Source organism: Paenibacillus urinalis (assembly GCF_028747985.1).
Lineage (GTDB): Bacteria > Bacillota > Bacilli > Paenibacillales > Paenibacillaceae > Paenibacillus > Paenibacillus urinalis.
The window spans coordinates 4,147,786-4,205,456 of record NZ_CP118108.1 but is presented as its reverse complement, the minus strand read 5'-3'; the positions used below and the strand labels follow the sequence as shown (position 1 = coordinate 4,205,456).

Below are 57,671 nucleotides of genomic sequence, written 5' to 3'. Positions count from 1 at the left end.
AAAGTATATGTTCAACTTCTAATTGTAAATTTAACAATTAAATTTTATGTGTCGATTAGATGACAATTTTGTGAATACTGATTATTGTCCTTCTTTTTGGAGAGGTGTACGATAAACAGGAAGTGAGTTACTAACTAAAAGATTCAAGCCTTACAATTGTATGGCATCCGTAGTTGATAACTGCAGGTGTCATACTTATCTCGAGGAAAAGGAAGCGAATATACAATGAGTCAAACACAAGCAAAAACAGCAATTGTTACAGGAGCGGCAGGCGGTATTGGTAAAGAATTGGTACGTCGTTTGGCAGAACGCAATGTGAACGTGGTCCTCGTTGACCTGAAAGAAGAAGCAATTAACGCAACGATTAAAGATCTGGGTCTTAACGACTCCAATTCACTGGCTGTTGCGGCAGACGTATCCAAAGAAGAAGATGTGCAAAACTACGTGAACCAAGCCGTTGAGAAGTTCGGCACAATTGACTATTTTGCAAACAATGCGGGTATTGAGGGTCCTACAGCTACGATCGATGAGATGAGTGTACAAGCTCTTGACCTCGTATATAACGTCAATGTTCGCGGGGTATTCCTTGGTCTGAAATATGTCATTCCAGTGATGAAAAAACAAAGTTCAGGCGCAATCCTGAATACTTCATCTCTAGCTGGCCTCATGGGAGCTCCAGGTATGTCTCCTTACATTATGTCCAAGCATGCAGTCATTGGCCTTACTCGTGTAGCAGCTAATGAGCTGGCTTCATTCGGAATCCGTGTCAATGCGGTTCTTCCAGGTACGATTGCAACACGTATGATGGAGCAGATCGAAGCAAACTCCGGTGCAGCTGAAGAGTACAAAAAAGCGAACGAGGCTGCAACTCCACTGGGCCGTTACGGCAAGCCGGAAGAAGTGGCAGCAGTAATGAACTTCCTGCTGTCTGATGAAGCTTCCTTCGTTACAGCATCTCTATACACTGTTGACGGCGGTATGGTCGGTCAATAATAAGGGCAGAACATTCAAGAGCCTGAACCATTATGGTTTCAGGCTCTTTTTTGCTGTTCACGAAAAAACGTTATTTCATTATTTCATACATGCAATAACGATCCGGTTTCCATCTGGATCAATAACAGCAAATTCAGATAAATCCTCGAAGTGATTCGGTTCACCTGCGACTTGAAAGCCTTGATCCAGGACGTATTGATAGGAGGCCTCTATGTCATTTGTTTCGAAGTAGAAGAGCTCTGTAAAATCTTCCTGGCGCAAAGAGCGATGCTGATCCAGAAGCAGTACCGGCCCGCTTGTCATAGGAACGCTGTAAATGGGTCCATCCGTGTTCTTGTCGTCATAAGGCAGACTGAACAGCGCTGTATACCAGCGGACAGCGGACTTCATATCGGTGACATCGACAAAGACACCACCAATGCGGGGAAGGATTGGACTGACACCATCAGCGGGGTTCCATGCGTCTGTCTCAGCGGAATCCGTATTACGGCTTGCCATGAGTGTATTTCCATCGGAGTCACTGAAGTTGAAATAAGCCATAGGGCCATGATGATAGGGCTTGGAGTATGTCGCAGCCTGCTGCTCGGCATGTTCGTAAGCTGCATCGATATTGCTGCAGGCGAGCATGAAACGGGGCTTCATCTCTTCACGCCATTCCGGATTTTTTCGATTCTCGGTGTTGGAATCCAGAATAAGATGAGCGTCCGGCAGATCCAACCAATATACAGGTCCTGAGGTCAGACGTTCTTCTCTGACGGGTAGGCCAAGCAATTGACTGTACCATTCCGCTGCTCTTCGTACATCGGTAACATGAACAAACAGGCTGGTTATCCGGTTCTCTATCGGTTTAATGAGATTCTGCGTGTGTGCGGTGAGATGATTGCTCAAGTTGAAATCAACTCCTTATCGAATATTGGAGATGCCGTATGCTTGGAGAATCTGATAGGGAATATACATTCGCCTTTTGGATATTAATTCCTGCCTAGAACCACTTGAAATGATAAAAAAATCAATTAACAATGCCGATAACGAATCCGTCGTAACCTTTGCTTCCTACAGTTTGAATAGCGGTTGCCGAAATCTGTGTTTCGTTGGACAGAATATCGTAAAACTGCCTAACACCCTGAATCCGTGGATCTGTGCTGTGGTGATTGGTAATTTCGCCTTCCCTAATCACATTATCGCCAATAATGACGGTACCCGTATGAGAGAGTTCCAGAGCATACTTTATATACGCTGGATTATTAGGTTTGTCTGCATCGATAAAGATAAAATCAAAAGGCTCCTCCTCTTCGTTTTTCATCTTCTCCAGCTGTAAAAGAGCATCCCCGACACGAATCTCAACTAAATGATCTAAACCTGCGAGCTCCAGATTGCGATGAGCGATGTCGGCATGATGAGGATCAAGCTCCAGGGTGATCAGCCTGCCATCATCAGGGAGTGCACGAGCCATCCAGATCGTACTATAAGCCCCAAGTGTACCAATCTCGAGCACCCTTTTTCCTTTTTGTATCTGTAGAAGCAGCTGAAGCAGCTTCCCCTGATTTGGAGCAACATCAATGGGAGGCAGATTTGACTGCTGATTGTTGGTCAGAACGGCTTCTAGCAAGGGGTCACGAGGGATAAGCTTATCCTCTACATAACGATCGACCTGGCTCCAAGTGTTCATCTGATTCATACGTATCACTTCCCCTTTTCATCAATTTTGTATCTAATCCTATTGTAAGTTGATTATAATGATAAATATAATATATCTTTCTGATCTACTCATAAATTAAATATATAAATAGGAGAGAACGGTACTCATGAATTTGCATGCCTTGCGATTGTTTTATGTTGTTGCCGAGACGAGGAGTGTTACACGTGCTGCTGAAATACTGAGTATCAGCCAGCCAGCAATTACCTCGCAGATTAAGAAATTTGAGCAGGAGTTGTCTTTGCCTTTATTAAAGCCGGAAGGAAGAGGTATTGCCCTTACGGATGCAGGTGAGCATCTGGCGGTATTGGCCGCAAGATTGTTCGCGGTAGAGCAGCAGATTGAGCAGTATGCAGCGGAATACCGGGATGGCGGAAGGGGAAGGCTTCGGCTTGCAGCCACATATCTACCTGCCAATTTTCTCATTCCATCCTGGATTGCAAAATATAAGCAGCACTATGAGAGAGTAGAGGTGAAGATTAATACGACCAATTCAAGTGAGGCTCTCAAGCAACTCTTGGGGGTGGAAGTGGATCTCGCCATCTATGGAGGCCTGCTAGAAGAGCACCCGGATTCCATCTATGCGGAGGAGCTTTTTCAGGATGAGCTTTGGTTTGTGGTTGCTCCAAGTCATCCTTATGCGAATCAGGAAGTTACACTTGAGGAGATGGCGAAGATTCCGTTTGTTATGAGGGAGGAGGGGAGCTCGACGAGAGAACGACTCTTATCACTCTGTCGAACGTACAATGTACCCGCTCCTTCCATCTCTCTTACGTTCAACGGATTACATGAGGCTATATTCGCTGTGGTGTCTGGATATGGAGCAAACTTTGTATCCTCTCTTGTCGTTAAGGGACAGGTGGCGCGGGGTGAATTAGCTCGCGTTATGGTAACCGGAGTCCAGCTCACGAATACGATTGCAGTCTGTACTCGGAAGAATGAAATCTTGCCTGCAACCGTGAGCCATTTCATTCAATTGATCAGGCAGAATCCATATGAAGAGAGGTACTGAGCTAGCTTATAGAACGTAAAAAAACCGTGCTTATGCACGGCCTGTAAACTTTTTACTGCGGCTCCATTTGTAGATTTCGCTTCCCAAGTCGACTAGGCTGATGATGGCAATAATATAGATCAAGTTTTGACTCAGTCCTGACCACATGCTGGAGACGTTCTCGTGGCTTTCTTCGCCAGGAATAATAAGGCCCGCGGCTTCCAGTTGACTAATGAATGATGCATTCCAGAACGAAGTATCCTGAAGCATAATCCAGGCGAGGACAAATGAGAGCACGCTGAACAATATATGGTAGGCGAGAAGAGAAGTCGTCTTTTTGCGCAGAATCAGTTTAAATATTTCCCCCAAAATGCCTACGGCTCCTAACAGCCAGATGAAAGGTATATACTTCTCAATTCCGGCTGAGCTGATGAACGGAATGGAGAAGGAGCCCTGATCACTAATTCGGTACACAGCAAGTAACTCCACATTTAAGGCAAACAGTGCCGTAAACAAAGTAATAAAAATGATACTGGCAATCGGCTCTGACTTTTTGATCTCTGTACCGTGATCAGGCAAAGCTTGCAAATCTTTTGGATTCCATTCTTTTATCGAATTTTCATTGTTTGACGAAGTCGATCTTCTCCGCTGTCTGTATTCAATGAGTGCAAATATGACCGTAACCCATGCGATGGCTTGAGAAATAGAGATGAAAATATCAACGAGGAGGTGGGTGAAATGGTCCAAAATATGGCCAGGCGTCATGATGGCTTCAACTATGGTGAATATACTGAGTGCGATCAACAAAGAAGCAAGGACAACTTTCATGACGGTCATGTAACTGGAATACATCGCTGGACCAATAAGATAGCGTTCGCCCGCGTATCTTGCAGCCATCACCTCCGGATGACCCAGTTCTCTCAGCACATTCTCTACCTGTTGGTCAGTAATTTCATCTGATGATGCGTGTTCCTCCAGCATATCTTCAATGAGACCGTGCAGCTCCTTCGATATGTCCGCTCTTTGTTTCTCGGGCAGTCTCTGTGTGACTGCGTACACATAACGCTCAATAAGTTCCATTTCCTTATCCTCCTCTAGTTCCGATAATGTTCTTCATACTTTCAGTTAGTGACATCCATTCCCGGCATACTCCATCATAGACGTCCTGACCAAATGGAGTAATGGTATAGTACTTCCGGGGACGGGCTTCATTCGTGTCCCAGCTGCTCATTAGAAGCTCTTGTTTCTCTAGTCTGCGAAGCAAGGGATAAAGTGTGCCGGGATCAACGGACAGTCCTTTGTCTTCAAGCACAGTGACGAGCGAATAACCGTACTGTGGTTCTGACAACTGACTAAGCACCGCGATAATGATGCTTCCTCGTCTAAGTTCGCTTAGTAAATTCTGTATCGTTTCTGTTACATCATTCATATATCATCAACTCCTGATCACATTATACTGTATGACGCACACTATTGTACATGACAAAATGATATTTATTTTAAATTATTGGCTGATAGCTAGTCTTATAATCATATTTCCTCTAAAAATGTTTCGTCAGAAGCGGAGAGTTAGACATATAACCCGCGTATAGATGCTGTATCCATAGGAAATAAAAAAACCGCGCTTATTCAGCGCGGCTGTCAGACTGTCTATTATTATTTGGAAATATCAATAAATCCTTCTCCGAACACGTCACGGACATCATGAATCGTTACAAAAGCGGAGGGATCCTCAGATTTTACAATTTTCTTCAGCATCGATACTTCCTGCTTGCTGATCACGATATACAGAATTTCCTTCTCTTGACCGGTGTAGTAGCCGTAGCCTCGAAGCACGGATACACCACGGTCCATAATATCGGTCACCTTCGAAGCAATTGCATTATGCTTGGCTGACACGATGGTAACGGCTTTTTTCGGATTGAGACCTTCAATAATAAATTCCATTGCTTTTGTACCGATATACAGAATCAGGATGGTGAACATGAAATTCTCAATACCGATGACAAAGATAGAGAGTATGGCCACAATAATATCGAAAAAGAGCAGGGCGTAACTAATGTTCCAATCCAGATATTTGTTAGCTAGACGTGCCAGGATCGTTGTCCCGGCCGTAGTCCCGCCAACTCGTATAATTAATCCGATACCGAGGCCAGCGAGCAGTCCGGCAAATATGGCATTCAGTACCGGCTCGTCAGCCGGGATTGACCAATCCTCAGTCCAGTGCAGAAATAAGGAATTAAACGCGACGACAATAATGGTGTAATAGGTTGTCTGCTTGTCGAGCAGCCTGTAGCCGATAACCAGCAGAATGCCGTTGATGACGAAGCCGACCAGAGCAGGCGACCACTGAAACAAATAATAGAGAACGATCGAAATCCCCGTAACGCCGCCTTCTCCAAAATCATTGGGAATGACAAACAAATTGACTGCTAGCGCGAAGATAAATGCTCCTGCAAGCAGCATGACCATATCATACATTCTTTTTTTCATAACAAAACCTCCATGAATCTAAATGATGCAAGATAATGCACTAGAACACTTCGAAATGAATTCAATCACACAAAAAAAGCGATTAAAGGAGAAAAAATCCTTTAATCGCTTGATGCAAATCTGTAAGATTGCGCAGCTCTTTTAAGAAATAAATCAGACAGCTCACGTGCTGTGGGTCAATTACTATCCTATTATAGGACGTAGACCCCTGATTTGTAAACACAATTTGTAGGGTAAGGATGAATTCAAGATATCTTCATTCATTGTAGTGCACTCATAATTAGACGAGTATAAGCTTCAGCACCCGCAGGCTCCAGGTGAACGCCATCCTCTCTAAAATATTCGGGATGTTCCTTGCTGGCTTCGTGCCAATCGATAATTGTCGTATTCGGATATTTGCTTCCGATCTCAGACAGCATCTTGTTTACGTTCTCCTCCCAATCCTTGGGTACTCTCGTGTTCACGAGAAGGACCTGTTCGGCGGATTGAAGAGAGTCCAGCAGGGAGGTCAGGCTCTTCTCCGAAAAAGCACCATTCGTGCCAAGTCCAATAATGACGGTTCCGGATAGACGATCCTTCGCTTCAAGTGCCGGAAGCAAATCGGCTGCATGGCTCATCTGTCTTCCGATCTCTGCATCAACAGTTATACCCGGGAGCAGCTTCTCCAGGCAGGGAGTCACTCCGACCATTACAGAATCACCAATGGCCGTAATGGAAGCGCCGGACATCGGCTTCACTTGATGATCTGCCGGTGTATCCTTTATGTCTTCCGGGGCTGTATCCTTTTCAGCATCATTGTCCGAGTTCTTCTCTGGATCTGAGTCTGTTGCACCTTCGCCATTGGATTCTCCAGCGTCCGGTTCCTCTGCACTGGGCTCTCCACCACTGGGTTCTTCAACACTTGGCTGCTCTCCATCTGTCTGCTCTTCATCCGGAACAGGTTCCTTCTCGTGTTGTTGGTCAGGGGGCGGCTCTCCTGCATTTCCCGGAGAAGGAAACTCAGAGAAGACTCCGTTTGCCTCTTGTTTCTTCGCATCCGATATATTTATCGTCATTCCGATACAGAAGATGCCGATGAACAGAAGTGAGCTGCAATAGACGGCAAGACGTCTTGGTGTAAATACACAGCTTCTACGCTTCGGATGCCGTACATCCTGCCACCATATACGAAGAGCGCCTTCACGTATCGGTTGTTCAATGTACTTCCAGGACAGAGAAGCCAGAATGACGCTTGCAGCGACCTGCAGCAGGGTATAAAAAGCTCCGATTCCTTCCGGATTTCCTCCGGGACTCGTCAGAATCAGTACAGGATAATGCCACAAATAGATGCCATATGACCGGATCCCGATCCAGCGAAGGGGTCTTGCTCCAAGCACTTTGGCAAGCAGGGAAGCCGGGTGCGCCAGAACGGCTACTAGTACAGCTGCTGCAATCGAGAAGAGGAGCATGCCGCCGTTGTACAGCCATGACGCGTAGCGGTCAGTGCTCCACATCATATATAGAACGAGCAGCAGCGCGCATATCCCTGTTACATCCAGCCCCAGCTGTGCCATCCTCTGGACTCTACCAGATAACTTGTAGCTGGGCCACACAATGGCAAGGGCAGCACCGGTCAACAGCCCGAATGCACGGGTATCTGTTCCGAAATAGACTCGGCTTGGATCCGAACCCGGCTCATGAAGCAGAGCCATGAGAAGCGCCGATAATGCTGCCAGCGTACAAATAAATACAAACATCTGGCCTCGTTTTGGGAACAATTTGAGTCCAATCAGCATAAGAAGCGGCCATAGGAGGTAGAACTGCTCTTCTACGGCCAGGGACCACATATGTCCAAGCGGCGAGGGTGGACCAAACGATTCGAAGTAGGATATATCCTGGAAAATAAATTGCCAATTGCTTATGTATGTAACGGCAGCAGCAACGTCATAGCGCAAGGAAGCGAGCCGAGAAGTATCAAATAAAGTCATCCACACCACGGTCATGAGGAGCATGATCAGCATCGCGGGCAGAAGTCGCCTGAACCTTCGATACCAGAATTGCTTCAGATCAATTCTTCCATGATGATGCCACTCTATGGCGAGGATGTTTGTAATTAAATAGCCGGATAATACAAAGAAAATGCTGACACCTAGAAATCCACCGGGAGCTTCATCAAGTCCCCAGTGGTAGCACATAACGCCAATCAGCGCCAAGGCTCTGAGTCCATCCAGCCCCGGCATATAGCGGGAGCCTGTTTTCATTGGTTTAGGCATGAGATTTCACCTCAGCCTTGCACACATGCTGCAGATTCTGGTCTGAAAACGGAGTCATCTCCGCATAGCTCATATTCACAAACGTCTGGGTGTGTGGAGTCAAGTAAGTGGTCATTTGGAACATGCGAAAACCTTTCCTTTCACAAACAATTTCAATAGGTTAATACTAACACTGCAGCAAAATAAGGAAATGACAAAAAGGTAAAGTACAGGTCACATTGTTGAAGTCAAAAATGAGACCAGAATTATAATGATATCAGCTCCTGATCTGGCTTCAAGAGGGAGCAAAAGGAAGGACACTCAGCTCCTGTCTCTGTATCTCATCCCGTACAACCATCTCGGGCAGCAGCGCAATCCCGTCACCTGCCATGACACAGCGTTTAATGGCTTCTGGATTACCCAGCTCCAAGCGGACATTGAACGGGATGCCATGTGCTCGCAGCACCTTTTCCAGCATAATCCGATAATTGCAGCTGGCTTCCGCCATAAACCAGTCCGTATGCTTTAAATCGTTAATTTCAAGCTGGTTCAGCTGTAAGAGCGGGTTCTTCGGGCTTGAGACGAGTACAAGCGGCTCTTCTCTGATCACAATCGTATTCAGGGTTGGCTCGGGCAGTGTATTTCCAAGAATCAGCCCGATATCGAATTCCCCTTCCTTAACCTGATCTAGGATATAATCCTCCCGATCGGCTTGCAGCCTTATATTCATCTCGGGGTAAGACTCCCGTATCGCCTGAATGACCTGTGGAAGGAAATAGGAGGCGATGGAATCAATTGTACCGATAGATAAAGTCCCGCCGCCTTGCATGGCCAGCTTTTCTTTGGACTGATCGTACAGCTCGATAATCTGGACAGCAATCTTTAGCAGCTCTTCACCGGACGAAGTGAGACGAAGCGTTTTGCCGTGGCGTTCAAACAATTTGACATTGTATTCCTTCTCCAGCTTCTGAATCTGGGTCGTGACGCTGGATTGGGCATAGCCGAGCTCTTCTGCCGCTCGGGTGAAGCTTTGACGCAGGGCGACCTGCCGAAATGTTTTGAGATATATAAAATCCATGAGCCCACCTCATCAATAATATTGATAATACATATCAACTATTATAGATAACAGTGATGCTGCACGCTATGATAAATTAAAATAAATACAACGTATTGGAGGCAGCTGTAACATGTTAAGCGAGCAAAACTTGAAAGGCATCTACGTACCTGTCGTTACTCCATTCCAAACTAATCATACTCTTGATCTAGCCTCATTTGAATCCTACTTAAAGCACCTTTTGGTCCATGATATTAATGGCCTTGTCATCAACGGAACGACTGGAGAGTGTCCAACGACCAGCTGGGAAGAGGTCACGAGCCAAGTCGAAATAGCGAAGATTGTAATGAAACAGCTGAATAAAACGGTTCCCATTGTCATTGGCACCGGAACCAATGACACACTCTCATCGCTTAAGCGGACAGAGCGTGCAGGAGAGCTGGGCGCAGATGCAGTCCTTGTAGTAACTCCATACTACAACAAGCCGACCGGCAAGGGAGTTGTAGCACATTTTAGTAAAATAGCGGAAGCTGGCGTCCCTGTCATTGCTTATGAAATTCCAGGCCGAACGGGAATCCGGTTATCCGTGGATACAATAAGAGAAATCCTTGATATCCCGCAGGTCATCGGATTGAAAGACAGCTCAGGCGGTGTAGAGCTGGTCTCAGAGCTGTCTCGGTATGGCTCGAAGCCGGTGCTCTGCGGCGAGGATCTTCTGTTCCACGCTTCTCTGAGCCAAGGGGCAAGTGGAGGGATGCTGGCATCAGCCAACCTGAATACGGCGAAATTTATTGACGTATATAATCGGTATATTAGCGGTGAGGTCTCCGAATCGAAGAAGCAATTCGATGAACTGGTTCCGCTGATCCGTCTGTTGTTCCAGGAAGAGCCGAACCCGGCACCGCTCAAATGGATCTTGACTGAGCTCGGCTGGATTGAATCCGACTCGGTTCGTCTGCCTCTGCTTCCGATCTCTGATCCCTTGAAGGAAAAGATCAAGAAGCATATTTAAAGCATTTAAACGCGTAAAAGGGGTGCAGCCTTGGAGAGGCTGCACCCCTTTTTTTGAGAACAATAAAAGAGCCGTTATCTTCGTTCAATAACCTGTTCACGTCTTGGCCCTACAGAAATGGTCCTAATGCTTACACCAATACTTGCCTCAATAAACTCCACATATGCAATGGCTTCCTTCGGCAAATCATCAAATTTGCGAATTTGAGTAATATCGCTTTTCCAGCCTGGTAGAGTAGAGATGACTGGTTTTGCCCCATTCAGCTTGCTAGTCACCGGAAAGGCCTGTGTTGTACTGCCATCTTCCAGCTCATATGCGGTGCATATTGGGATCTCGTCCAGATAACCGAGTACATCAAGATTGGTGAGGCATACCTCCGTTGCATTCTGGATGGAACAGCCGTACTTCGTTGCAACCACATCAAACCAGCCCATCCGTCTTGGTCTTCCGGTCGTCGCACCAAACTCGCCGGCGTCACCGCCAAGTCCGCGCAGTTCATCTGCTTCTTCACCTTGAATCTCCGATACGAAGGGACCAGCACCTACACAGCTGGAATAAGCCTTGACTACGGCAATGACTCTGCTGATGGAGGATGCCGGAAGTCCGGCACCGACAGGAGCATAACCGGACAGGGTTGAAGAAGAAGTGGAGTATGGATATATCCCATGATCCGGATCACGCAGTGCTCCGAGCTGTCCTTCCAGTAAAATGGATTCTCCATTCAGGTTAGCTTTTTGCAGAACCTCAGTTGTGTTCTTTACGTATGGAGCTAGAAAATCTGCCTCCGCTTTAAGCTGCTCCATAAGGACCTCTGGATGGATAGGTTCACGGTTATAATAATGCTGAAGCATGATGTTCTTGGGCTCGAGTAGTCTCTCCACCCGTTCTCTAAGACGTGCTTCATCGAACAGATCGGAGACCTGAATGCCAAGCTTGGCATACTTGTCTGCATAGAAGGGAGCAATTCCTCTCTTCGTCGAGCCGAATCCGCGTGAACCCAGACGCTCCTCTTCCAGCTCATCGAACAGACGGTGAATACTCAGCACGACCTGTGCCCGTTCGGAAACGTATAGGACGGGTGCGGGTACCCCTTTATCCTCGAGCAATTGCAATTCCTTCTGTAACATGCCGGTGTCCAGGGCCGTTCCCGGACCGATGATATTCGTTACATTCGGGTAGAACACCCCTGAAGGCAGCATGTGCAGAGCGAATTTTCCGTAGTGATTAATAATAGTATGTCCTGCATTACTCCCGCCTTGAAAGCGAACGACATACGAAGAGGCTGCGGATAATACATCCGTCATCTTCCCTTTGCCCTCATCTCCCCAATTCGCACCCACGATTGCTGTAACTGTCAATTGAATTGCCTCCCCATTTGTAATTACATCCAGAGACTATTATAATTTCATTCGTTATATAAGAAAAAGTAATATTACTAATAGTTAATATAAAGAGAGGTAATACCATGAATGTTAATTTAGAATGGTATCGTGTTTTTTACCAGGTAGCGAAGACAGGAAGCCTGACCCGAGCTGCGGCGCTACTGCACATTACTCAGCCGGCAGTCAGTCATACCCTCAAACAAATGGAGGAGCAGCTTGGAGGATCGCTGTTCTTCAGAACCTCAAGGGGAGTTCAGCTTACGACCGAAGGAAAAGTGCTGCTAGGCTATATCGAACAGGCATTTATTAATGTAAACATGGGTGAAAAAGCGATCGCAGAAATGCACAATCTGGACAAAGGTGAAATCCATATCGGGGCCAGCGATACGTTATGCAAATATTTTTTGCTCCCATACCTTGACCGTTACAGGGCCGAGTACCCTAACATTCGCATTCATGTGACGAATCGGACCACACCCGAGACGATCCAGCTGCTGAAGGACGGGCGAATCGACTTTGGCATCGTTAGTCTCCCCGTAACCGATAGACAGGTTGAAGTGAAAGAAAGCTCCGCTATTCAAGATTGTCTCGTTGGCGGGAAGGGCTATTCTCATTTGGGAAACACCATCTTTACTGGCGAAGAACTGGGACAATATCCGATTCTCATGCTGGAAAAAGGAGCGAGTACACGAAAATACATCGATGATTATGCGGTTGCGCACGATATGCAGATTATCCCGGAGATTGAGCTTGGCAGTATTGACCTCCTCGTTCAATTCGCGCTAAGGGATTTTGGTCTTGCCTTTGTTATACGGGATTATGTAATGAATGAACTTAGAGAGGGATCGCTGGTGGAGATTCCGTTAGCTGCTCCTATTCCCAAAAGGCATGTTGGTGTTGCTACACTGCGAGGTGTACCGTTGTCTGCTGCTTCCAGTTCTTTTCTCTCCCTGCTGCCTGATCAGCGTTATAATGGAATTACATGATCATTGACAAGACAGATGAGAGGATCATGCAGAGGGGGTAAACAATGAGGACTTGGCTTAAGCAGCTTCGCAAAGGTTATGGCAAAAAGCTGGTTTCATTACATACCTGGAATGGCTGGATCGTAGTTGTACTAGCTGTGACCGGTTTGATCCTTATCGGCGGTTTTTGGCGGAGTTTACTGGGAGAAGGACGGGTATGGATTAAAACGCTCCATATTATTGTCGGTGTGGCATCGATTCTTCCGGTGCTCTATTACCTTCTGCTTGCCGGGAAGCACTGGAAACAGCTGAAGCATAAGCCTTGGCAGCGGTTAAACGTCGTTATCGTATTGGTGCTTCTTACAGGCTGGTTTATCTCAGGTGTGCTGCTATGGCAGTTCAAGCAGGTAGGACCTGCTGCAGCCAATGCAGCGTTGGTTGTTCATGATGTGTTGACATGGATTGGTCTACCCTACATTATTTATCACTCCATTACTAGATTGAAATGGTTCAAGGAGCCTGCGCGCCGTACGATCCAACAGGGACGTAAGGATAACCCGCTTCATCCTGCGGCCCCACAGCCTATATACACGAGAAGAGCTTTTATCGGTGGAGTGATTGGCATCGGGTTAACCGTAACGCTGGCTCCATCTTTTTTAAAATGGCTTGGCAGCTTTGGCGGGAGCAATTCGATGGAAAATCTGCTTAAACAGAACGAGAACAAACTTATTCCTACACCAGTACCGCACTCAGCGTCTCAGCATCCCATGGGTGGGGGAGCGGAGGGGAATTTCCGGGTATATACCGTAACGAAAATACCTGTCTTCACCAACGAGAACTGGTCCTTCACCATTGATGGTAAGGTGGATAACCGCCTAAGCTGGAGCTGGGAGGAGTTTGTTCAGGTGAAGCGTACGGTGCAGGTGAGTGACTTTCACTGCGTAACAGGCTGGTCAGTCTACAACAATACCTGGGAGGGCATACGGCTAAAAGATCTGCTGAAGCAGGCCGGAGTGCAGCAAACAGCCCAGACGGTAAAGTTCTATTCGGGAGACGGCGTGTATACAGATACACTGACACTGGAGCAGGCAGATCTGGATGATGTGATGGTCGCTGTCCTGCATGACGGAAACCCGATCCCCAGCGACCTCGGTGGTCCGGTCAGACTCATTGTACCGAAGATGTATGCCTATAAATCGGTTAAATGGCTGACCCGGATCGAGTTAATTGAGGGTGAGCATGTCGGCTACTGGGAAGAGCGGGGCTATTCGAATGATGCTTGGGTGAAGAACAGCTAAAAAATGAGCTGAAGCCTATGGAAGCCATGAAACAATCTATCGATTACCTATCTATAGTCTTTATCTTTTATCGTCTAAAAGCTAAGCCAGTCTCCTCCAGAGCAGCTCTAAGCTTGGGCAGTGATGCGGGCCCCATACCGTGAAATTTTAAAATCTCTTTTTCACTGTAGGTGGACAGCTGCTCCAAGGTAGTAATTCCATGATGCTCCAATGCCCGTCTTGCCGGTGCAGATAGCAGGGCCAGGAACCCGCTGTCAGGTTTTCTCTCCTTCTCACAGGTGGGGCATGTTGGACAATCACTGCTTTTATAATATTGGTGACCCTTGCTGCAGGTTCTCAGGCTCTGATTGGAAGTTTCCATGAATACAATGTCCTCCTATGAAATGATCTGTTTATCAGAATTACGCGTTCATTATTTTTTCGGCAAAATCAACATACGCCAGCAGCTTCGGAAGCTCCTCCGGAGGAGAGCCGTCTTGTACACACCAGCAGTTTCCCATCGCGGTTTCTACATAGAGACATTGCCGCAGTATTTCACCAGGAATATGAAGCTTCTTCTCCAGGGTGAGGATGATACTGTTAATCTTGTCGTACAGCTTAGGCGTAATCTCTTCCTCAAATTCATTCAAGATAAAGCGGGGGGTGTCCCAAATCGGATCGCCAATGACGCCCTTCGGATCGATCACCGTATACTCCCCATGCGGGCCCAGTAGAATATTATCATGATGAAAATCTCCATGCAGAAGACGTTCTTTACAATAAAGCGAAGAGAGGGAGGTACAAATCTCCTGGGCTTTTTTCATATGCAAGTAAAGCTCCTGAGCATCCTGCCGTTGACTCATGTAACTCGTAATTCGGTTCACCCACGTAAGATAGGTTGGGTAGATCTCCGGGTCAGCCGGTTCGACATGCAGGTCTGTATACAGGGAAGAGAAGACGGTAAGTCTTTGCTCAAGTGAGCTCTCTTTTCTCAGCGTATATCCTGGCTCAATTCGCTCCGCCAAAATAATGCAGTGCTCACGATCTATATCGTAAACCTTGCAGAAAGGCCTTCCGTTATACTGCTCAAGGGTGCTGAATTCGGTTAACGTTTCTGTAGCAGCAGGGTTGCCAAACTTTAATATGGAGCTGCCGTAGAGGGCGGACTCGCATTTGAACACCAGGTTGGCCGAGTAGGAAGGAATGAACTCAAATGAAGACAGGGACCACTGATCTGCGTAGATGCCGAGATATTGTTGGACTTTCACATAAACTTGTTCACCAAAGTGGTCTTTAATCTTTGCGGCTTCCTCTGACTTAAAGTTATAGTTCATTTTGAATCGCTCCCCCTATTCTCGATCTTACTTTTACATATATTAGTTCAGCAGGAAATAGGATAGCAAGCTTCTCCAATCCGACAAACAGCAGCTTAATTCAAAATATTGCGACACCTCACGCTCTTAGGCTCGTATTAACAAAAATAGATGGAAATAAGGAGGAGATCTCACACGTGGAATTAGTCTTAGAGAATATTGTCAAAAGCTTTGGAAAGAAGAACGTACTGCAAAACACCGGATTTACGTTTGAACAAGGCAAGATTTACGGTCTTCTCGGACGGAATGGCGCAGGAAAAACGACTCTTTTTAATGGCTTGAGCGGGGAAACCAAGCTTGATGGCGGTAATGCATGGCTGCTGGATAATGGTATCCGCCGTGAGCTGAAAGAGGATGATATCGGATATGTCTACTCCTTGCCTATATTGCCTGAATTCCTGACGGGATACGAATTCGTAAAGTTCTTCTTGGACATTAACAGGGATAAGCTGCAGACGGATACCCAGATCGACGAATACTTCGAGATGATGAGAATTACAATGGAGGATCGGCATCGTCTTATTAAGAACTATTCACACGGGATGAAGAATAAAATTCAGATGCTGCTATTTCTCATTACGAAGCCGCCGGTGATCCTGCTGGACGAACCGTTGACCTCGTTTGACGTGATTGTCGCACTGGAGATGAAAAATTTACTGCGGTCGATGAAGAAGGATCATATTCTGATCTTCTCTACGCATATTTTGCAGCTGGCCTCCGATCTGTGTGATGAACTAGTCATCTTGAACAAAGGGCAATTGTCTTCGGTACCGAAAGAGCTGCTTGGCAGTCCTGGCTTCGAACAGAGCGTTATCGACCTGCTGCAGGATGATGCGGATGGGGAGGAGAGACCGGATGCTCCGAACACTTAATACGATTCTTCATCTTCAAGTATCCTCTATTGCAAACCGATTAATCTATTATGTTCGGCGGCTTCCGCTCATCGGTGGTCTGGTTAGTGACAATGTCTATTCCAGAGTGGGTGTGAAGAAGGCAGTGGCCATTGCTGCACTGCTGCTGTCTATTGTGTGGGGATTCCTGACCAGTATGCTGTATGTCGGCCTTGTCGTTTATTTTCCGGTGGTCACCTTGGGCCAAGAGCTGCCTATAGAGCGTCAGCTGGACATCTTTTGGCATATTTTCTTCATTATCACATTTATTATTGCTGGAGTATCCAATGCCAGAATACTTGAACCGAAGCGGAGCAAATACATCTCGGTTAAGCTGTTGCGGCTTCCGGCAACACGATATATGCGGGCGACGCTCAGCTATAAATACGTTACCTTATTTGTTTATTTACTGACAGCGGTGCTCCTTTTTTCCTCGCTGCTTGGTGCACCGATGCTGCAAGGCATTCTCCTCACGGCTGCTGCTGTAATGTGGCGGATCGTATGGGAATATTTTCATTATTGGTTGTTTCGGCGAAGCGGCAGTATATTGATCAAGAACAACGTCATCGTTTGGACCGTCATTTTCATTGGATACATCGCAGCATATGCGCCATTACTGTTTGAATGGGCTCTGGCTTGGGGGGCAATGTTAACTTCGGCTGTGCCTTTATACGTCATTTGCATTTTACTGGGAGGCATTGCGAGTGTTGTTCTCTTCTGGCGACTGGACTATACGGATGCGGTAGACGCGGCGACGAAGCGGGATGACCCGCTGCTGGACCTGGGCCGGATGATGGCGGATGCGCAGCAAACAGCCGTCAAGGCGAAGGACAGTGATTACGATCTAGAGGGGACGAACGATAGCAGGAGGACATTCGAGAAAAAAGAGGGGTACGATTATATTAATGCCATCTTCTTCTCGAGACACAAAAGCTTGATCCGGCGGCCGCTGTATAAGCGTTTGGCCATCGTTGCTGCCCTCGGGACGGCCTTGATTCTTGCGGGATTTCTATACCGAGAGCCGATGGCTGCCGCGGCTTCTAGCATAGGGACATTCTTTCCGGGGCTGATCCTCATCATGGCCTATTTGACCGTCGGGGAACAATTGTGCAAAGTGCTGTTTTTCCATTGTGATCTGAAGCTGCTGCGGCAAAGCTTCTACCGACAGGATGCGCCGAAGCACTTTCGGATCCGCCTTAGTAGGATTCTGGGCATGAACCTGCTCCTCGCAGCCGTACTTGCCTTGGTGCTGACGCTGGCGGCTGTCGCTGCAGGAGGGTTAACAACAGCAATCGACTATGTATTTTTGTGGGTAAGCACATTATCGCTGGCTGTATTTTTCTCCGTGCATCACTTGTTTTTGTATTATATATTCCAGCCGTACACGACAGAGCTGAATACGAAAAATCCGTTCTTTTATCTCTTCAGCTGGATTGTGTCAGGCGTCTTTGTCCTATCGATCAGCTTAAGACCAGATCCGGTTGTTTTTTCAATATGTACGGCTGTTATAGCCCTGCTCTATCTTGTGGCTGCTCTGCCCTTGGTTCGCAAGTATGCTCCTCGTACGTTTCGGGTGAAGTGAATGTTCGGCATATGCGATACATCTATACAGTGACCACTTGCCGATTGTGAGCTGTGACAACTGCCTTATTGCAGGTATAATCGGATACCGTTATAATAAAACTAAAGAAGGAGCCGTGCGCCAACACGACTCCGAGCACAGTAGACCGCTTCAAAGGCGGTTGGCTTCTGAAATAAGATCAGATTTAGACCGTAACCTTGCTATGGGGCGGTCTATTTCTTGTGGTTAATCATAGCGATGATGGCGACGACCAGCGTTAATAGTGCAACAATAAGTGCGCCAAAACTGATCATAAGCATCAAAGCATCCTTAACGTGAGTCGTAGTTTGTTGGATCCACCAAGTAAGTACTTTTAGCCGTTGGATGCTGACAAAGTTGATGATGGGCGTAGACACACATCCTCTAGGAGTTATAGTTACAAATTGCAAATGTATTCATAATTTTTAATTACTGTTATATATGTTTGGGTTTCTCCCCGTTCCCGATGCCCACCGGGTTCTCCTCATAGCTGATCCAGTCGCTCCAGCTCCCTGCATACAGCTTCACATTCTCATATCCTGCTTCTGTTAACGCCAGTACATTGGGACAAGCCGTTACGCCGGAGCCGCAATATACAATAACATCTTGATCTTTGGACACTGCTTCAAACCGTTTGCTTAACTCCTCAGCTGACTTGAATTTAGTTGATCCTTCCTGAAGGTTATCCTTCCAGAAATATGAGGCAGCGCCTGGTATATGACCTGCTTTTTTATCCAGCGGCTCTACCTCTCCCAGGTATCTCGGGTATTCACGTGAGTCGATTAACATAGCAGATCCAGTGGTGGAAGCCTTCCGCACTTCTTCTAGATCAGCCAGTAGGTGAGACTGGAGATGCGGGGTGTAGGATGCCGGAATCCGAATCGGTACATCGGCAGTGACCGGAAAGCTCGCAGCCTGCCATGCCGCAAATCCCTCATCCATAATATATACCTGCTCATGACCGAGATAGCGCATCAGCCACCAGAATCTTGACGCCATTGCACCGCCTTGATCATCGTAAGCAATAATTCGGGTCTCGTTACTAATGCCCGCCTTGCGAATTCGGTCAACCAGCTGATCTACATCAGGCAGTGGATGCCGTCCGCCATGTCCTTGTTCATGCAAGGGTGAAGACAAATCCTGCTCCAGATCAAAATATACGGCCCCTGGTATATGGCTTTCATTAAAGGCTTGTCTACCCGTCTCTGGTTGACCCAGAGCAAAACGGCAATCGACAATCGCGATGTCCGGTTCATACATACGGGCTAGCACCCATTTCATGGATACGATAAATTTCATAGCTCATCACCGCTCTTTATTGGAATGTTGGTTAATACATGATATATGCAAATACATCGGGTCTAGCTGTATTTTACTTTATATAGAGCTCATCGCCAATCCGAATGTGGAGTAAGAATCTCCTTAAATAAGTGCCTCGAAGCCAATATTATTTATCCCTCAAAAGCCTATGAGTAGGAGGTGGACCAGGAAGAAGTAAGCAGAAGTATTTCGTATTCATGCATTTTATGAAAAAGTTGAATGGATCTGAGTTAAGGATATTCCTAATCATTGAAGCCTGCTTAGGACGATAAATATCGATGCGATCAGACCTTTACTCCAATGAAAAAAAATCCTACTTGACGTTTGACATGAGTTTCATATTCAATCGTTGTCTTTGTCTTAGTATTTCATGTAGTAAATAATGCTCAAATTTGCCATATACAGCAATAGGCAGTCCAAATCCATTTATAATAGATGTTTAGACAGTGGTTGAATTTTAGCAGAACATACAGGAGGTCAATGATAAGATGAGTGAGGAAATGAACGAAGAGCAAAATGAACAGCTGGATCAAGCTCCTGGCTGGGATGCTATAGATGAAGCATTAAAGCCTATTTATGGAGACCAGGAGCCTAAGCATTACGGAACTTTGCTTCCATATTCTCTTGGAGGTCAGGATCCGCTTGATGGGATCAGTGCATATAAATCCGAGCAAGGGGGCCCGCATTGGCATATTGTCACTTATGGATTTTCCGAGCTATATACAAAGGAATCTGAAAATATGGAGGACAGCGGCTTTGGATTCGAGCTGACCTTCAGAGTCGCGCGGAGCGAATCAGAGGAGGAGCCGCCGGCCTGGGCGCTTAACCTGCTGCAAAATATGGGCAGATATGTGTTCGGGAGCGGGAACATTTTTAAAGCAGGAGATTATATGGATGCGAATGGACCTATTTGCCTGGGGGCGGATACCTTGCTCACGGCCCTCGCGTTTACTCATGATCCGGAGCTTTCACCCATCGAGACGCCTAATGGAAGAGTGGAGTTTATTCAAATGGCAGGTATAACGGGGGCTCGAGCACCGGCTTCCTGTTCGTAGATACACTGGACTGGATGCCGTCAGAGAGGAAGATGTTTAGAAAGACTCCGGCCAAATTAACCATCGGAGCGAAGCAGGCTGATATCGTTGGCAAGCTGCTTCAAGGCCGGATATTAAAAGGCAGGACGCTGAGACTGTTAAGCCAAAATATTCAGGTTGTGTTCGAGCCAGGGGATATAGCGGGTTGTAAAGAAGAAGAGAGTAACATCACCATTACTCTGAATGAGCAGGCAGCAGCTGAGTTTACACATAAGCTTGTACCTAAAGAAGGCTCGGTCCCAATTTTATCCGTAAATATTGTTCTAAATATTATAAAGACTTTAATCCGGGATCGTGAAGGCAGCATCGTAGAAACCATCGGTTAATGAAAAGAGCTTAGATGGTTATAGATTCAAAGGAGGGGAGAATGATGGGATATTTAACGATTGGGGAATTGCTTCACACGGAAGACCACGCTTGGGAAGAGCTTGAGAATATGCTGAGCCAGGGTAAAAACAAGAGTGTGATCATTCCCGCAGAGCATGACACAGGAGCAGACACGCTATATCGTTTGCAGGTCAGCACCAAATCCTACCTGGGCGCAGTTGCTTACGAAACGGCAGGTATCCTGTTTGACCATGGCTGGATTACCTTGCTCGGTGCAGGCGGTGACGGTATATATGGCAGTCTTCCGTTCTGGAATGGACTTCTCGATCGCGAAGGCGTTCCGGCTCTCGAAGGAATGCTGCTTGTCGCATACGATGCGGCGGGCGGTTTTTTCAGTTTGAATATCGGTCGTTTCGGAAATGACGGACACATCTATTACTATGCGCCGGATACATTGGAGTGGGAATCGACGGAGCTTGCTTATTCTGGTTTTGTTAGCTGGCTCGCTGATGGTGATCTAGCCCAGTATTATGAGACGTTTCGCTGGAAAGGGTGGCAGGAGGAGTCGAATGGGCTTCAGCCAGGTGAGGTGTTTACCTATTATCCACCCCTTTGGACGGAGGAAGGGAGCGGAGCAGACAGCAGTAAAGTGAAGACCTCGGTTATTGAAGCATGGAATACCGTTTTGGGTATCTAGATGATCTGAGGAAACATCCACATAGAAGCTGGATTGCTTCATTAACAAAAAGCCGCCACATGGCGGCTTCGAATATGTTTTACATTATTCAGCAGGCTTCTGTGCAAGCTCAGGTGTCGGTCTCTGCCAAGTAATCTGATGCTTCGTACCGCTGAGCTGCTCGTAGAACAGGAGCGTTTTTTTGCTAAAGAACCGGCGCAGCACATGAAGGGCAAACCAGCCGTCCATGACGAAGATGACAAAAGCAAACAGCGTACTTCCATAGGAAGGAAGACTCGCCGTTACAATCATCAGGTTTAAGCCGAAAAATATCCAGTACAGCAGCCCATATCTGATCGTAAGACCGGTAAGCTTCAGCCTTCCCGCCTCTCCAGTCAAATGAATGCGGACAAGCCATTTACCAAAGGTTCTTCCCTTATTTAGAAAAGGAAACACCATGAAATATAAGCCGGTAACGATCCAAAAGGCAGCAGGTACATCTAGAATGCTAGCGATATTGAACAAGATCAAGCAGATGAACCCATCAAATAAGAGCGCTACTGCACGTCTGGTATAGGACACTCGTTTTCAAGCAATATCGACTTCTTTATCAAGGTGCTCAATTCTAGGCAGTAATCCTGTGAACCACTCGGCAAGCAGGAATCCAATCATACCGCCAAGCGTGTTCATAATCAGATCATCTACATCGAACACGCGGTAGGGATGATCATAGAAACCGAATATGCCTGTCAGCTGTGTTATCTCGAAGGATAACGAGAGGAGGAAGCACAACAGGATCCCACGGACCCAGCGTGTTCGGAAATAATAACGCAGAAAGAGGCCAAAAGGTACGGTCAGAACGATATTAAAGACAACCTGAAGAAAGGCTCTTTCCGTAAGCAATTTCCAGTAAGTGCTGACATCCTGGGCTGAAACATTCGTTTCTTTGAGGATGTCATGTATGAAATTAAACGGGATGAGCTGATATGGAATACCAGATAAGGGTTCATTATGCCTCGCCGCCGGCAGCGGCAGAAGAACAAGGAAATAAGCGGTCATTAAATAAAGCAGCAACAGATACAGCATTATCGCCCTAACCTTATTAATGTAGCCATGTTTTCGATACTGCACAATAAGAAACGGAAGTGTAAAAAACAAGGCGGCTATAGGAAAGGTCATGAAGGCGTAGGAGATCGGAAACAGATACGATTGAAACATGAATACACCTACCTATGTAAATTAAGTCATAATAAATGGACGGATCATGATATTTTACCCTAAAAGTCGGTATGTAATTGTTACATTTTATTCATATCACTGGATACTGATAAAAAATGAGCCAGAGTCTCAGCTTGGAGACTCTGGCTCATTTTTTTAAACAAGAAACTATTCCCATTGTAGTTGAACTATTACACTTCCGATGTGCTTGGTTTCTGCTGAACAGGAGGCAGCAGGTCATCTTCTCCGTGGATGTTGTGTTTACCATATCTAAGGAAGATCCAAACACCAAGCAGAATGATAAATCCTGCAATGAGCTGGATGCCGGTCAGTGCCTCACCGAGCAGCATCCAGGCAAGAATGGACGCGAACACGGGCTCCCCGAGCACAGACATGGATACGGTTGTGGCATTCATCACCTTGAGCAGCCAGTTGAACAGATAGTGTCCGAAAAGGGTAGGGACGATCGCCAGCAGGAGGAATATGCCCCATTCTCTTGCATCATACCCGGTAAAGGGAATTTGATTGACCCCATTATAGGCGGCAAGAGCAGAACCAGCGAATAAAAATACCCAGAAGTTATATACATAAGCACTGATGTTTTTTCTAAGATGCTGTCCAAACAGCATGTGTACGGCTACCGCAATGGTTCCCAGAAAAGATAGAAAATCTCCGAACAGTGCATCACCAGATATTCGAAAATCCCCTGCACCAATGACGACAGAGCCGATGACCGCCATACCCATCCCCATGAGCATGACTTTATTGGGACGGATCCCGAACAGCCACATGGACCCGAGCATTACAAGGATCGGCTCCAGTGTGAGAATAACGGTTGAACTGGCCACAGTGGTGAGCCGGAGCGAGCCCATCCATAATAGAAAGTGGAGACCCAGCATCAGGCCTGATGCGGCCAGGTACAGCCATTCTTTTTTAGTCAGCCGAACGATATCATGACGGTATTTATACAGCAGAGGGGCCATGAGCAAATTGGTGAGAAACAGACGGTACATCGCAATAACAGATACTTCTGCATCCGACCAGCGAACAAAGATGGAAGAGAATGAGATGGCAATGATACCGATAATATACAGCATTTCATACTTACTGAAGGAACTTTTAGTGCTAGACATGATCGTATACTCCTGTGGTGTATGTATTTTGCTTAAGCTTAACTCAAACATACACATTATACCGGAGCAGCAGGTAATTAGGAATAGCATTTCATTGGCAGAAGAGACCCTGTACCGAATGCTCAGCTGATTAACAAGAATGGGATTCGTGTAATAAACAGTAAGGCGATTTCAATTGGAGGTAACTCGGATGAAAAAAAGAAACCGACAAACAACAGCCACCTTAAGTGTAACGATCTTGCTGCTGACTGCAGCGATTACTTCGGCAGAACAGACTGCAGCGGCTGAAGCGACGGCAAGCCTGGAAGCGACGAGCACTGCAGAGCCAATCGTCCGCGGAACCATCGTCGAGACGCAAGCGGAAACACAAAAGGAACAAGCTGAAGAGAATATAATAGAAGAAACGGCGATCTATACAGGTCTCGCTGACCCCCATACGGCTGAGTTTAAAATTGATGGTGAGGCTGCAGCTTTTCAGCTGGAAGAAGGCTTGATGGAGCAATTGGAGAATTTACGCAGTGGAACACAAATGGAGCTGAAGTATACCGTTAAAACATTCGATAATTTGCCGGATGTAAGGCAGCTCGTACTTCATGAGGTGGAGATGACAGACAAGAAGAAGGTGGACTAAGAGGAAAAGCTTGTGTATTGTGCAGGGAAGGATTTATTTATGAATGCGTTTACATACACCTGTAGTAAACCCATCAAAGAACGTCAGGCTTATGCCTGGCGTTTTTTGATGTAGAAATAACTCTTGCCTCTTTGAGTAATATGGAATAATATGGATTGAATATTCGGGGGATTGAAGGTGAGCTGTGGTATGAAGTTTGTCATTATCTTTGGGCCCCAGGCTGTCGGTAAAATGACGGTAGGGCAGGAGCTGGAGAAGATTACAGATCTGAAGCTGTTTCATAATCATATGACGATTGATCTGGTATCCCGCTTTTTTAGCTATGGAACCCCTTTAGGGAAGCGGCTGGTGGGGCTGTTTCGCAGAGAGATATTTGAAGAGGTGTCCAAAAGCGATCTGCCAGGTCTCATGTTCACGTATGTGTGGGCTTTTGACCATCCGGAGGATTGGGCTTATATTGAGGAGATCAGCCAGGTTTTTGAGTCCAGAGGGGGAACTGTATACTACGTAGAATTGGAAGCCGGTGTAGAGGAAAGGCTGGAACGCAACAAAACACCCAATCGACTTGAGCATAAACCGACCAAACGCGATATTGAATTCTCTGAACGGGATTTGCTTCGAACGATGGAACGCCATCGGCTGAATTCCTTGGAAGGGGAAATCAAGAAGGAGCATTACATAAGAATTAACAATACTGAGCTGAACCCGGAGGAAACCGCGCAGCGGATTAAAGAAGCGTTTCAATTATAGAATACCGAAATGCAAAATGAATATGTCTCAGGTAAACCGTGAAGGATGTGGATAGTTTGAAAAGAATAATCAGCGGAGGAATTCTGCTCATTAGTGGAACGGTATTATATACAGGAATTCGTATTTCAACAGTGTTTTATGCCGAGAGCTTAGGTGGATGGTCGACTCCGCCGGGTAAATTTGGCACTGCACTTGTAGAATCAGGGGCAGTTTTACCTAGAAATTTGTCAGTTGCACTGATGATAGCAGGAGTCGCACTTGTTCTTTGGGAGTGTTTTGATAAACAAATCATTAAGCTCTTTACTCCTTCCAGCTGATAACTGTGCAGCAGAATGGATGAAGAGAAGCTGATTCTGTTGTAAGAAGTGTAAGAAGGGCACTCTTGGAAATGGACACCTATGAATGGTACTCTAATGGGGAGAGATTAATGCTATTAAAAGGGAGAAACCAACATGAGATCAGAAGACCAAGTCAAACGCAAATTAAATGAACTGAAACGTCAACTGGATATGATGAAGAGCCGATTGTCCGCTGAAGAAGTGGCGGCTAATGTACAGGTACTTCGTTTGGAGGATATGATCATGATGCTGGAATGGGTCATCGATCAGCCAAGCGGCAGCTATCACGTGTAAAGGATTTGTATAAATCGATAGGAGAGGAAGCGAATGGTATCCATTAATCCTAGTGAGCAGAGTGAACGTGAGAATTATAAATTACTGACAGGCAGCATTATTCCGCGGCCGGTTGCTTTTGTTACGACATTATCCAAGGATGGTGTGCTGAATGCTGCTCCGTACAGCTATTTTAATATCGTCACATCCAATCCACCCATGATATCCATCTCCGTGCAGCGCAAGGACGGTCAGATGAAGGATACGGCCCGTAATGCCAATGAACGTGGAGAATTTGTTGTACATATTTCAGATGAGACATACATCGAGGAAATTAACAAGACAGCGGCTAATCTGCCTGAGAATGAGAGTGAGATCGCTCTGACGAATTTGACCCTCGCAGATAGCGTTCAGATCGAAGTTCCTGGCATTGCGGAGTCCAGAATACGGATGGAGTGCGTGCTGGAGCATTCCATATCTCTCGGTGGGGAGAAGAATCTGCCCGGATGCGATCTGTTGATTGGACGAGTCGTACATTTTCATGTAGATGATGAGCTCTATTATGAGGGTAAGATTCGGATGAAGGATTTGCGCCCGGTATCAAGATTAGCAGGCAATGATTACAGCAAATTGGGAGAGTTCTTCTCATTGCAGCGGCCTGAATAACATCATCCAAAGGTTGACTTCGTCATAACACAAACGCTGAAGAGTCCCCAGTTTAGGGAGGCTCTTCAGCGTCTTGTCATATAAAAGGGGAGATTCACCTGGAAAGCCTAAGCCTCAATCGGCCTCAATTTCGTTCAATACTTATAGGAGCGAGCTTTCCCGCTCGGAATATGTGTAAGCTGCTGGAGCAGAAGTTATCTCCGTATTGGCATGCAGCTTCCTGATTCTCATGGTTTTACGGTATTCCATGGGTGTCATACTGTAAACTCGCTTAAATACAGCGTGGAGATAATTAGCACTGGAATAACCGGTTTCCTCTGCAATCTCATCCATCGTACTGTCGCTTGTGGTCAGCCGCTTGCAGATATGAGACAACCGAATGGATTCCAGCATCTCGGTAAAGGTGCCTCCACCGTATTCCTTCAATATTCGCTGCAGCTGACGGGCGCTAAGATGTATCCGATCTGCAACGACTTCCACGGTGAGCGGCTCCATGTAGTTATCCTTCATAAATTGTTCGGCTAGCAGGTACCGATGGCGTCCCATATCTCTGGAGGGGAGTGAACGTCCAGGCTGAGGAAAATAGGCTCTGGCGGTACGAAGCATAATATTAATAACGGCTTGCTTCATGAGCGTAAATAATCCGGGTTCATTCCGATACCAAGCAGTATAGGCGGTAAGAAAGCATTCCATCGCTTTAAACCGATCCGTCGTCGGGATCTTGGGAAGCGAGCTTAGCTGACTTATACAAGCTTCGGCCTCTTTGTATTCTTCCTGAATTCCCGTACTCCAATAGCCTTGTTCCATAGAGGAATCCTTGTATGTAGCAGCTGGCCGAAGCGGAACAATTTCAATTCGAAGACACAGCTCCTCCATGGCCTCATCAGGAGCGGCTTCCTGATAATGCATTACGTGAGGGCCCGTTAGATACATCATTCCTTCCGACAGCTTGTATTCCTGCTCCTCGAGAATAACCTTGCCCTTACCTCTTGGGATAAAATGAAATTCATACTCGTTTGAATGCTTATGAAACTCAATGATCTTACCCGCCGGAAAGGTGATCAGATGGAACTGAACGACCCGGATCCCGTAATTTCCCCAGCAAAAGTCTACATTCAGCTGCTCCAGTGCATGGCGTTGTTCATTCATAAGTTCATAGGGGTAAGACAGGCTGGATTCATTCCGTTCCATCTTGCATGCCTCCTTGCGTTAGGGTTTAGATTGGAAGCTTGGTGGTCAGCTTCTCTGGCACTCCGCTTCGGGCAGAACGATTGGCGGCTTCCATCAGCTGCGTCAGCTGAGAGCCCATAACCAAATTCGCTTCAAACACCGTGCCAGCCTCGATATGACTTACCCACTGCTCAAAGGCACTTGGGTCTGCATCAGGCAGTTCTGCTGTTTGCCATCCCTCATCGTCGGCTGCCAGGTATAACAGCTTGCGATCATGATCTGAGTAGAAAAGACTGCCTTCTGTACCATGAATCTCAAAGGAGAATGGGGAATGACGATTGACAAACCCGGCTTCGACAACGCCAAGAGCTCCGTTCGCATAGCGAAGTTGGACTACGGCATTATCTTCGACTTCTTTGCCGGTCACATAACCGTAGCTGGCGTAAACCTGCTCTGGCATTCCCAGAAACAGATTGGCCAAATACATCGGATGACATCCGAGATCGGTCATCGCACCGCCGCCTGTCTCCTTATAGCTGAAGAAACGTTCCGGCAGCCAGCCTTGACGGTTAGCACCTTGCGGTATCGCTCCGTTATGAGACAGCCGGGTACGAACAAGAGTGAGCTGGCCTAGCCTGCCGCTCTCGATAATCTCCATTGCCTTAAGCGTATATGGCTCATACAGTCGTGGCAGGGAAGCAGTGAGAGTCACCTTCTCCTCCTGCACACATTGGAGGATATCCGAACATTCTTCTGTTGTAAGCGCGATCACTTTTTCAGTGAATATGTGCTTTTTCGCTCTCGCAGCACGGGTTATGACATCATGATGAATAGCCGTGCTCGTAACAACAATAACACCGTCGATATCTGGACTTGCAAGCAGTTGGTCCAGGTTCTCATAGAATGGAACACCGCGTTTAGCTGCTTCTGCACGTCCGCGTTCTACATCCTCATCCCATATGGCTGTAACTTCAGTCAGAGGATGGGCATCTGCCTGCGATGCATAATCGTTTGCATGGACATGCCAGTAACCGAGAATCGCAAGCCTTAGCATTTTACTCATCGTTTCGTCCTCGCTTCCATTGTATTATTGTAAGGTAAGACTATTCAAAATAAATGGCTTTGCCGGTTCTGCTCGATTCATATATGGCCTCTAGGATCTCTGATACGACACAGGCTTGTTCCGGTGTAACCAGCGGCTCGGTATCATGCAGGATGGCATCATACCAGCTGCGCATTTCAAGATCAGGTGCAGAATCGGATTGGCCCTCATAGAAATCTGCGCCTTTGGCATCCAGTGAGATCTGGTTCAGGTACAGCTTGCCATGGGTTTCGCCATTGATCCGCAGGCCATTTACCATATCAGCACCACCTTCAGTTCCACATAGGGTCGTCTTGGCTTCCTGAACATCCATAATATTCAGTGCCCAGCTTGCCTCCAGCGAAATGGTAGCACCGTTCTTCATCACAATTAGACCGACAGCAGAGTCTTCAACATTGAATTTGGCTGGATCCCAGGGCCCCCACGCATTTGCGGCATTTTCCTTGGAGGACAGCTTATGGAAGGATCTGCCGAGAACGACGCTGGGTTCGTAGTTATCCATCAGCCACAGGGTGAGATCAAGCGCATGAGTCCCAATATCGATCAGTGGTCCGCCGCCTTGTTTCTCTTCGTCAAGAAATACGCCCCATGTAGGTACTCCGCGTCTTCTAATGGCATGGGCTTTGGCGTAATAAATGTCGCCGAGTGTTCCGTCCTGTACAATCTTCTTCAAGGTCAAGCTATCTGAACGGAAGCGGTTATTATAGCCGATCGTCAGCTTCTTGCCCGACTCCTTGGCCGCGGCCGTCATTCGCTTGGCATCATCAGCGAGTTTAGCCATCGGCTTCTCACACATGACATGCTTTCCGGCTCTGAGTGCAGCAATAGAGATTTCAGCATGTGTATCGTTTGCCGTCAATACATGTACAACCTCAATCGACTCATCCTGCAGCAGTTCCGTGTAATCGGTATAAACCTTTGCTTCCGGTAATCCATACTCTGCTCTTGCCTTTTCTGCCCGTTCCGGTATGAGGTCACAAAATGCGACAATACCTGTTTCCTTGATCTTGCTTAGGCTTGGTAAATGCTTCCCAAATGCAATACCGCCGCAGCCGATGATGGCTGTTCTGATCTGTTTGTCCACGAGAAAATGGCCTCCTTATTCTGCCTATGATGGAGAAGATATGAGATTCGTTTCGGGAACATTTTAGCATGACAGCCATCTGCGGGGATATTCCAAGATTATGACATAAAAGAGTGCAAAATCACGACATCAGACCTGATTTTTACGATTCATCCTGCTCATTTGCTTCTCAAGCTTATTGAAGCCTTCCGATAAGTTCGTCATTTCCAGCTGCTGGGTCGATACGAGGTCCAGTACATCTTTAAGACTGCTTTTATTTTGTTCAGTAATATGGGCGGTGTTCTCAGCCCTTTCTTTGGCGACCTGCAGCATATCCTTTAATTCTGTCATGAGAATCTCGTAGCTGCTTAACAGAGGACTGTCTTCTCCTGCTGTGCGCAGCTTCACGAGCTCTGCATTCATGGCTTCTACCTTCTCACATATAAGAATCATCTGTTGACGGTGCGAGACCGAGTTCTCATTCTGCACTTCATAAGAATATAAAATGTTCTCGATGGAGGAGACGATTTCGACAGAACGCTGGTTGGTCGTGTCTACGGTGGCATTCAGATTGGTCTGATATTCACGAATCGATTGAACCGATTCTGTCAATCGGGACAGCATATCCTCCATCGCCTGCTTGGCTTCGAGCACTTTTTGCGTCTTGCTTCGGTTCTCAAGCTGTAAGTTATTGTTGAACTTCGCCTGCATAATATTAGAAACGGACACAAAGCAAAAAGTAACGATGTAATACAGGAGATCGTTCACGTTTGTCGAATGAAATATGAATTCACCTTGGGTGAAGAAATAGTAGCATAGAATCGCTAGCGTAATCAGCGTCGTCATCAGATTAATAAACCGATCCTGGTAAATTCCCATGATTGCGACATAGAAATACATCGTCATGATGTTGATCATATGAGGGTCTATATGATTAATCATGAACATAAAAATACCGATGATGATCATATTAAAATACTTCATATAAGGTGTAAGCTGCTCTTCAAATTTAGAATAGCTGGCTATAATCGTCATCGGCACGAGCACAAGAAATATGATCCCCTCCACCGTAAGTACAAACCTCAGTGGAATGCCGAGTGCAAAATTAAGCATTTGTACGATGGTGATGACCGTTGCAAATACAGCAACGACCCAGTTGTTTCTCTTCCTTAATAAGTAATGCTCGTCCACGTCAAAAAACACCCGCTTTCCATTCCTCGGGTGGACTATACCATTCATATGGAGCTTTTTCATACACTTCCTGTAAATGAAAGAGAGCGGGAATAGCAAAAGCTCCTTTAAACCACTCTGCTTCTTGCACCTGGGTTGTTCTGATCTGATACGTTTGGTTAAATAATTCAAATACGTAAGGATCTGCCATTCCAACGGCATGAGTGTATTGATGTTCCTTGGCATAGTGAATCAGGAAGCTGACAATTTCTCTTCCGAGCTTGCCGCGATAGCTTGGCAATACAGCAAAACTATCGACCTCCACGAGATTCATCCCGTCTAATACAATATCGTCAAATTTATTTCTAATAAAAGGTCTTGAATATGCATAAGGGGTAAATTGAAAGGTCCCTCCGGGTTCCTCATCTATATAAAAAAGAAATTGCTCTGAATGGGGTTCGGCATATTCCATTTCAAACCCTTTCTCATCCCAGCTTGTTTTTTTAATATGATAAAAAATATCGAGTTCTTGCTGAGTGCCGACTTTTCTATACATCTTTCTTCCTCCTGCTGGCGTGTTGTCATATTTAAAGTATATCAGAGATTGAGGAAAAAGACTGTAGTTAATTCAAATTTCCAGCAGAAAATAGTGACACACTGTTGTCACTTTGAGCTCGTATACTGTGAAGAGTCGATCATTTGGAACAATGAAGATATTCGAAGATCTAATAGAGGAGGCGAAGGGCAGTTGCATAACCGTGATCGTTATCCCATTCGTGTTGATATTGAGAAGATTATGGAGCAGCTAGGAATGAATCATGAGAAAATGATAGATTACATAGATGAACAGAAGAACCAGCAGACTTCTTGCAAAAAAATACTTAAGCCCGTATATTTATCGCATGAAAGCGAAAAGAATGAATAAGAAGGATTGACTCTTACGATTTCAGGTTTGTCCTGATATAATAAAGCGTCACAAAGGTAGAGAGGATGAGCAGCAGCAATGCTTGAAATGAGTAGCTACAGATTTGAAGAGATTAAAGATCCGTTTGGCATTCTAGCGGGGACTCGATATGAATTCCATATTGATCTTGACGTGGAAGAAGATGATGAGCTGTACTCCGAGAATGGGGTGTACATTCGAGTGATCTATAGAACCAGCGATACGGATTCCAGTATCGTTAAATATGAGTTGTACGAGAGCGTAACAGATCGATATTTGGATTTTGATCTGGAGGAGGATGAGCTAGCTTCGCTTGATGCGTTCTGTAAGGAGAAGCTGGCAGAAATCTAGTCGAGAAGAGCAAGCCTGTTAATTGAATAGGATTATGATGATAAAGAGTTTCTTTTGATAAGCAGCAGTGCTGTTATCGAAGGGGCTCTTTTTTATTAATTCAAAGCTCTTTAATTGCCGATAAATAGGTGACATGACAGCGAAGGAGCGGACTTTTTGTATAAAAGATGGTTAACGATTTCTATTATTGCTATTGTCCTACTTTCTTTGATTCCCATATCCATTCTTATCACCAATGAAACACGGCAAGATATACAAGTGCGTAACGGAGTGATGGACCTGGCAGAATGGGATCCGGAGCAGGAAGGCAGAATTAAATTGGATGGTGAATGGGAGTTTTATTGGGGGGAGTTGCTTCCCCCTTCCTTCTTCAGGCATGGCGCATCAGATGCTGTTTCCAGAATGATAATGAAAGTTCCCTCCGATTGGACGGAGAGCCGTATTAACGGTAAACCTCTACCTGCGTATGGGTATGCGACTTATCGGATGGTGCTGAGCAATGTTCCTGATGATATGGTGTTTGCAATAAAAAAAACGAATATTCGTTTTTCAAGTAATATTTATATAAACGGAGAGAAGCTCCTGTCTGATGGGAAGCCCTCTCAGCGCAGTACAGACTATACAGCAGGCAATATCCCACAAATCGGCGGATTTTCAACTACTGGTGATGATATAGAAATTATAGTTCATGTAGCGAACTACGATTATATTAATGCCGGAATTCCTGCTTCCCTTTATTTTGGTGAGCTGAACCATATGATGGAGCATCAACAGCAGCTAATCGTTCGTGAGTTCAGTTTGATTGCAATCCTGGTTACCCTTGCGGTTATATACGCCGTATGCTTCATAGCTGCAGGGCTGAATGGAAAAAAGGATTATTCATTACTTCTATTTTCCTTGATATGCTTACTATTTTCTATCTATCAGGGGCTAGTAGGGGAAAGGGTCTTATTACTGCTTGGTTCGAGCCTTTCCTTTGAATGGATCTACAAAATAAAGGATATTAGCTCGATGACCTACTTTATCGTACTTGTTGCCCTCTTCAATCAGCTGCAACAGAATATCATTTCACGAAGAGCTGCGAAAATAGCGATCACCGTCCTTAGTCTATTTACACTGCTCATCGTACTTCTTCCGATCCAAAGCTACACTTTAGTTCAAGTATATGTGATTGTATTTTACGAGTTTCTTCTCTTATGGATGCTGATAAGGGCAGGGACCTTATACGTTAAAAGTATGACTAATCAGCGGATAAATTCTATGTTGTTGTTCTTGGGGATGCTAACTATAAATCTGTATTCATTAGACCTGCTCTTGTTTGCATTCTCGCTAAAAGAAGAGTTATGGCTCGGGCAATTATACATTGTTATTTTCAATATCATTATGATATTTCTCGTAGTACTTCGTTTTTTTACAGCATATCAGGATATGAAAGAGATGAAGAACAAGCTGGTTAAGCTTGATAAAATCAAGGATGATTTCTTAATCAATACATCTCATGAGCTAAAGACACCGCTCGGTGCAATCGTGGGTATCACGGATTCTATCATTAAGCGTGTTGAAGGTCCTCTTAACGAACAACAGATTCAAAATCTAACCATTGTTAAGAACAGCGGTAGAAGATTAACTATGCTGGTTAACGATTTGTTGGATTACTCCAAGATGAAGAATGGAGATATAACACTTCATAAGAAAAAGATGAATCTGAGAGCTTCTGTAGATGCGGTTATCAAATTGCAGATGTTTGTACTCGGGAACAAGCCCGTCCGTCTCATAAATAGCATTTCGGAAGCCTTCCCCGATATTTATGCCGATCCTGATCGATTACTGCAAATTCTGCACAATCTGATTGGAAATGCGATGAAGTATACAGACGTAGGTGAAGTTGAAATAAGTGCTGAGATGCATCGAAATACGGTCGTCATTCATGTTAGAGATACCGGAATTGGCATTGCTCCTGGTATGGAGCGGTTTGTATTCCAAGCTTACGAGCAGATTGAATTATCCTCCAAATACGATCGAAGCGGTATAGGCATCGGTCTGAGTATTACTAAGAAGCTCGTTGAACTGCACGGGGGTCAGATTCGAGTGGAATCTTCGATAGAAAAAGGATCTGTTTTTACATTTACTCTACCGCAGGCGGATATAGATTCAGTGGAGTGGAATACAGCATCAAAGGAATATGATGTGGAGGCTCATGAGTCATTAAACCTACAAGTTCAATATCCGTTATATCTGGAGGGTGAAATTAAAGAACCCGTATTGGTCGTCGAGGACGACTTGGCGAATATGCAATCCATAATCAATGCTTTGAAGCTGAAGGGTTATTCGATTGTTGCGGTCAATAATGGACATCAGGCGCTGCAGGAGCTGGATAAAAACCAAGGCTTCTATCTTGTTATTTTGGACATTATGATGGCTGATATGAGCGGTTATGAGGTACTAACAAAAATCCGAGAAAGATATACGCTCTTTGAGCTGCCAGTATTAATGCTAACAGCAAGAAATAAGGCGGAAGATATGAGAATTGCTGTAGATAACGGTGCGAATGATTACGTCGGAAAGCCATTTGAGACAGAGGAACTGCTTGCTAGGGTCAACAACCTTACCAAAATGAAAGCTGCTGTAAAACATGCGAAGGAAGCAGAAATTGCTTTTTTACGTTCACAAATTAAGCCTCACTTCTTATATAACGCCTTGAATTCGATAGCTGAGCTATGTATCGTTGAGCCTTCTCAGGCGGAAGATTTGGTGCTTCATCTTTCCAGTTACTTAAGAAACAGCTTTGATTTTAAACAGCTGGATTCGTTCACTACGCTTGAGAAAGAATTAGCATTGGTTGAAGCTTATGTCCATATTGAAAGAGCAAGGTTTGGCAATCGAATTCAAGTAGAGTATGACATTGACGCGGATCCATTTATTCAAATTCCACCCCTCATCCTACAGCCGTTAGTCGAGAATGCAATCAGACATGGGCTGATGTCGAGCTCGAGTGGAGGAATTGTGAATGTGATGGTGAGGAAGCAGGAGGATCATATAATGCTCATTTCCGTATCCGACAATGGCTGTGGGATGAGTGAGAAGAAGCTTAAGGAGATTCTATCTCCCCAGACGGAGACAAAAGGTGTAGGCCTGTGGAATATTGGACAGAGAATCAAACTGATCTACGGTATTGACTTTGAGGTTATCAGCGCGGAGGGAGTCGGGACACAAATTATGTTCCACATTCCGGCTGATCCGGATTACATGAGAAGGAGTAATTAACTAATGCTGCAAGCTGTTATTGTGGACGATGAAGAGCTCTCTATTAATCGATTAAAAAGGCTGCTGACGGATCATGATGAAATAGAGATTTCACGTACGTATTTAAATTCTAAGGATGCCCTTCAATATATAGAAGCAAATCATGTGGACATCGTATTCTTGGATATATCAATGCCTGAATTAAACGGAATGGAGCTATCCAAGTATCTGAAGCATCACCATGAATCTATAGAGGTCGTTTTCGTAACCGGATACGATGATTATGCCGTGCAAGCCTTCGAAATCAATGCACTTGATTATTTGTTAAAGCCAGTCACGGCACAGCGAGTAGAGGTGACTTTAAACAAAATCCGGAGAACCATCTCAACTAAGGTTCGAGAAAAGACCTTGCCTGCAGAGTCCTCAGAACTATTCTTGAAGGTTGAAATGTTTGACGGTTTTAAAGTATATCAAAGTAGTCATCAAAAAGAATGGGTTAAGATGAGAAGCCCCAAGACGGAAGAATTATTTGCTTTTTTGCTGCACAAAAGAACAGTCAGCCGAGAAGAAATTATAGATACCTTGTGGAAAAATTTTGAGCCTGAAAAAGCGTGGAAAAATCTGAATTCCACCTTGTATTATATTCGTCAAGCCATTAATGGCTGCTATAAGGGAGCATCCGTTATCCAAGCAACTAGAAATGAGATTCGTATTGATGAAAGGTATTTGTCCTGTGATATATATGAGTTTGATCGTTTAATGAAACAGCAAAGCAATAGTCGCATTTATGAAATTGAGCAGGCAGAATCAGCCGTGAAGCTGTATACCGGACCATTTCTAAAAGGAAAAACATACGAATGGGCGAGCAGCTGGGGGTTAGAGCTTGAGCAGGACTATATAAAAATGCTTGAATACGCCGCCAAATACTATAGACAAACAGATCAAAGCGAGCGATCTCTATACTTTTATGAGGAAATTATCAAGATAGACGCTTTTCGTGAGGATATTGGCGGAGAATTAATAAAAGTCTACTTAGAGCTGGGGAGGGAGAAGGAAGCGCTCCGCTTTTATCAGAATCTAGAAGATTTATATCGAACAGAACTAGGAACCGAACCGGTAGCCTCTATTAAAAATCTAATCAACTCCATTGTGTATTGATGCAAATAAGGACCTTAAGCGATAAGTCTATTATCCTAGGTCCTTTTTACTTGTTTATTTTTTGTTTATTGCATAAATGTATAATTTAGGAGAATTATGTCGAATTGAGTAATTAGTAATAGAGGGGAAGAAATAAATGAACCGAAAATTTGTGAAAATCGCCGTAAGTACGACACTATCAGTTGGAATTGCGGTATCGGGGACTGGTTACAGTGGGAGTGCCTTGGCCCAAGTAGCAGGCATGGGTTGGAGTACGGATGATAGAGAGACGGTGCTTCACCCGATTGTGGAGGATACTAATAGTCAGACTTTTTTCATCGCATCTCTTTTGTCTGGAAAGGTCTATAATTCTGAAACTACCGGAATTGCTGTAATGGGTACGGACAGCTCTAATGGAACATGGGAGTATTACAATACAGTTACGGGTTATTGGTACAATATTGAGAAAGTAGATGGTGGAATGGCTTATATTCTGCTGTCGAGCTCGGATCAAATTCGTTTTAAGCCAAATCCCAATTGGCATGGTAAAGCGAGTATTGACTATAAGCTGTGGGATACAACGCAAGGTTACAATTCATTTGATAAAAATATCGATACCTCTGGTAATTCTGCATTCAGTGCGGAGCAGGGTTCGACATCCATTAGTGTCACTCCGGTAAACGATGAGCCTTATCTCACGGAGGCAGATGGAGGAGAATATCTTAATCTAAATGGTAACGGAAAGTACGTTGCGCTTCCATCCAGCATCAATTCGATTTACGCCGATTCCTTCACAGTCGAAGGATATCTAAAGGTGGATCAGTTTAATACTTGGATGAGATTTTTCGAATCCTCTAATGGTCCTGGAAGTGACAATATATTTGTAGGTTTTGACAATAAAAAGATGAATTTCTCTGCTTATAACGGTTCGAATGGGCCTGGTATCGGGGCAGTAAACAATATTACTACGACAGAGATTTTCCCTCAAAATCAATGGGTTCATGTCGCACTAGTATACAGTCAGTACGAGAAGAAAGCGTATATCTATTGGGACGGTGAACTTAAGGCTTCCGGAACTGCAGATTTAAGCTCGATCGGAGGCAGACTTCGGCATAATCACTGGCTAGGCAAAAGTGGTTGGGGTCAAGATGGATATTATTATGGCGGAATGAAAGATGTAAGCTTCTGGAGCAAGGCCAAGAGCAGGGAAGAAATCATTAGCGGCATGAATGCTAAATTGACCGGATGGGAGCCGGGTTTAGTTGCTCACTACAAGCTGGAACAAGGAAGTCCTCATGCCATCAGTACGCCTCCAGGAAAAGATGGAACAATAGTGAACGCAACACACAAGCAAGCGGAGGGTTTTGTTGGAGCGGTAACGACAGATCTGAATCGCTCTGTTACAAGAGCGTTTAAGGTAACGGATGTAGACGGTGATTCACTTACAGTCACAGTCTCATCGTCTAATCCATCCATTGTTCCGAATGAAAATGTGGTGATCGAAGGCACTGGAGAAGAAAGAACGATGATCATAACGCCATTGCCTGACCAATATGGAAGAACAACGCTCACGATAACTGTTAATGACGGAACGGTTCAAAGAAGTTATGATCTGAACGTTATTATAAACAATACGATTACAGTTACGAATGTCGTACTAAACAAGGACAGTCTTGACTTTATAGTAGGAGGAGACGCTGAGACGCTCGTGGCTTCTGTATCTCCGGAGAACGCTTCAAATAAAGATATCATGTGGACATCGGATAATCACAGTGTTGCTACAGTGGATTCTAACGGAGTTGTGACTCCGGTTGGTCCGGGAACAGCCGTCATTACGGTAACGACAGTGAACGGCTGGCATACAGATACAGCGACAGTCAATGTAGCGGACAAGCCAGGTACACCTGAGAATGTAACGGCCATTCCAGGTGATGGTGAAGCGACGGTTAACTTTACAGCGCCTGCGGACAATGGAGGAAGCCCGATTACGAATTATACGGTAACTGCACAGCCAGGAGGTATTACGGCGAGTGGTACGGGCAGTCCGATTAAAGTAACGGGCTTGGACAACGGAACAGCCTACACCTTCACCGTGGTAGCGACCAACCGTGCCGGAGACTCCTTATCTTCGATGTCATCTGCAAGTGTTACACCAATACCGCCTGCTCCAGGAGCACCAACCTTGCTTGAGCCTGTAGCTGGCAATGGCGAAGTGACCTTGACTTGGAACGGAGTAGACGAGGCAACGGGATATAAAGTGTTTATGAGTGAATCGCCGGATGCGATCGATAACGAAGTAGCTACCGTAACAGATTCAGTCTACAGTCATACCATTACAGGATTAACGAATGGTAAAGCCTATTATTTTGTACTGAAGGCAACGAATACGGGCAGTGATAGTGCTCCATCCTTACCGGTTACTGCAACACCGATGACGGTTCCTGGAGTACCGACCAATATAACGGCCACATCAGGCAATCGTCAGGCGATCATTACCTTTACTCCTCCTGTGGATGATGGAGGTAGCCCGATTACGGGTTATGAGGTTACCGTCATGCCAGGAAACCATAAGGTGTATGGAACAACTAGCCCTATTACAGTGACAGGCTTGGATAACGGGACGAGCTACACCTTTACGGTGACAGCTATTAATGACAAAGGAAGCAGTGAGCACTCGCTTGAATCGGAGCCAGTGACACCGTTAGTACCAGTTGCACCGCCAAGCGAAGACGAAACAAACATCCCAGCTCCGGCTCCAACTCCAGTACCGGCACCAGCACCACAAAAAGAAGCCGAGATCCTGGTGAACGGCAAGGCAGAGGATATTGGAACGGTATCAACGAGCGAGCAAAATGGTCAAAGCGTAACCAAAGTAGCTTTAGATGATCAGAAACTAAATGATAAGCTTGCAGGTGAAGAATCAAGTTCAGTCTTATCCATTACCGCTAATAAGGAATCCGATGTACTGATCGGTGAACTAACCGGGCAAACGGTCAAAAATCTGGAGAAGATGGAGACCAAGCTCGAAATCAAGACAGCAAATGCAGCATATATTCTGCCTGCAGATGCAATCCGAGTTGATGAAATTTCGAAACAGTTTGGAGCTGCCGCACTTCAGGATATTCGAATTGAAGTGAAGGTTGCAGCGACCAATCGTGAAATGCTTAAGGTGATCGAAAGTGCAGCTGTAAACGGCAGATTCACTTTGATTACACCTGCTGTTGATTTTTCCGTAAGTGCCACTTATGGTCATCAGACCATTGAAATATCTGAATTTAATCAATTTGTTACTCGGATGATCGCTATTCCGGATGGAGTAGACGTAAGCAAGATCACGACGGGCGTCATCGTTGATGCAGATGGCTCGGTACGTCACGTACCAACCAAAGTCACGCAGATTAACAGTAAGTATTATGCGTTGATTAATAGTTTGACGAGTGGTCATTCCTATTCTGTCATTTGGAATCCTATTGAATTCAGTGATGTAGAAGGTCACTGGGCACAAGCTGCTGTAAATAATATGGGATCAAGAATGGTAGTGGATGGAGTAGGAAGCTCCCTGTTCAATCCTGATCAGAACATCACCCGAGCAGAATTTGCGGCAATTGTTGTTCGCGGATTAGGACTAGGGCGTGATAATCAACCATCATCCTTTACGGATGTAGCTATGTCAGACTGGTATAACAGTGCTGTAATAACAGCAGCGGAATTTGGACTTATACAAGGTTTTGGAGACGGCACCTTCCGTCCGAATGAACATATTACTCGTGAGCAGGCGATGGTCATCATTGCGAAGGCAATGGAGCTGACGGAGCTGAATTCTACACTGCCAGCGGATACTTCTCAGCTTGATACTTTCGTGGATGCACCAGACGCGTCAAAATGGGCAAGTATGAGCATTGCGAAGAGTGTACAAGCAGGCGTTATTAATGGCAGAAGTGAGACGAAGCTTGCTCCAAAAGCCAACATGGCGAGAGCTGAAGTTGCAGCGATTGTAGAGCGGCTGCTGCAGAAATCTGAACTAATTTAACTAGCTGTATGTAAAAGAGTTTCTCTTGCTTCAGGTGAGGCCTGTTGCGGAGAACTCTTTTTTTGTATAAAAGAATCAATTTCATCAATCATTAAAAAGGTAGAATTGAAAGAATATATACTCTTGATTGAAGCAGCTAAAGGTATTATGAAATTGTTTCGAAAAGAAAACTTTTCACTATATTGCAGCGTCTATAATATAAATCGCATTGTGATTTAATTCTCATACTTCATATTACGAAGTTCGAAGAGGAGGCAGAACCGTGTCTGATCATCAGCCGATTTATGTTGAAACATTCATTCATACAGAGATGGAGTCGATTTGGAGAGCCACACAAGACCCGGCAAAGCATGAGGAATGGGACCTGCGATTTTCCAAGATTGAGTACATTCCAAAAGAGGATGAAGACGAGAAGCAGCGTTTTCGCTACGTCACAAATATCGGATTCGGGCTTCGAATAGAAGGGGAAGGTGTAACCACGCCAGGGAAGCATCAGGACCAAGAACGTATGTCGACCCTGCAATTCTCCTCAGATCAGGCAATCTCGCTTATACAGTCCGGTAGAGGATATTGGCGGTACATACAAGAGGATCAGGGGATTCGCTTTGTAACCCGATACGATTACAAGACGCGATTTTATTTCCTGGGAAAATGGTTTGATCGTATGATATTCAGGCCACTGATGGGCTGGGCGACAGCACTCAGCTTTGATGTTCTTAAGATTTGGCTTGAAAAAGGAATCCCTCCGAAAGTATCTTATCGGCAGCTGCTTATTCATGCGATCGTTACCTTTGGTCTGATGTTTACCTGGATTTATCATGGATTGGTCCCGAAGCTGCTCTCGCAGGATGCTCAAGAGCTTGCTCTGTTAAAGGGGATCATCGGTTCGGAGGCGAATGCGGTGCTCTTGCTGCAGGTGGCGGGGCTGCTGGAAATTGCTGTTGGGATCTTATGCCTCTTATTTCACAGGCGAAAGGCGCTCTACATAATCAACATTGCAGCCATGCTGCTTCTCGCTATCGGCGCAGCAATCTCAGATATAACCGTCTTCCTTGCGCCGTTTAATCCAGCCACTTTAAATATGGCGGTTTGTTTGCTTGCCTGGATCGGCGGTATGACACTCGCCCATCTTCCATCCGCAGGGCACTGCATCCGCAAGCAGCCATGAGAGAGGAGAACAACCAATGGATTCCATCTATCGGACAGCATTAGGAACTGATTTTGAGAAGCTCCATCCCCGAATTCAGAAGCGATTTGGGTTTAACAGCGCAAGCGGGATCGCTTCAATCGGGACAGGAGTCATGGATTCGGTATGGTACGGGCGAATGTATACTCTTCCTTTTCTATATATCGGCACCTGGCGGAATATTATGTTTCCTCAGAAGGGGACGAATGTGCCGTTTACGATTGAGAATTATGCTTATCTTGATCAATTCGGAAGAGAGACCGTGACTTGGATCCGGACCTACGATTTTGGCCAGCAGCGACGGAGATTTGATGCGACTATGGTATATAGCGGACAGCGTAATCGAATTGTAGATTACTTAGGCACGCATCAGCATCTGGCAGTGGACATTGACCTGACTGTCGATGCGGAAGGAGGCTTAAGACTGCGCTCTGGTGAGCAGCGTTTTTATGAAGGGATCATCGGATTTCGTTTTCCCATGCTGTTCTCTGGAATAGCAGATGTGAGGGAGTGGTACGATGATTCAATGGATAAATTTCGAATTGATGTGAAGGTTACAAATGATACCTGGGGTCCCTTATTCGGATACAGTGGAAGCTTCGATACTGCCTATATCCCAATCCACGAAGACCGCATTCCTTCCCATGTGAAGCCTGTTCGTGAGGAAAAGCGGGAATAGCGAATCTCCAAGCAAAGGATGCGTGTATTCACCGCATTCTTTTTTTTATGGAGAACCTAAACATACCGAATCGGTTAGTCATGTATACAAATGGTTGATCGGCTAGCAGAAACAATCCGAACTACACCGAATAGCGAAATTAGAGTGTTTATTCACAGATACAAAATAATGGAATTGCAGGAAAGCTCGCCTGGAGCCCATAGTGAAAATGGAGGATGAAACGAGAGGAGAAGGGTGATGGCACGAATCCTGTTTAACCATGTGTACAAAAGATATGGCAAAGATCAGCAGCCCGTCGTACAGGATTTTCATCTGGAAGTAGCGGACAGAGAATTCATCGTGTTTGTTGGACCATCGGGATGCGGCAAATCGACGACGCTTCGGATGCTTGCCGGGCTGGAGGAAATCTCAGAGGGCGAGATCTGGATCGATGACGAAATGGTGAATCAGCTGCCGCCAAAAGACAGAGACATCTCCATGGTGTTCCAGAACTATGCACTGTATCCGAACATGTCTGTATATGAGAATATCGCGTTTGGACTGAGGCTTCGCAAAATGCCAAAGCATGATATTGATTTGGCAGTGAAGAGGGCAGCGAGAATTCTCGAGATAGAATCGTATCTTGACCGCAAGCCGAAGGAGCTGTCCGGCGGGCAGCGCCAGCGTGTAGCCCTTGGCCGGTCAATCGTACGCAATCCGCAGGTGTTCCTCATGGATGAGCCGCTGTCCAATCTGGATGCCAAGCTCAGAGTTCATATGCGGACAGAAATTATCAAGCTTCATAAACAGCTCGGAGTGACAACCATATATGTAACCCATGATCAGACAGAAGCGATGACGATGGGCAGCCGAATTATTGTGCTGAAGGATGGCATTATACAGCAGGTGGATTCTCCGGAGCTGATATACAATGATCCGCAGAATATGTTCGTTGCAGGATTTATCGGTTCGCCACAGATGAATTTTATAGAAGGAAAAATTGTAGAAGCGGACAATCAGCTCGAATTTCAGACGCGAAGGCATCGTCTCGTAATTCCCGAGAGCACTGCTGTTCCCTTGAGGAAGCGAAACCGGGTCAATAAGTACGTGATCCTCGGCATCAGGCCGGAAAATATAAGTATAGAACCGATCATGTTCGAGACCTTTCCCCATGCTGTTTTCCAAGGTACCCATCAGTTCAGTGAACTCATGGGTGCCGATCGCTACTTATATGTCGATATTGGAACTGACAAGGATCTGATTGCCAGGGTGAACCCGAGAGAGCATGTGGAAGAGTTGACAGAGATACGGCTGGCGATGGATATGAACAAGGCATTATTTTTCGATAAAACGACGGGTGAAAGGTTCAGCTGATATACAGGAAAAGAGAGGTGCAATATGAAGCATATCCGCTATATTTCCCTTATTCTTCTGCTTGGAGTCATGCTGTTTGCGGGCACCTTTCCGTACGCAAGCTCTTCTGTCACTCGGCCTGCCTCCGCTGCTGCTACCGATGCCTTGCAAGGTTTGGAGGAAGAAGGAGAGACTCCTGTTAATCCCATAATTGAAAGCGCATTCGAACCCTATTATATGGACGTTTCTCGTACATGGGAGGAAGCAGGAGTTCCGTCTGCCCGTGAGTCCATTCTTGTACCCGGCACAAGACTCTCAGGTCAATCCGAAGGGGCTAGTGTATCTACAGGCTCTTACGCAGGCAAGGAGGATGTGCTGATCTGGAACAATAACCGGACAGAATGGATCGAGTATGACATTGAAGTTCCTGCCGAGGGAATGTATGAAATGGCACTGACTTATCACGCCTTGATTGATGAGGACGCTGTTTATCAGAGCTACCGGCCGACAACGATGGCCGTATCCTTTGACGGTGAATATGTGTTCAATGAGGCAAGGGCGATTGAATTTGCAAGAATATTCAGGGATGAGCTCCCTTTCAAGACGGATGAGAAGGGAAATCATATCAGACCAAGGCCGATTGAACAGAATCAGTGGATGAGACAGTCATTTCAGGATGCGGAGGGTACCAGTTCTCTGCCGCTGAAGTGGAAGCTGACCGAAGGCAAACACACGCTGCGTCTTCAATCCTTTGCGCCTATCGTTATCGATCAGATTGAGCTTGTCCCGCCGACAACCATACCTCCTTATGAGGAGTTCCGGATGACCCTGCCGGAGAACAATGGGAATACGAGCGGAAGTGAAGTCATCGTCATCGAGGCCGAGAATATGCAGGCCAAAAATGATGTAGCCATTCAAGTGATGACAGATCAGGACCCGCTTATGTCACCGGATGCCGACAATAAGCTGATTTTTAATGCGATTGGCGGAACACGCTGGCAGAATGGCGGCGGCGCAATAACCTGGAGCTTCACGATACCGGACAGTGGGCGATATAACCTCGGGATCAGAGCCTATCAAGGCTACCAATCGAGCAAAAAGGTGTATCGCAAGATCATGATTGACGGACAGGTGCCCTTCGAAGAGCTGCTGGCTTACCCGATCAATTATTCAACAAGCTGGCAGGGGGTGGTCATCGGTCCATCGGCGGAAGAGCCTTATGAAATATACCTTGAGAAAGGGGAGCATACCCTCACACTAGCTGCAACCTATGCTCCTTACAATCCGGTGCTTAATGAACAGGAACAAGTACTCGCATTGATAAGGGACTTGTCTGAAAATATCAACACGATTACCGGAGGAGTAGAAGATACAGCTCGAACGTGGAGGATCAAAGAGAATTTTCCGGAGCTCATTACAAGGACAGAGGAGATTAAACAGAAGCTGGAGCGCATGGCGGCCATGCTGCTTGAAGTGAATGGCGAAGCCGATGCAAATTCACAATCCTTGTCTACAGCAATAACCGATATAGAGGATATTCTTCGTTATCCAAATGACATACCATACAAGCTGGAGGATCTCAGCCTCATATCTTCCCGGGTTGCCTCCATCACAGCGAGCCTTACGGCTGCACCTATGGCACTCGACAAGTTATATATTGCTCCGGCAGGCACAGCGTTTCCGAGAATGGAAGCGAATTGGGGAGAGAAGACATTAAGAAATACCTCTTCATTCTTTCATTCCTTTAGTTCAGACAACAGGCTGTCGTCCAGTGAGGACGAGGTGCTGAATATATGGGTCAACTATGGTCGTGACTATGTCAATCTGATACAGGAGATGGCGGATCAATATTTTACACCGGAGACAGGCATTGAAGTTCAAGTGGATCTTCTTCCAGATGAAAATCTACTGGTAATGGCGAATGCGGCCGGTAAATCTCCGGATATTGCGCTGGGAATGACGGAAGGTAGGCCGATTGAATTGGCCATTCGCGGGGCAGTAGAGGATTTGTCGGATTATCCGGGGTTTGATGACTTATTCGAGCAGTATTCACCGGGCTCTACACTGCCCTACTATTTTGCTGACGGTTATTATGCACTCCCGGAAACTCAGCGGTTTCAGGTGCTCTATTATCGCAAGGATATTCTACAGAAGCTGGGGCTTGGCGTGCCCGATACATGGGAGGATGTCATCGAGATGCTGCCAACCTTGCAGCAGAACGGATATAACTTTCACATTCCGTATAACGATTATATGACCTTCCTATATCAGTATGGTGCTGAGTTTTATACGGCAGATGGAATGAAGACAGCGCTTGATTCACCGGAGGCGTTTACCGGCTTCAAGCTCATGACCGACCTGTTTACCGTGTACGGGATTGAGCAGCAAGTCCCAAGCTTCTACCAGCATTTCCGTGATGGAGATATGCCGATCGGGATCGCCGATTTCAACTTTTATTTGCAGATGCGTGTAGCGGCACCGGAGCTGGATGGCTGGTGGGGAATGGCGCCGCTGCCGGGAACAGTGAGTGAGCGTGGAGAAGTAGAGCGCTGGACAGGTGGAAATCAGACCGCGGCAGCGATCTTCTCAAACAGCGATCTTAAAGAGGAAGCCTGGCAGTTTCTACAGTGGTGGCTGTCGAGTGAGACGCAGCAGCGATTCGGGAATGATCTGGAAGGATTCTATGGAGTCGCGTTCCGCTGGAATACGGCGAATCTTGAAGCCTTTACAGGACTGCCATGGAACGAGGAAGAGCTTGCCGTCATGCTGGAGCAGTGGCGTTGGTACAAGGATATGGCGAACATACCAGGCTCTTATTTTATCCCGCGTGAAGTCATGAATGCTTGGAACCGAACCGTGCTGAGCGGACAAAATTACCGTGATGCGCTGGAAGAGGGCATTCTTGGCATGGATCGTGAGATTTGGCGTAAAGCACGGGAGTTTGATTTTATCGATGATCAAGGCAGCATAGTCGATACTTACGATCCACCGCAGGTGACAGAGCCTTGGAAGGGAGTGGATAGGTATGTCAACCCATGAGGCAGAGCTATCTAAGTCAGTAACACCGCCAGCGAAACAGCAAAAGACCAGCAGCAATCGTATTGCAGGGCTGTTTAGGGAGATATGGAAATACCGGCTTTCTTACCTGTTTATCTCTCCCTTCGTCATCGCTTTTATGCTCTTTATTCTGCTGCCTGTGCTGGCTGCGTTTGGGCTTAGCTTCACGGATTTCAACACCATCCAATTCCCGAAGTTTATCGGCTGGGATAACTATGAATATATTTTTTCACAGGATACCTTATTTCTGAAGCACGCAATTCCGAATACGATCAAATTTGCGGTGCTGGTCGGTCCAGGCGGCTTGATTCTATCCTTTATTCTCGCCTGGCTGATTGCTCAGATTCCAGACAAAATTCGACTGTGGTTCGTGCAGCGATCTATGCTCCCTCGTTAACCGGAGGCGTGGTAATGCAGATCATATGGCAGCCGCTGCTGTCCGGAGATCGCATCGGCTACTTGAACAGCTTCTTACTTCGACTTGGCATCATTGATGAACCGCAGCTATGGGTGCTTGATCCGGCCTACTTGATGAATTCCATGATTATCGTCACCTTGTGGTCCAGTATGGGCGTAGGCTTCCTTGCGATGCTGGCCGGTATTCTGAACGTTGATGAGACGCTCTATGAGGCCGGGCGGCTTGACGGAATCAAGAGCAGATTGCAGGAAATCTGGTATATTACGATTCCTTACATGCGGCCGCAAATGCTGTTTGCTTCCGTTATGGCCATTGTATCTGCGTTCAAGGCAGGGGCCATTGGTGAACAGCTGTCCCAGACCAAGCCGACGCCTGAATATGCAGGGCATACCCTCGTCAATCACATTGATGATTATGGGCTGGTCCGGTTTGAGATGGGCTACGCAGCAGCCTTGTCCGTTGTTCTGCTCATTACAATCTGTATATTCAACAGGCTCAGCTGGAGATTGTTTGGTACGAAGGGGGAATGAATATGGACCATGCCGCAAAGGATGGATCGAAGAAGTCAGCTAAACGGCCTGCCATGAACCGCAAATCCTGGCTTCGGCGTATGGACAGGACGCAGCTGATCTTGACGCTTCTGCTCGGTATATTCGCTGTGTTGATGCTGGTACCGATCATTTACATCATAAACCATGCGCTGAAGCCGTACTCGGAGCTGTTTATTTTCCCTCCGAATATTTTTGTCCGGCAGCCGACCTTGAGTAACTTTACCGAGCTGTTCGTGATGACCCGGGATGCCGTTATTCCTGCTTCTCGATATTTGTTTAACAGCATCGTTGTGGGTGTCATCGGAACAGGCAGCGTCGTTATTGTAAGCGCTCTCTGCGCTTATCCGCTCTCGAAGCACAAATTTCCGGGCCACAAGCTGTTGTTCTCGATTATCGTTGTGTCCCTGATGTTTGTGCAGGAGGCCATTAATATTCCCAGATATGTGGTTGTCGCAAATCTCGGTATTATGAACACGTATTGGGCACACATCCTGCCTCATATTGCGAGCACTGTAGGTGTATTTCTGATGAAGCAGTTTATGGATCAGGTTCCGAATGAGCTGATTGAAGCAGGTAAAATGGACGGTGCCAGAGAGTTCACCATCTTCGCGAGAATTATTATTCCGATTACGCTACCAGCCTGTGCCACCGTCGCCATCCTCTCCTTCCAGTCCATCTGGAGCGATGTATCTACATCAACACTATTTATGCAGGACGATGCGATGAAGACATTTCCGTTCTTTCTGTCGACGCTTACCCAGAACCTTGCCAACTCGGTTGCCAGACAGACGGCAGCGGCAGCAGCTGCACTCATCATGTTCTTGCCTACACTGATTATGTTTCTATTCTTCCAGCGCAAGGTGATTGCCACGATGTCGCACTCCGGCATCAAGTAGCGAAGGAAAGGAGGATCGGTATGAAGTTTAACTGTGGATTACGTGTATGGCTGTCTGTCCTTACTGTGGCACTGATTCTGGCTGCGGTGCAGGTTCCATATACAGCATGGGCCGATGTAACCTACGGCACGTTTACAAAAGACAGCTATGGACATCAGATGGATACCCAGCCGGCATACACCCCTTTCAGAATGATAGGCAAGGATCTCGCGGCACCCGATCCAGACCATCCGGGACAATACGTGGCTTCACCGATGCAGAAGCCTTCGGATGTTTATATCAGTGCGTCTGATGAAATTTATGTGGCAGATACGGGTAACAATCGGATTGTGAAATTTGATAAAGACGGAAATTTTCAAAGGTATTATGAGCTGGCAGAGGATCCGCTGAATGCGCCTCAAGGTGTATTTGTAGATGATCAGGGGGATCTTCTCATCGCGGATACGGGAAATAAGCGCGTGGTTCGATTGTCATCTTCAGGCCAGCTGCTGAAAGAATACAAGCGTCCTGAGTCCGGCAATGTACCGGAGGAGCTGAAATTTGATCCTATCAAGGTGGCAGCAGACAAGCGAGGATACATGTATATTGTCACGATGGGCGGATATTACGGGCTGGTGCAGCTTAACCCGGATGGGGAATTTCAAAGATTTTATGGAGCCAATTCAGCCCCCTTTTCTTTCATAGATTCCTTAAAAAGAGCTCTTTACACACGGGAAATGTATGAAAATGAAACGAGCAAAATTCCTCCAGCTGTGAACAATCTTGCAATCGATGACGGAGGATTCATCTATACCGTAACGAACGGTGCTGCGGTTGAAGCCGAGCAGATTAAGAAGCTGAATTTTCAGGGTGAGAATATTCTTGCTCAGTACAATAAATTCGGGACAGCGAAGCAGAGCTTCGGGGAGTATAACTGGTACGACATTCGTTATGTTGACGGTATTACGACCCCTCCCCAGCTTGTCGATGTCGCAGTCGATCCGGAGGGGAATTTTACAGTCGTTGATTCCTATTACACCTATTTGAGCCAGTATGATGCGAACGGGAATCTGCTCTTTTACTTCGGCGGACCTTCATCCGCTGCTTCATCCCAGCTTGGTTTAATTAAGACACCTGTGGCAATTGATATGAATTCCAAAGGTGAAATATATGTGCTCGACAGTCAGGAAAGCATGCTGCAAGCCTATCGTCTGTCGGAGTTCGGGGCAATGGTGCATGAAGCAAACCGCTTAACCCAGGAGGGCAGATATCTGGATAGTGAAGAGCCCTGGAAGGAAGTCCTGCGTTTGAATGAACAATATTTGCCGGCCATTCTAGGTCTGGCTCAGGTCGCATACAAGAAGGGGGACTACGAGGAGGCCGCGAGGCTGTTCAAAGCTGCGGGGAACGACACAGGGTATTCAGAGTCCTTCTGGCAGATACGGCTGCAGTGGTTCCAGGCCCGATTCTCCTTCTTTGCTACCCTGCTCGTCGTTGCAGCGGTTCTCATATTCTTTGTCAATCGACTGGCTAGAGGAAGAACACCACGGATGATCGAAGGCTTCTCAGACCGAATGGATAACAGGTATGTGTTGTTCTCACAAATAAAACAGGCTTTTGTCATTCTAAGACATCCCATCGACGGGTTTACGGCTTTGAGGTTTGAGAATAAAGGCGGGTATGTAAGTGCGTGTATTCTGCTGGTACTGACGGGCGGTGCGCTCCTATTGTCTGAACAGATGACGAGCTTTGCGTTTAATCCGGTTCCGCCCTCTTCGATTACAGTAACTTCGGTACTGCTCCCGTTCCTGGGGCTGTGGTGCGGCTGGGTAGTAAGTAATTATCTGATCAGCTCCATTTACAGGGGAGAAGGGCGCTTCAAGGATGTGTTTGTCGGCAGTGCCTATGCACTAACTCCATTTATTCTCATTGGTGTACCGCTGGCTGCCTTATCCAATGTCATGACACACGCAGAAGGTGCAATTTACGATTATCTTCGGCTCGGAATGTACATCTGGCTCGTATTTCTGTTCATTTGGATGGTACAGTCCTTACACAATTACACCGTAGGGGAAACCTTACTGAATATAATAATGAGCCTATTTGCGCTCATCGTACTCGCAGTCTTGATCTTTCTTGTCATTGGTCTTACGAACGAGCTGCTCATATTTATCCACGAAGTCTATCAGGAGGTGCTGTTAAGATGAGGCTAGCCAAATACAGAAAAGCCGTGCTCTTCATTCTTCTCGCCTTCGTTATCATCTTGGGAGCCAGCAGGCTCGAAGTGAAATTCAGAGGAGATCGCATGGTCCCGGCAGCTCAGCAAGGGGCGTCTGGAGGAGCGGAGCAGCAAGAGGCTTCACTCCCGGTAGAGGCTGACTTTAGAGCAGCAGCCGAAACCGAGTCACTGATTCTGAAGCTGGATGAGACGACAGGACACTTCATCGTTCTGGATAAACGCAGCGGCAGCATTTGGAGATCTTATCCGGATCCGCAAGACTTTGAGAATGAGACGATCGGTGGGATCTGGAAGACACATCTGGTCTCGCCTCTTATGTTCCAGTACACCGATTTCACCGTGTATAATACGCAGCCTCGCGAGAGTAATTTCAGGACCTTAGGCGGCACGATCGAAGATATCAAGGAGATCGACGGTGGCATTCAGTGGACTTATGATATGCCCGCGCTGGAATTGAGCGTGCCTGTGCAAATTCGGATACAGGATGATTACGTGGAGACCAAGATTGTGGATCAAGGCTTGAAGGAAGGCAAGTATAGCTTAATCTGGCTGAGGCTGTTCCCATTCATGGCTGCTGAGCACTCCACCGATCGGGAAGGTTATCTGTTCGTTCCGGATGGATCGGGCACCCTGATCGCTTATGATGATCACAGACTGAATACCAATCTCGGCTATCAGGAAAGTGTGTACGGCAAAGATCCTTCCTTTATGAGCCGGCTTGGCTTCAGTTCCCGATATCCAGCCCAGATGCCCGTATTCGGGATTCATTCGGAAGGCAAGGGACTGCTTGCAGTAATTGAAGATGGAGCCGAGTACAGCGATATTTTTGCCGCACCTTCCGGCATGCTGAGCAGCTACAACTGGATTACGGCGCAGCAGACCTATCGAGCCACGTTTGAGCAGATTACGAACCGGAGTAAAGGAACGAGCTTTACGACCTACAACAAGGATGAGCGTTTCGGCACGGATCGGACTGTACGCTATTATTTCTTGAACAATGGCAGGTCTGACTATGTAGGTATGGCAGAGCGATACCGAAAGTACTTGATGGAAGAGAAAGGGCTTCAGAAACAGAGTGAATCCTCATCCGCTGATATCCCGCTTCATCTTACAATTCTTGGCGGCGATTCGGAAGATGGGATGCTCGGCAGCCGATATATCCAGGCGACGACGACAGAACAGGCTGCACATATTCTGTCTGATCTCCGGAAGCGGGGAATGGGTCCGATGTCCGTCACTTATTTGGGCTGGCAGAAAGGCGGTTATGCACAGTATGGCGGATATTTGGGCGTCGAACAGGCACTGGGCGGAGAGCAGGGGATGAAGGATTTTATCCAGCACGCCCACTCGCTGGATATCCCGGTCATGCTGGGAGTCAATTATGAGTTCAATAATACCGGCAACGGAGGATTTCGTGAGCAGTATCATGCGGTTAGAAATATGGCAGGGACGATGCAGGAAGCCCGAATCCGCGGTGATGAGGTCTATTTGGCCAGCAGCCTTTTTATTCAGAAGGTTCTTCATAAGGAGCTGAGCTCCTATGCTGAGCTTGAGGCAGATGGGCTGTCTCTTCTCGTCACAGGCAGTCGACTAGACAGTGACTACAACACGAGGATGGGAGCCTCCCGTACGGAAGCCATTTCTATACAGCAGCAGCTCCTTCAGCAAGTGAAGGACACACTGGGGAACGTATGGATTGAAAGTCCGAATTTCTATATGCTGAGCGGTGCCGATCACGTCAATGCTCTCCCGGATGATTACTCCTATGATCTGTTCTCCCAAGAGGCCGTTCCTTTTGCACAAATTGCGCTGCATGGACTGATTACCTACACATCTGGATATGAGAATGACAGGCAGCAATATAAGCATGATTTTTTGCGGGATATTGAATACGGTGCGCTTCCTTCATTTCTATTCACAGCAGTGCCGGCCGAAAGATTAAGTGAAGCTCACGGTCTCCAGCTCAAGAGCTCCCATTATGCAAGCTGGGCGGATTCCGCCGCTTCGGAGTATAGGAGGTATAATGACGCGCTCTCAGGTGTTCAGCACCAGTTTATTGTCCAGCATCGCGAGCTGGCTGAAGGTGTAAAGGCAACCACCTATGAAGATGGAACGATGATCATCGTCAATTATACGGAATCGGCATTTGTATATAACGGTGAGAAGGTTGCCGGGCAGGATTTCAAGGTATTGAAGGGGGATGGAGTGTAGATGAAACGCAAGAAGCGGCGTCTTAGTGCACGAGCGCATCGAAAGCTGTGGGGCTCCATCTTCATATCCAACTGGGTCTTCGGTTTCTTGATCTTTATGGCATTTCCGCTTGTGTATTCGCTGTACATGAGTTTTCATCACTTGGAAATTCTAGCGAGCGGGCTCAAGGTGGAGTACAGAGGACTTGCACATTACAAGACGATATTGTTCGAGAACGGCAGATATTTGTACGAGGGGCTGATTCCATTTTTGCGGGAAGCACTGCTCATGATTCCGGTTATTGTCATCTTCGCCCTGCTGATTGCGATCATGCTTAATCAGAAATTTGCGGGGCGCACCGCGTTTCGCGTAATCTTCTTTCTTCCTGTCATCTTTACGACCGGGCAGGTCATTGAAGAATTCATGGCACAGGGCGAGGGAGATATTGAATTCTTATCCAGATACAATATTTCTTCCTTCGTGACGGAGCTGCTCCCGGGCAGCTGGGCTGCACCGATCATTTCGGTGCTGGGATCCTTTGTACTTGTTCTGTGGTATTCCGGCGTTCAAATCTTGATCTTTCTTGCGGGGAGACAAACGATCTCGCACTCGATCTATGAGGCAGCCCGGATGGATGGAGCAACCCCTTGGGAGACGTTCTGGAAAATAACGCTGCCAGAGATGGTCCCGTTCATCCTGCTAAATACCATTTACACGGTGGTCGATTTATTTACTTTTCCGACGAATCCTGTGATCGACATGGTCAATACGGCAGATTATGGTCTGTCGAGTGCTCTTGCCTGGATTTATTTCAGCATCATTCTCGTTTTTTTGGGTATCATTTTCTTTCTCTTCTCGAGAATTTCACGCAGGACCCATGCTTACCGCTAAAGGAGGTTTACCATGGCTAAACCGGTTTTTGCCAAGAACCGAACGAAGAGCCTGCCGCTGATTACCCGCCGCTTCGTGAAGACCAAGCTTATTGGACTTGAGGCGGACAAAGGACTTATTTTCAAGTGCTTCCTGTATGTCATCCTCATTGATACGGCTTATATCTATCTGAATCCGATTATCTATATGATCACGAGCATGATTAAGGATGCTGTGGATTTGATGGATCCAGCCGTGACCTGGGTGCCTCGGGTGCTTTATTTCGGGATGCTTCAGGATGCATGGGAGATGCTGCAGTATCCCAAAGCACTCACCATCAGTTTATCGCTCTCTACGGGCATTGCCGTATTCCAGACCATCTCCTGCGCAATTGCAGGTTATGCGTTTGCCAGGCTAGATATCCCTTTGAAGAACTTTTGGTTCTTCTGTTTGCTGCTCACCTTCATTGTACCGCCGCAGCTGACTGTACTGCCGAAGCTAATTGCAGCTTCACAGCTGGGGCTGCTTGAGTCTTATGTTCCGCTCGTGCTGCCGGCGTTATTTGGGCAAGGAGTCAAGGGGGCGCTGTTCGTCATTATTTATAGGCAGTTCTTCGCCAAACAGCCGAAGGAGCTGGAAGAGGCGGCGATGATGGATGGAGCCAATCCTTTAAAAGTGTTCTTCCGAGTGATGCTGCCGCTGGCAAGGCCTGCCATTGTCGTCGTTTTTCTGTTCTCCTTTGTTTGGAACTGGAATGATTTTTACACACCGAGCATTTTCCTGCACGGTATGGAGGATCAGCCTCTATCTGTCGGTGTAGCGAGCATAACGAATGAGATTAACATGCGAGCCGAGGAGATCGGGCCGTCCATCTATGATGAGCCGATGAAGATGGCCGCTTCGTTCCTGATGATTATGCCTCCGCTCATTCTGTATATTTTTGCACAAAGATGGTTTGTAGAAGGAGTTGACCGCACAGGTCTCGTAGAGTAAGAAGAATGAGGCTCACCATTTCAATTGGGGAAGGGGATACGATATACCGTGATTAAGAATCTGGAGAGTATAAAGGGATTGCAAACGATCCAAGGCTTAAGATCGCAATTTCTGCAACCCGATGGAGTATTCACCCCCATGCCTTTCTGGTTCTGGAACGGAAGGCTGGAGCGGGAGGAGCTGCTCCGGCAGCTCCGAGATTTTCGTGATAAAGGAGTCGAAGGCTTTGTTCTTCACCCGCGTATCGGTATACCAGATACCCTTGGTTATTTATCCGATGAATTCATGACGCTCGTCGAAGCTGTGGTAGATGAAGCAGCGAGTATGAATATGCGTGTCATCCTGTATGATGAAGGAATGTATCCATCAGGCAGTGCCAATGGTGAGATTGTACGTCGTAATCCGGAATTCGCAAGCCGCGGGCTTATTATGATAGAACAGCCAATGAAGAATACACCCGAATGGAGCATCCCGCTGGAGGAAGGCGACCGTATTGTATCGGTGCAGGCGATTCGCCGGACAGGGAATGATCTGGAAGGAATTGAAGCCAGTAAGACACAGATCATTGAAATGGCAGAGGATTTTGGCAGCACCGTGAGCTATACTCCGCCCGATGCAGGGGAATGGTCATATGTCGCTTTTATCGACCGATTAAGCTTAGGGACGATTCGCGGTATCCATTACGGGCAGGACGATGGAGAGCCGGGGGCACCCCGTGCAGCCGATCTGCTGAATCCGGAAGCTGTGCGAATGTTCATTGAGCTTACGCATGAACGGTATTACGGGCGGATCGGCCGCCATTTTGGCAGCAGCATCATTGCCATGTTCACGGATGAACCGGATTTGCTCGGGAGAAAGCATCGTAAAGGCATGCTGCCCTGGACGGCAGGATTCCTGGAGGAGTTCATCCGCAGCGGGAATCGGGAGGAGGAGCTTATTCTCCTATGGCTTGAGAGCGGTGACTATACAGCTGACATTCGGAGACGCTACCGCAAGGCGGTAAGACACAGAATGGAGCAGAGCTTCTATAAGCCGCTTCATGATTGGTGTGAGGCGCATGGCATTGCGCTGACGGGGCACCCTGCGGCGAGTGATGATATGGGGCTGTTACGCTATTTTCACATTCCCGGTCAAGATATCGTTTGGCGCTGGCTTGCTCCAGAAGGAGATCTCGGTATAACCGGCAAGCACAGCACGATGGGGAAATGCTCGGCCGATTCGGCACGGCACCGGAACAAATTAAGGAATTTAAACGAGTGCTTTGGTGTATGCGGCAAGGGTAACAGCTGGGCTCTAACAGCAGATGATATGAAATGGTATTTGGACTGGCTCTTTGTCCGGGGCGTGAATCTGATATGTCCACATGCTTTCTATTACTCGATCGAAGGAGAGCGGCTTCATGAGCGAGCTCCCGATGCAGGGCCGAACAACATCTGGTGGCCGGAGTATAGCCGTTTCTCGCAGTATATCAAACGGATGAGCTGGGTTATGACGGGGAGCATCAATCAGCCGGAGCTGTGCGTTCTGTGCCGTGCGGATCACTTGTCCTGGGAGCTGGCTAGACCGCTGTATGAAGGTCAAATAGAGTTCAATTATTTGGAGGAGGAGCTGCTACAGGAAGAAGCTGTTCTTAAGGACGGAATGATGAGCATAGCAAATCAGCGCTACCGTATTGTTCTGCTGGAGGATGTAGAGCAGTTTGAACCGAACACAAGGGAGAAGCTTAAGGAATTTGTCCGGCATGGAGGAATCGTTGTGGAGCACAATCGAGGAACTGCACTGCCTGCCAGCGATGCCGAACCGGGCTGGGAGGTTCTTCACCCCCTTGAATCCGTTGCAGATCGAGTGGAGCAATTGCTCTCCCACCGAGCTGAGTTCAAGCCCGTAAGCCCTGGCCTAAGAATCAGTCATGTCATAAAGGACCATATTCATCTGTATGTGCTTGTGAACGAAGGCGAAACAGCAATCCAAGGTTCTGTATTCATTAACGGTGAAGGTAAACCTGAGTTGTGGGATGCCTGGAGCGGTACCATCACTCCTGTGCAGGCTGAAGCGAGAGATGGCGGAATGGATATCGCCCTAACCATAGATCGCAGACAATGCCTGGTACTCGCGCTGGACCCAGATGCCTCATCAATTATTGACCCTGTTAGCACCAAGCAAGAGACTGTTGCTCAGGACTTGAGTGAGGGCTGGCAAGTCGATGGAGCAGAAGGAGCAAACTCGCTGACCTCATGGACAGAATGGGAAGGAAGAGAGCATTTCTCAGGTACGGTGACGTATACTAGAGAGCTTGAATGGAAGCCATCGGCTTCCTATACAGATGTCATTCTGGATCTAGGGGAAGTCCACGAAATGGCAAAGGTGTTCCTGAACGGGCAGCTTATAGATACGAAGCTGTGGTCTCCGTACCGCTGTTCATTATCCGATTATTTGTTGACAGGCAAAAATGTGCTGCAGGTCGAGGTAACAAATACACTGGCAAATCGTTATGATCAGGTATCATTACCTTCTGGAATGCTCGGTCCAATAACGTTGACTATCTGTTTGGAAGTTTAGAATCCATATCGAAAATATCCTTGCTGGAAAATGAGGGGTTACATATCGGCCTTGACCTTATGGGTTAAGGTTTTTTATCTTCTTGTGCTGAAAAGTATGCTTCCAGGCAGGGCTTCATTGGGCATAT

General features: G+C 46.5%; 49 protein-coding genes and 2 pseudogenes. 30 read left to right on the top strand and 21 right to left on the bottom strand.

The genetic code is table 11. The annotated features are described in order from the left end of the window. The first annotated feature begins 225 nt into the window (after window positions 1-225). A complete protein-coding gene (locus PUW25_RS19425; RefSeq protein ID WP_205054828.1) occupies window positions 226-993 on the top strand; it encodes an SDR family NAD(P)-dependent oxidoreductase in 768 nt (255 codons plus the stop codon). Between the two features lie 78 nt (window positions 994-1,071). Here PUW25_RS19425 and PUW25_RS19420 read toward each other — a convergent pair whose 3' ends face one another. Next, complete coding sequence (locus PUW25_RS19420) at window positions 1,072-1,881, bottom strand: VOC family protein (protein ID WP_274338431.1); 810 nt, start codon at window positions 1,879-1,881, stop codon at window positions 1,072-1,074. Window positions 1,882-2,002: 121 nt separating this feature from the next. Further along, window positions 2,003-2,671, bottom strand: a complete 669-nt coding sequence (locus PUW25_RS19415; RefSeq protein WP_047913239.1) for an O-methyltransferase — start codon at window positions 2,669-2,671, stop codon at window positions 2,003-2,005. Between the two features lie 127 nt (window positions 2,672-2,798). On the opposite strand from PUW25_RS19415, the gene PUW25_RS19410 reads away from it, so the two are divergent. After that, window positions 2,799-3,701 (top strand): LysR family transcriptional regulator, encoded by a 903-nt coding sequence (locus PUW25_RS19410; protein ID WP_047913238.1) that lies wholly within the window; start codon window positions 2,799-2,801, stop codon window positions 3,699-3,701. A gap of 30 nt (window positions 3,702-3,731) precedes the next feature. On the opposite strand, the gene PUW25_RS19405 is transcribed toward PUW25_RS19410, so the two are convergent. The 6 genes from PUW25_RS19405 to PUW25_RS19380 all read right to left on the bottom strand — a co-directional run bounded on the left by PUW25_RS19405 (window position 3,732) and on the right by PUW25_RS19380 (window position 9,482). Continuing rightward, window positions 3,732-4,760: an HAAS signaling domain-containing protein gene (locus PUW25_RS19405; protein ID WP_047913237.1), complete on the bottom strand. Its 1,029-nt coding sequence runs from the start codon at window positions 4,758-4,760 to the stop codon at window positions 3,732-3,734. Between the two features lie 4 nt (window positions 4,761-4,764). Next, a complete protein-coding gene (locus PUW25_RS19400) occupies window positions 4,765-5,109 on the bottom strand; it encodes a PadR family transcriptional regulator (RefSeq protein ID WP_047913236.1) in 345 nt (114 codons plus the stop codon). 227 nt (window positions 5,110-5,336) lie between these two features. Then, entirely contained in the window at window positions 5,337-6,173 is an 837-nt protein-coding gene (locus PUW25_RS19395) for a YitT family protein (protein WP_047913235.1), read from the bottom strand. 260 nt (window positions 6,174-6,433) lie between these two features. Then, on the bottom strand, window positions 6,434-8,425 hold the full coding sequence (locus tag PUW25_RS19390; RefSeq protein WP_047913234.1) for an acyltransferase family protein: 1,992 nt from the start codon (window positions 8,423-8,425) through the stop codon (window positions 6,434-6,436). Then, window positions 8,418-8,549, bottom strand: coding sequence for a hypothetical protein (locus PUW25_RS19385; RefSeq protein ID WP_274338430.1), 132 nt, complete (start codon window positions 8,547-8,549; stop codon window positions 8,418-8,420). Before PUW25_RS19385 ends, PUW25_RS19390 begins: the two co-directional genes overlap by 8 nt. Before the next feature lie 150 nt (window positions 8,550-8,699). Next, a complete protein-coding gene (locus tag PUW25_RS19380; protein WP_052512228.1) occupies window positions 8,700-9,482 on the bottom strand; it encodes a LysR family transcriptional regulator in 783 nt (260 codons plus the stop codon). Window positions 9,483-9,594: 112 nt separating this feature from the next. On the opposite strand from PUW25_RS19380, the gene dapA reads away from it, so the two are divergent. Further along, on the top strand, window positions 9,595-10,473 hold the full coding sequence (gene dapA, locus PUW25_RS19375; protein ID WP_047913233.1) for a 4-hydroxy-tetrahydrodipicolinate synthase: 879 nt from the start codon (window positions 9,595-9,597) through the stop codon (window positions 10,471-10,473). A 74-nt stretch (window positions 10,474-10,547) separates the two neighbouring features. On the opposite strand, the gene PUW25_RS19370 is transcribed toward dapA, so the two are convergent. Next, window positions 10,548-11,831 (bottom strand): adenylosuccinate synthase, encoded by a 1,284-nt coding sequence (locus PUW25_RS19370; protein WP_047913232.1) that lies wholly within the window; start codon window positions 11,829-11,831, stop codon window positions 10,548-10,550. Window positions 11,832-11,938: 107 nt separating this feature from the next. On the opposite strand from PUW25_RS19370, the gene PUW25_RS19365 reads away from it, so the two are divergent. Together PUW25_RS19365 and PUW25_RS19360 are read left to right on the top strand one after the other, a co-directional pair. Further along, window positions 11,939-12,841, top strand: coding sequence for a LysR family transcriptional regulator (locus tag PUW25_RS19365; RefSeq protein WP_047913231.1), 903 nt, complete (start codon window positions 11,939-11,941; stop codon window positions 12,839-12,841). Window positions 12,842-12,885: 44 nt separating this feature from the next. Continuing rightward, window positions 12,886-14,118: a molybdopterin-dependent oxidoreductase gene (locus PUW25_RS19360; RefSeq protein WP_047913230.1), complete on the top strand. Its 1,233-nt coding sequence runs from the start codon at window positions 12,886-12,888 to the stop codon at window positions 14,116-14,118. Between the two features lie 67 nt (window positions 14,119-14,185). On the opposite strand, the gene PUW25_RS19355 is transcribed toward PUW25_RS19360, so the two are convergent. Further along, the gene (locus tag PUW25_RS19355) at window positions 14,186-14,479 is read right to left on the bottom strand and encodes an RNA polymerase alpha subunit C-terminal domain-containing protein (protein WP_047913229.1); all 294 of its coding nucleotides are present in this window, start codon (window positions 14,477-14,479) and stop codon (window positions 14,186-14,188) included. 40 nt (window positions 14,480-14,519) lie between these two features. Further along, window positions 14,520-15,431, bottom strand: a complete 912-nt coding sequence (locus tag PUW25_RS19350; RefSeq protein WP_047913228.1) for an aminoglycoside phosphotransferase family protein — start codon at window positions 15,429-15,431, stop codon at window positions 14,520-14,522. A gap of 176 nt (window positions 15,432-15,607) precedes the next feature. Here PUW25_RS19350 and PUW25_RS19345 point away from each other — a divergent pair, with 176 nt between their 5' ends. Both PUW25_RS19345 and PUW25_RS19340 read left to right on the top strand, forming a co-directional pair. After that, on the top strand, window positions 15,608-16,342 hold the full coding sequence (locus tag PUW25_RS19345) for an ABC transporter ATP-binding protein (RefSeq protein ID WP_047913227.1): 735 nt from the start codon (window positions 15,608-15,610) through the stop codon (window positions 16,340-16,342). Beyond that, the gene (locus PUW25_RS19340) at window positions 16,326-17,942 is read left to right on the top strand and encodes a hypothetical protein (RefSeq protein ID WP_047913226.1); all 1,617 of its coding nucleotides are present in this window, start codon (window positions 16,326-16,328) and stop codon (window positions 17,940-17,942) included. The genes PUW25_RS19345 and PUW25_RS19340 overlap by 17 nt, the downstream gene beginning before the upstream one ends. Window positions 17,943-18,154: 212 nt before the next feature. Here PUW25_RS19340 and PUW25_RS27455 read toward each other — a convergent pair whose 3' ends face one another. Then, entirely contained in the window at window positions 18,155-18,337 is a 183-nt protein-coding gene (locus PUW25_RS27455) for a putative holin-like toxin (protein WP_047913225.1), read from the bottom strand. Between the two features lie 58 nt (window positions 18,338-18,395). Then, entirely contained in the window at window positions 18,396-19,259 is an 864-nt protein-coding gene (locus PUW25_RS19330; protein WP_047913224.1) for a sulfurtransferase, read from the bottom strand. A 521-nt stretch (window positions 19,260-19,780) separates the two neighbouring features. Between PUW25_RS19330 and PUW25_RS19325 the strand changes: the two are divergent. Together PUW25_RS19325 and PUW25_RS19320 are read left to right on the top strand one after the other, a co-directional pair. After that, a pseudogene (locus tag PUW25_RS19325) lies at window positions 19,781-20,700 on the top strand (suppressor of fused domain protein). Window positions 20,701-20,744: 44 nt separating this feature from the next. Beyond that, window positions 20,745-21,398, top strand: coding sequence for a DUF2625 family protein (locus PUW25_RS19320; protein ID WP_047913223.1), 654 nt, complete (start codon window positions 20,745-20,747; stop codon window positions 21,396-21,398). Window positions 21,399-21,482: 84 nt separating this feature from the next. Here the strand turns inward: PUW25_RS19320 and PUW25_RS27450 are convergent, their stop codons facing one another. The 3 genes from PUW25_RS27450 to PUW25_RS19310 form a co-directional block, all read right to left on the bottom strand. Next, entirely contained in the window at window positions 21,483-21,959 is a 477-nt protein-coding gene (locus PUW25_RS27450; protein WP_338000033.1) for an RDD family protein, read from the bottom strand. A 6-nt stretch (window positions 21,960-21,965) separates the two neighbouring features. Beyond that, the gene (locus PUW25_RS27445; protein ID WP_338000032.1) at window positions 21,966-22,595 is read right to left on the bottom strand and encodes a VanZ family protein; all 630 of its coding nucleotides are present in this window, start codon (window positions 22,593-22,595) and stop codon (window positions 21,966-21,968) included. Between the two features lie 191 nt (window positions 22,596-22,786). After that, window positions 22,787-23,728, bottom strand: a complete 942-nt coding sequence (locus PUW25_RS19310; RefSeq protein ID WP_047913221.1) for a DMT family transporter — start codon at window positions 23,726-23,728, stop codon at window positions 22,787-22,789. 190 nt (window positions 23,729-23,918) lie between these two features. On the opposite strand from PUW25_RS19310, the gene PUW25_RS19305 reads away from it, so the two are divergent. The 5 genes from PUW25_RS19305 to PUW25_RS19285 all read left to right on the top strand — a co-directional run bounded on the left by PUW25_RS19305 (window position 23,919) and on the right by PUW25_RS19285 (window position 26,386). Then, window positions 23,919-24,359: a hypothetical protein gene (locus PUW25_RS19305; protein ID WP_047913220.1), complete on the top strand. Its 441-nt coding sequence runs from the start codon at window positions 23,919-23,921 to the stop codon at window positions 24,357-24,359. Between the two features lie 189 nt (window positions 24,360-24,548). After that, the gene (locus PUW25_RS19300) at window positions 24,549-25,109 is read left to right on the top strand and encodes a DEAD/DEAH box helicase family protein (protein WP_047913219.1); all 561 of its coding nucleotides are present in this window, start codon (window positions 24,549-24,551) and stop codon (window positions 25,107-25,109) included. Between the two features lie 56 nt (window positions 25,110-25,165). Then, a complete protein-coding gene (locus PUW25_RS19295) occupies window positions 25,166-25,426 on the top strand; it encodes a hypothetical protein (RefSeq protein WP_047913218.1) in 261 nt (86 codons plus the stop codon). A gap of 135 nt (window positions 25,427-25,561) precedes the next feature. After that, complete coding sequence (locus tag PUW25_RS19290) at window positions 25,562-25,741, top strand: hypothetical protein (RefSeq protein ID WP_047913217.1); 180 nt, start codon at window positions 25,562-25,564, stop codon at window positions 25,739-25,741. Window positions 25,742-25,774: 33 nt separating this feature from the next. Then, complete coding sequence (locus PUW25_RS19285; RefSeq protein WP_047913216.1) at window positions 25,775-26,386, top strand: flavin reductase family protein; 612 nt, start codon at window positions 25,775-25,777, stop codon at window positions 26,384-26,386. 141 nt (window positions 26,387-26,527) lie between these two features. On the opposite strand, the gene PUW25_RS19280 is transcribed toward PUW25_RS19285, so the two are convergent. From PUW25_RS19280 to PUW25_RS19260, 5 genes are all read right to left on the bottom strand, one after another. Continuing rightward, on the bottom strand, window positions 26,528-27,577 hold the full coding sequence (locus PUW25_RS19280) for a helix-turn-helix domain-containing protein (protein WP_047913215.1): 1,050 nt from the start codon (window positions 27,575-27,577) through the stop codon (window positions 26,528-26,530). A 25-nt stretch (window positions 27,578-27,602) separates the two neighbouring features. After that, window positions 27,603-28,610: a Gfo/Idh/MocA family protein gene (locus PUW25_RS19275; RefSeq protein WP_047913343.1), complete on the bottom strand. Its 1,008-nt coding sequence runs from the start codon at window positions 28,608-28,610 to the stop codon at window positions 27,603-27,605. Between the two features lie 49 nt (window positions 28,611-28,659). Beyond that, window positions 28,660-29,742 (bottom strand): Gfo/Idh/MocA family protein, encoded by a 1,083-nt coding sequence (locus PUW25_RS19270; protein ID WP_047913214.1) that lies wholly within the window; start codon window positions 29,740-29,742, stop codon window positions 28,660-28,662. Window positions 29,743-29,871: 129 nt separating this feature from the next. Beyond that, window positions 29,872-30,924 (bottom strand): hypothetical protein, encoded by a 1,053-nt coding sequence (locus PUW25_RS19265; protein WP_274337399.1) that lies wholly within the window; start codon window positions 30,922-30,924, stop codon window positions 29,872-29,874. Next, window positions 30,914-31,447, bottom strand: a complete 534-nt coding sequence (locus PUW25_RS19260; RefSeq protein ID WP_274337398.1) for a GNAT family N-acetyltransferase — start codon at window positions 31,445-31,447, stop codon at window positions 30,914-30,916. The genes PUW25_RS19265 and PUW25_RS19260 overlap by 11 nt, the downstream gene beginning before the upstream one ends. A 192-nt stretch (window positions 31,448-31,639) precedes the next feature. Here PUW25_RS19260 and PUW25_RS19255 point away from each other — a divergent pair, with 192 nt between their 5' ends. From PUW25_RS19255 to PUW25_RS19175, 16 genes and pseudogenes are all read left to right on the top strand, one after another. After that, window positions 31,640-31,816, top strand: a complete 177-nt coding sequence (locus PUW25_RS19255) for a hypothetical protein (RefSeq protein ID WP_274337397.1) — start codon at window positions 31,640-31,642, stop codon at window positions 31,814-31,816. Between the two features lie 78 nt (window positions 31,817-31,894). Further along, window positions 31,895-32,185, top strand: coding sequence for a DUF6509 family protein (locus PUW25_RS19250; protein WP_047913212.1), 291 nt, complete (start codon window positions 31,895-31,897; stop codon window positions 32,183-32,185). A gap of 156 nt (window positions 32,186-32,341) precedes the next feature. Then, window positions 32,342-35,449: an ATP-binding protein gene (locus PUW25_RS19245; protein ID WP_274338429.1), complete on the top strand. Its 3,108-nt coding sequence runs from the start codon at window positions 32,342-32,344 to the stop codon at window positions 35,447-35,449. 3 nt (window positions 35,450-35,452) lie between these two features. Further along, window positions 35,453-36,586, top strand: coding sequence for a response regulator (locus PUW25_RS19240; RefSeq protein ID WP_274337394.1), 1,134 nt, complete (start codon window positions 35,453-35,455; stop codon window positions 36,584-36,586). A 136-nt stretch (window positions 36,587-36,722) separates the two neighbouring features. Continuing rightward, complete coding sequence (locus tag PUW25_RS19235; protein WP_274337393.1) at window positions 36,723-40,595, top strand: S-layer homology domain-containing protein; 3,873 nt, start codon at window positions 36,723-36,725, stop codon at window positions 40,593-40,595. A 262-nt stretch (window positions 40,596-40,857) separates the two neighbouring features. After that, complete coding sequence (locus tag PUW25_RS19230) at window positions 40,858-41,763, top strand: DoxX-like family protein (protein ID WP_274337392.1); 906 nt, start codon at window positions 40,858-40,860, stop codon at window positions 41,761-41,763. Between the two features lie 16 nt (window positions 41,764-41,779). Next, window positions 41,780-42,460, top strand: a complete 681-nt coding sequence (locus PUW25_RS19225; protein ID WP_047913209.1) for a DUF4166 domain-containing protein — start codon at window positions 41,780-41,782, stop codon at window positions 42,458-42,460. A gap of 237 nt (window positions 42,461-42,697) precedes the next feature. Then, window positions 42,698-43,813, top strand: a complete 1,116-nt coding sequence (locus PUW25_RS19220) for an ABC transporter ATP-binding protein (protein WP_047913208.1) — start codon at window positions 42,698-42,700, stop codon at window positions 43,811-43,813. A 24-nt stretch (window positions 43,814-43,837) separates the two neighbouring features. Beyond that, complete coding sequence (locus PUW25_RS19215) at window positions 43,838-46,831, top strand: extracellular solute-binding protein (protein ID WP_047913207.1); 2,994 nt, start codon at window positions 43,838-43,840, stop codon at window positions 46,829-46,831. After that, a pseudogene (locus PUW25_RS27540) lies at window positions 46,818-47,797 on the top strand (carbohydrate ABC transporter permease). The gene PUW25_RS19215 and the pseudogene PUW25_RS27540 overlap by 14 nt, the downstream one beginning before the upstream one ends. 2 nt (window positions 47,798-47,799) lie before the next feature. Then, the gene (locus PUW25_RS19200) at window positions 47,800-48,714 is read left to right on the top strand and encodes a carbohydrate ABC transporter permease (RefSeq protein WP_047913205.1); all 915 of its coding nucleotides are present in this window, start codon (window positions 47,800-47,802) and stop codon (window positions 48,712-48,714) included. A gap of 20 nt (window positions 48,715-48,734) precedes the next feature. Further along, the gene (locus PUW25_RS19195; RefSeq protein ID WP_047913204.1) at window positions 48,735-50,900 is read left to right on the top strand and encodes a YIP1 family protein; all 2,166 of its coding nucleotides are present in this window, start codon (window positions 48,735-48,737) and stop codon (window positions 50,898-50,900) included. After that, a complete protein-coding gene (locus tag PUW25_RS19190; RefSeq protein ID WP_047913203.1) occupies window positions 50,897-53,143 on the top strand; it encodes a DUF5696 domain-containing protein in 2,247 nt (748 codons plus the stop codon). The genes PUW25_RS19195 and PUW25_RS19190 overlap by 4 nt, the downstream gene beginning before the upstream one ends. Further along, entirely contained in the window at window positions 53,144-54,013 is an 870-nt protein-coding gene (locus PUW25_RS19185; RefSeq protein WP_205054812.1) for a carbohydrate ABC transporter permease, read from the top strand. Between the two features lie 12 nt (window positions 54,014-54,025). Next, window positions 54,026-54,985: a carbohydrate ABC transporter permease gene (locus PUW25_RS19180; protein ID WP_274337388.1), complete on the top strand. Its 960-nt coding sequence runs from the start codon at window positions 54,026-54,028 to the stop codon at window positions 54,983-54,985. Window positions 54,986-55,033: 48 nt separating this feature from the next. Next, on the top strand, window positions 55,034-57,544 hold the full coding sequence (locus tag PUW25_RS19175; RefSeq protein ID WP_238546455.1) for a glycosylhydrolase-like jelly roll fold domain-containing protein: 2,511 nt from the start codon (window positions 55,034-55,036) through the stop codon (window positions 57,542-57,544). Window positions 57,545-57,671 lie beyond the last annotated feature (127 nt).

What these genes read in the sequence shown, in the direction of transcription:
- PUW25_RS19425 (WP_205054828.1), top strand. Translation starts at nt 226, where the DNA reads ATGAGTCAAACACAAGCAAAAACAGCAATTGTTACAGGAGCGGCAGGC.
- PUW25_RS19415 (WP_047913239.1), bottom strand. Translation starts at nt 2,671, where the DNA reads ATGAATCAGATGAACACTTGGAGCCAGGTCGATCGTTATGTAGAGGAT.
- PUW25_RS19410 (WP_047913238.1), top strand. Translation starts at nt 2,799, where the DNA reads ATGAATTTGCATGCCTTGCGATTGTTTTATGTTGTTGCCGAGACGAGG.
- PUW25_RS19405 (WP_047913237.1), bottom strand. Translation starts at nt 4,760, where the DNA reads ATGGAACTTATTGAGCGTTATGTGTACGCAGTCACACAGAGACTGCCC.
- PUW25_RS19400 (WP_047913236.1), bottom strand. Translation starts at nt 5,109, where the DNA reads ATGAATGATGTAACAGAAACGATACAGAATTTACTAAGCGAACTTAGA.
- PUW25_RS19395 (WP_047913235.1), bottom strand. Translation starts at nt 6,173, where the DNA reads ATGAAAAAAAGAATGTATGATATGGTCATGCTGCTTGCAGGAGCATTT.
- PUW25_RS19390 (WP_047913234.1), bottom strand. Translation starts at nt 8,425, where the DNA reads ATGCCTAAACCAATGAAAACAGGCTCCCGCTATATGCCGGGGCTGGAT.
- PUW25_RS19385 (WP_274338430.1), bottom strand. Translation starts at nt 8,549, where the DNA reads ATGTTCCAAATGACCACTTACTTGACTCCACACACCCAGACGTTTGTG.
- PUW25_RS19380 (WP_052512228.1), bottom strand. Translation starts at nt 9,482, where the DNA reads ATGGATTTTATATATCTCAAAACATTTCGGCAGGTCGCCCTGCGTCAA.
- dapA (WP_047913233.1), top strand. Translation starts at nt 9,595, where the DNA reads ATGTTAAGCGAGCAAAACTTGAAAGGCATCTACGTACCTGTCGTTACT.
- PUW25_RS19365 (WP_047913231.1), top strand. Translation starts at nt 11,939, where the DNA reads ATGAATGTTAATTTAGAATGGTATCGTGTTTTTTACCAGGTAGCGAAG.
- PUW25_RS19360 (WP_047913230.1), top strand. Translation starts at nt 12,886, where the DNA reads ATGAGGACTTGGCTTAAGCAGCTTCGCAAAGGTTATGGCAAAAAGCTG.
- PUW25_RS19355 (WP_047913229.1), bottom strand. Translation starts at nt 14,479, where the DNA reads ATGGAAACTTCCAATCAGAGCCTGAGAACCTGCAGCAAGGGTCACCAA.
- PUW25_RS19350 (WP_047913228.1), bottom strand. Translation starts at nt 15,431, where the DNA reads ATGAACTATAACTTTAAGTCAGAGGAAGCCGCAAAGATTAAAGACCAC.
- PUW25_RS19340 (WP_047913226.1), top strand. Translation starts at nt 16,326, where the DNA reads ATGCTCCGAACACTTAATACGATTCTTCATCTTCAAGTATCCTCTATT.
- PUW25_RS19330 (WP_047913224.1), bottom strand. Translation starts at nt 19,259, where the DNA reads ATGAAATTTATCGTATCCATGAAATGGGTGCTAGCCCGTATGTATGAA.
- PUW25_RS19320 (WP_047913223.1), top strand. Translation starts at nt 20,745, where the DNA reads ATGGGATATTTAACGATTGGGGAATTGCTTCACACGGAAGACCACGCT.
- PUW25_RS27445 (WP_338000032.1), bottom strand. Translation starts at nt 22,595, where the DNA reads ATGTTTCAATCGTATCTGTTTCCGATCTCCTACGCCTTCATGACCTTT.
- PUW25_RS19310 (WP_047913221.1), bottom strand. Translation starts at nt 23,728, where the DNA reads ATGTCTAGCACTAAAAGTTCCTTCAGTAAGTATGAAATGCTGTATATT.
- PUW25_RS19305 (WP_047913220.1), top strand. Translation starts at nt 23,919, where the DNA reads ATGAAAAAAAGAAACCGACAAACAACAGCCACCTTAAGTGTAACGATC.
- PUW25_RS19300 (WP_047913219.1), top strand. Translation starts at nt 24,549, where the DNA reads ATGAAGTTTGTCATTATCTTTGGGCCCCAGGCTGTCGGTAAAATGACG.
- PUW25_RS19290 (WP_047913217.1), top strand. Translation starts at nt 25,562, where the DNA reads ATGAGATCAGAAGACCAAGTCAAACGCAAATTAAATGAACTGAAACGT.
- PUW25_RS19285 (WP_047913216.1), top strand. Translation starts at nt 25,775, where the DNA reads ATGGTATCCATTAATCCTAGTGAGCAGAGTGAACGTGAGAATTATAAA.
- PUW25_RS19280 (WP_047913215.1), bottom strand. Translation starts at nt 27,577, where the DNA reads ATGGAACGGAATGAATCCAGCCTGTCTTACCCCTATGAACTTATGAAT.
- PUW25_RS19275 (WP_047913343.1), bottom strand. Translation starts at nt 28,610, where the DNA reads ATGCTAAGGCTTGCGATTCTCGGTTACTGGCATGTCCATGCAAACGAT.
- PUW25_RS19260 (WP_274337398.1), bottom strand. Translation starts at nt 31,447, where the DNA reads ATGTATAGAAAAGTCGGCACTCAGCAAGAACTCGATATTTTTTATCAT.
- PUW25_RS19250 (WP_047913212.1), top strand. Translation starts at nt 31,895, where the DNA reads ATGCTTGAAATGAGTAGCTACAGATTTGAAGAGATTAAAGATCCGTTT.
- PUW25_RS19240 (WP_274337394.1), top strand. Translation starts at nt 35,453, where the DNA reads ATGCTGCAAGCTGTTATTGTGGACGATGAAGAGCTCTCTATTAATCGA.
- PUW25_RS19235 (WP_274337393.1), top strand. Translation starts at nt 36,723, where the DNA reads ATGAACCGAAAATTTGTGAAAATCGCCGTAAGTACGACACTATCAGTT.
- PUW25_RS19225 (WP_047913209.1), top strand. Translation starts at nt 41,780, where the DNA reads ATGGATTCCATCTATCGGACAGCATTAGGAACTGATTTTGAGAAGCTC.
- PUW25_RS19220 (WP_047913208.1), top strand. Translation starts at nt 42,698, where the DNA reads ATGGCACGAATCCTGTTTAACCATGTGTACAAAAGATATGGCAAAGAT.
- PUW25_RS19215 (WP_047913207.1), top strand. Translation starts at nt 43,838, where the DNA reads ATGAAGCATATCCGCTATATTTCCCTTATTCTTCTGCTTGGAGTCATG.
- PUW25_RS19200 (WP_047913205.1), top strand. Translation starts at nt 47,800, where the DNA reads ATGGACCATGCCGCAAAGGATGGATCGAAGAAGTCAGCTAAACGGCCT.
- PUW25_RS19195 (WP_047913204.1), top strand. Translation starts at nt 48,735, where the DNA reads ATGAAGTTTAACTGTGGATTACGTGTATGGCTGTCTGTCCTTACTGTG.
- PUW25_RS19190 (WP_047913203.1), top strand. Translation starts at nt 50,897, where the DNA reads ATGAGGCTAGCCAAATACAGAAAAGCCGTGCTCTTCATTCTTCTCGCC.
- PUW25_RS19185 (WP_205054812.1), top strand. Translation starts at nt 53,144, where the DNA reads ATGAAACGCAAGAAGCGGCGTCTTAGTGCACGAGCGCATCGAAAGCTG.
- PUW25_RS19180 (WP_274337388.1), top strand. Translation starts at nt 54,026, where the DNA reads ATGGCTAAACCGGTTTTTGCCAAGAACCGAACGAAGAGCCTGCCGCTG.